The sequence below is a fragment of the Pseudomonas sp. GM24 genome (assembly GCF_000282235.1).
Lineage (GTDB): Bacteria > Pseudomonadota > Gammaproteobacteria > Pseudomonadales > Pseudomonadaceae > Aquipseudomonas.
The window spans coordinates 1-41,290 of record NZ_AKJR01000002.1 but is presented as its reverse complement, the minus strand read 5'-3'; the positions used below and the strand labels follow the sequence as shown (position 1 = coordinate 41,290).

At 61.6% G+C, this 41,290-nt stretch carries 16 protein-coding genes; 8 read left to right on the top strand and 8 right to left on the bottom strand.

The window, feature by feature from the left end:
* Nucleotides 1–103: 103 nt before the first annotated feature.
* The gene (gene katG / locus PMI23_RS00125) at nt 104–2,374 is read right to left on the bottom strand and encodes a catalase/peroxidase HPI (protein ID WP_007915960.1); all 2,271 of its coding nucleotides are present in this window, start codon (nt 2,372–2,374) and stop codon (nt 104–106) included.
* A gap of 334 nt (nt 2,375–2,708) precedes the next feature.
* On the opposite strand from katG, the gene PMI23_RS00120 reads away from it, so the two are divergent.
* A complete protein-coding gene (locus PMI23_RS00120) occupies nt 2,709–4,745 on the top strand; it encodes a TonB-dependent receptor (RefSeq protein ID WP_007915963.1) in 2,037 nt (678 codons plus the stop codon).
* A gap of 104 nt (nt 4,746–4,849) precedes the next feature.
* On the opposite strand, the gene PMI23_RS00115 is transcribed toward PMI23_RS00120, so the two are convergent.
* On the bottom strand, nt 4,850–7,060 hold the full coding sequence (locus PMI23_RS00115) for an LTA synthase family protein (RefSeq protein WP_007915965.1): 2,211 nt from the start codon (nt 7,058–7,060) through the stop codon (nt 4,850–4,852).
* A gap of 408 nt (nt 7,061–7,468) precedes the next feature.
* Here PMI23_RS00115 and PMI23_RS00110 point away from each other — a divergent pair, with 408 nt between their 5' ends.
* The 3 genes from PMI23_RS00110 (at nt 7,469) to PMI23_RS00100 (ending at nt 9,855) form a co-directional block, all read left to right on the top strand.
* Nucleotides 7,469–8,485 (top strand): ABC transporter substrate-binding protein, encoded by a 1,017-nt coding sequence (locus tag PMI23_RS00110; protein WP_007915967.1) that lies wholly within the window; start codon nt 7,469–7,471, stop codon nt 8,483–8,485.
* Between the two features lie 214 nt (nt 8,486–8,699).
* Nucleotides 8,700–9,254, top strand: a complete 555-nt coding sequence (locus PMI23_RS00105) for a hypothetical protein (protein WP_007915969.1) — start codon at nt 8,700–8,702, stop codon at nt 9,252–9,254.
* Between the two features lie 34 nt (nt 9,255–9,288).
* Nucleotides 9,289–9,855: a hypothetical protein gene (locus tag PMI23_RS00100; RefSeq protein WP_007915972.1), complete on the top strand. Its 567-nt coding sequence runs from the start codon at nt 9,289–9,291 to the stop codon at nt 9,853–9,855.
* 83 nt (nt 9,856–9,938) lie between these two features.
* Here PMI23_RS00100 and PMI23_RS00095 read toward each other — a convergent pair whose 3' ends face one another.
* Together PMI23_RS00095 and PMI23_RS00090 are read right to left on the bottom strand one after the other, a co-directional pair.
* Nucleotides 9,939–10,136: a helix-turn-helix transcriptional regulator gene (locus PMI23_RS00095; protein ID WP_007915974.1), complete on the bottom strand. Its 198-nt coding sequence runs from the start codon at nt 10,134–10,136 to the stop codon at nt 9,939–9,941.
* Nucleotides 10,133–10,507 carry a hypothetical protein gene (locus PMI23_RS00090; protein WP_007915976.1) on the bottom strand — a complete coding sequence of 125 codons (375 nt, stop codon included), beginning with the start codon at nt 10,505–10,507 and terminating at the stop codon, nt 10,133–10,135. The genes PMI23_RS00095 and PMI23_RS00090 overlap by 4 nt, the downstream gene beginning before the upstream one ends.
* Before the next feature lie 233 nt (nt 10,508–10,740).
* Here PMI23_RS00090 and PMI23_RS00085 point away from each other — a divergent pair, with 233 nt between their 5' ends.
* Nucleotides 10,741–11,241: a hypothetical protein gene (locus PMI23_RS00085; RefSeq protein WP_007915978.1), complete on the top strand. Its 501-nt coding sequence runs from the start codon at nt 10,741–10,743 to the stop codon at nt 11,239–11,241.
* Nucleotides 11,242–11,320: 79 nt separating this feature from the next.
* Here PMI23_RS00085 and PMI23_RS00080 read toward each other — a convergent pair whose 3' ends face one another.
* The 4 genes from PMI23_RS00080 to PMI23_RS00065 all read right to left on the bottom strand — a co-directional run bounded on the left by PMI23_RS00080 (nt 11,321) and on the right by PMI23_RS00065 (nt 14,784).
* Nucleotides 11,321–11,800, bottom strand: a complete 480-nt coding sequence (locus PMI23_RS00080) for a copper chaperone PCu(A)C (RefSeq protein WP_007915979.1) — start codon at nt 11,798–11,800, stop codon at nt 11,321–11,323.
* On the bottom strand, nt 11,800–12,405 hold the full coding sequence (locus PMI23_RS00075; RefSeq protein ID WP_007915980.1) for an SCO family protein: 606 nt from the start codon (nt 12,403–12,405) through the stop codon (nt 11,800–11,802). The genes PMI23_RS00080 and PMI23_RS00075 overlap by 1 nt, the downstream gene beginning before the upstream one ends.
* A gap of 156 nt (nt 12,406–12,561) precedes the next feature.
* Nucleotides 12,562–13,956, bottom strand: coding sequence for an efflux transporter outer membrane subunit (locus PMI23_RS00070; protein WP_007915981.1), 1,395 nt, complete (start codon nt 13,954–13,956; stop codon nt 12,562–12,564).
* A 33-nt stretch (nt 13,957–13,989) separates the two neighbouring features.
* A complete protein-coding gene (locus tag PMI23_RS00065) occupies nt 13,990–14,784 on the bottom strand; it encodes a helix-turn-helix transcriptional regulator (protein WP_042704852.1) in 795 nt (264 codons plus the stop codon).
* Nucleotides 14,785–15,258: 474 nt separating this feature from the next.
* On the opposite strand from PMI23_RS00065, the gene PMI23_RS00060 reads away from it, so the two are divergent.
* The 3 genes from PMI23_RS00060 to PMI23_RS00050 all read left to right on the top strand — a co-directional run.
* Nucleotides 15,259–21,669, top strand: a complete 6,411-nt coding sequence (locus PMI23_RS00060) for a non-ribosomal peptide synthetase (RefSeq protein ID WP_007949570.1) — start codon at nt 15,259–15,261, stop codon at nt 21,667–21,669.
* A gap of 246 nt (nt 21,670–21,915) precedes the next feature.
* Complete coding sequence (locus tag PMI23_RS00055) at nt 21,916–34,932, top strand: non-ribosomal peptide synthetase (RefSeq protein WP_007915985.1); 13,017 nt, start codon at nt 21,916–21,918, stop codon at nt 34,930–34,932.
* A partial coding sequence (locus PMI23_RS00050) for a non-ribosomal peptide synthetase (protein ID WP_007949568.1) occupies nt 34,929–41,290 on the top strand: 6,362 nt, incomplete at its 3' end. The genes PMI23_RS00055 and PMI23_RS00050, both read left to right, overlap by 4 nt.

Here is a 41,290-nt window from a genome sequence, read left to right as displayed (position 1 = left end):
GAATTAGTTGACCACTGCAAGTTTACGCATCACCATAAAACCCAAGCCGTACACACAAAAAACGCCGCATTGAAACAATGCGGCGTTTTCATTTTCCGAAAAATTACTTCAGGTCAAACCGGTCCAGGTTGGTGACCTTCGTCCACGCCGCCACAAAGTCCTTCACAAACTGCTCCTTCGCATCCGAACTGGCATACACCTCAGCCAGCGCCCTCAACTGTGCATTGGAACCAAACACCAGATCCACCCGCGTCGCCGTCCACTTCACGCTGCCGGTTTTACGGTCGCGCCCCTCGAACTCATCCGCATCCCTTGAAGTCGGCTTCCACTCCACGCCCATGTCCAGCAGGTTTGTGAAGAAGTCGTTGGTCAGCGCTTCAGTTTGCGAGGTGAATACGCCATGCCGAGTTTGCCCGACGTTGGTATTCAACACCCGCAAACCACCCAGCAGCACAGTCATTTCCGGCGCGGTGAGGGTCAGCAGTTGTGCCTTGTCGATCAGCAGCGCCTCGGCCGAAACGGTGTACTTGCCTTTGCTGTAGTTGCGGAAGCCATCGGCAATCGGTTCAAGGAAGCCAAAGGAGTCAACGTCGGTTTGCTCTTGCGAGGCATCCGTGCGTCCCGGCGTGAACGGCACCGTGACCGAATGGCCGGCGTTTTTCGCCGCTTGTTCGATCCCGGCATTCCCCGCCAGCACGATCAGGTCTGCCAGCGAGACTTTCTTGCCAGCGGCGCCGCTATTGAACTCGTTTTGAATCCCTTCAAGCGCGCTCAGCACCTTGTCCAATTGCTCAGGCTGGTTGGCCTGCCAGAATTTTTGCGGTGCCAGGCGCAGACGTCCACCGTTGGCGCCACCGCGTTTATCCGAACCACGGAACGTGGAGACGGCCGCCCATGTGGTCGAGACCAGTTGCGACACCGACAAACCCGACGCGAGGATTTTGCCTTTCAGCGCAGCTGCGTCGCTGTCGTCGATCAACGGGTGAGTGACCTCAGGAATAGGATCCTGCCACAGCAGTTCTTCGTTCGGCAGTTCCGGGCCGAGGTAACGAGACAATGGACCCATGTCGCGGTGGATCAGTTTGTACCAGGCACGGGCAAACGCATCGGCCAGTTGATCGGGATTGGCGAGGAAGCGCCGCGAGATCTGCTCGTAGGCTGGGTCGAAGCGCAACGCCAGGTCGGAGGTGAGCATGGTCGGCGAAAGCTTTTTGCTCGGGTCATGGGCATGCGGAACGGTGCCGGCACCGGCGCCGTTTTTCGGGATCCACTGATGCGCACCAGCCGGGCTTTTGCTCAGCTCCCACTCGAAGCCGAACAGGTTTTCCAAGTAGTTGTTGCTCCACTTTGTCGGCGTGGTGGTCCAGGTCACTTCGAGGCCACTGGTAATGGTGTCGCCACCCTTGCCGGTGCCGAACGCGTTGCGCCAGCCGAGGCCCTGTTCTTCGAGGCCGGCCGCTTCCGGCTCAGGCCCGACGTTATCGGCAGGGCCGGCGCCGTGGGTTTTACCAAAGGCGTGACCGCCCGCGATCAACGCGACGGTTTCTTCATCGTTCATGGCCATGCGGCCAAAGGTTTCGCGGATATCGTGGGCCGACGCGACCGGGTCCGGATTGCCCTCAGGGCCTTCGGGGTTTACGTAAATCAGGCCCATTTGCACCGCAGCGAGCGGGTTTTCCAGATTACGTTCGCCCTGATCGGTGCGGCTCTCTTCTTTGCCGTGCAGATCCGGCTCGGCGACCAGCGTGCCGTCACCGGGCTCCTGCATGGCTGACTTGTCTTTGCCGTAACGGCTGTCGCCACCGAGCCATTCGTGCTCGGAACCCCAATAGACATCTTCGTCCGGCTCCCACACATCGGGGCGGCCACCGGAGAAACCGAAGGTCTTGAAGCCCATGGATTCCAGCGCGACGTTACCGGTGAGAACGATCAGGTCGGCCCAGGAAATGTTGCGACCATATTTCTGCTTGATCGGCCACAACAAGCGCCGGGCCTTGTCGAGGCTGACGTTGTCCGGCCAGCTGTTCAGCGGCGCAAAACGTTGTTGCCCGGAGCCGGCGCCACCTCGACCATCGGCGGTGCGATAGGTACCGGCGCTGTGCCAGGCCATGCGGATGAAGAGGGGGCCGTAATGGCCGAAGTCGGCCGGCCACCAATCCTGGGAGTCGGTCATCAGTGCGTTGAGGTCTTGTTTCAGGGCTTGAAAGTCGAGGCTCTTGAAGGCTTTGGCGTAGTCGAAGTCCTTGCCCAACGGATCGGACTTGGGCGAGTGCTGACTCAGGATTTTCAGGTTGAGTTGATTCGGCCACCAGTCACGGTTCGTCGTACCACCACCGGCGGCGTGGTTGAACGGGCATTTCGATTCGTTTGCCATGTTCGGGTCCTTATCAGGTCTGCTACGGCCGGCTCGTGCCGACTTCGGACTAGTAAGGCTAGACCCGACTTGAGGAGTCAGCTAATAGGCCGACTATTGGAGGCTGATAGGCAAAGTCTTTCAGCTTCTTTCGGAGCACTTCACGGATGAGCCGATAGCGGCTGCCTGCTTGAAACATGCGTTGTTGAGCCTCTGCAAAAAACAAAATGTGAAAATCGGGATGACAGGAAGAAATGTTATTGTATAACATAAAATTCGTTTCATTCTGTTTCTACCAGCGTTAAAGCAAAACGCTGGCAGCGATCCTCACATTTCAGCGCATGGAAATTTTGCAATGCCTGCCCGTTCCCACCCCCTGCAACGACGCCTCAATCCGTTGGCCGCCGCGCTGCTTTTTGCGTCGCCGGTATTCGCCGCCGACACCCTCGAACTGCAACCGCAAGTCATCACCGGCAATCCGCTCGGCAGCCAGACACTTGCCTCGCCCTCGACGGTACTTAGCGGCGACGACCTCACGTTCCAACAGAAGGGCAGCCTCGGCGAAACCCTGAACAAGCAACCCGGCGTGTCCTCGTCGTACTTCGGCCCGGGTGCGAGTCGACCGATTATTCGTGGCCAGGACGGTGATCGCATCCGTATTCTGCGCAACGGAGTCGGCGCGCTGGATGCCTCGTCGCTGTCTTACGACCACGCCGTGCCGCTGGACCCGGTCAACGTCGAGCGCGTTGAAATCGTCCGTGGCCCGGCGGCTCTGCTGTACGGCGGCAGTGCCATTGGCGGGGTGGTCAACACCTTGGATAACCGCATCCCGACTGAGGCCATCGATGGCATTCATGGCGCTGGTGAGTTGCGCTATGGCGGTGCCGACACCACGCGCAGCAGCGCCGGCAAACTGGAGGCCGGTAACGGACAATTCGCCTTGCATCTGGACGCTAGCGCCCGCGAGTTCAATGACCTGAAAATCCCCGGTTACGCGAAAACCGCTCGCGAACGCGCAAACGACGACGGCGACTCGAAAAAACATCGCCTGGCCAACAGCGATGGTCGCCAGGATGGCGGCGCGGTCGGCGGGTCGTACACCTGGGATGACGGTTATGCCGGTCTGTCCTACAGCAACTACGATTCCAATTACGGTTCGCCCGCTGAACAAGACGTACGTATTCGCATGCAACAGGAGCACTACGCCTTTGCCTCGGAGATACGCAATCTCGACGGGCCATTCACCTCGATCAAACTGGATGCCGGTTACACCGATTACGAGCACCGCGAAATCGAAGGCGGCGAGGTTGGCACGACGTTCAAGAACAAAGGTTACGAAGCACGGGTCGAGGCGCGGCATCAGCCGTTGGGGCCGTTCAATGGCGTGATTGGTGCACAGGTCAGCCGCAACGAGTTTTCGGCATTGGGTGAAGAGGCGTTTGTGCCGCAGACCGATACCAATGCCGCTGCGCTGTTCATTCTTGAGGAGTTGCAAGCCACCGATCGACTGCTGTTCACCCTCGGCGGACGCCTTGAGCACACCACGGTCGACCCGGACGCGAAGGGTAACGAACGCTTCGCCAGCGCCGACCGCTCCAGCAGTTTCACCGCTGGCAGTCTTTCCTCTGGCGCGGTGTACACGCTGACGCCGATCTGGTCGGTGGCTGCGACGCTGGGCTACACCGAGCGCGCACCGACGTTCTATGAGCTTTACGCCAACGGTGCCCATGTGGCGACCGGCACCTATGAAGTCGGTGATGCCGGGCTGTCGAAAGAAAAAGCCGTGTCCAGTGATCTGGCGTTGCGTTTCGATAACGGCACGCACAAGGGCAGTGTCGGTGTGTTCTACAGCCACTTCTCCAATTACATCGGTTTACTCGGCACGGGCCGCACATTGAATGATGAAGGCGAGGAGGACGCCGATGGCATCCCTGAATACACCTACTCCGGCGTGCGGGCGCGCTTCAGCGGTATTGAGGCGCAGGACCGCTGGAACCTTGGCGAAAATGCCTACGGCAAGTTTGCCCTGGAGTTGTCCGGTGACTACACCCGCGCGAAGAACCTGGACACCGGCGAAGATTTACCGCGAATCGCGCCGCTGCGGCTCAACAGCGGGCTGCTGTGGGAACTGGACAAGTGGCAGGCGCGCATCGATGTAGAGCACGCCAGTTCACAACATCGGGTGCCGGATAACGAAAGCGGCACCGACGGCTACACCACGCTGGGCGCCAATGTCGGGTATCACTTTGATGTCGGCCAGAGTAAATGGCTGGCCTTCGTCAATGCCGAGAACCTGACCAATCAAACCGTGCGTTACGCCAGTTCGATCCTGCGCGACATTGCGCCGGCAGAAGGGCGCAGCATTCAGGTCGGATTGCGCACGACGTTCTGATAATCACTGATTCCCACTGTAGGAGCGGCCGCAGGCTGCGATCTTTTGCTTTTAAAATAAAGATCAAAAGATCGCAGCCTGCGGCAGCTCCTACACGGGCGTGATCAGGTGGATTGGGCGGTGTCGTCATCCGGCACGTCGTCGAGAATATCCTCTTGCCCCGGCAATTCAGTAATCACACTGAAATCCGTCACTTCAACCGCACCCAATCCATACCCCAGCAAATGGAAAGAAAACGCTTTGCGCTCTTGCGGGTTGTCGAAGCTGAAGTTCATTTCCAGTGGCTGCTCGGCGGTTGCCACCATCTCCTGCGGCAAGCCGATCTGCACGTCCTGTTCAAACTCCTTGGCCTTGAGCTGAATATACGCCGCCTGCTGCGGATCGACCGAGCGCACGGTCAGACGCACGCGTGTGTGCGAGCCTTTGGGCATTTCCAGGTATTGCGCGCCAATCAGATTGTCGGCCCAGTCATCGTTGATCTGCGCTTGCAGCGGGATGACGTTGGTGCTGCCGAATTGATAGCGATGATTGAGCGGCGTGCGCAACAGCGACAGGTCGAGGGCGTTGGCACGGGCGGCGATCTGTCGGGCCGGGTGGCCGCTGTAGTTGCCTTTGTACGTCGCGCTTTCGGCGATGAACCCGGCGCTTTCGTAGTAGCGGCAGCGACGCGGCATATCGCACTCGGAAAAGATCCCCTGACCATTGTGATAGCGCAGCTTGCCGTTGGTGAACGACATGATTTCGCGGCCGCTGTCGTAGTCGCGAAACAGCGAGCGACCGCTCAGGGCGGAAGGCACCGGCAAGTCGAAGTAATCGAGAATCGAGGTGCTCAGATCGACGTGGCCATACACGCCTTTGTTCAGCCGTGGCAGTTGTGCCTGCTCCGGTGCCAGGGTCAGGTTGAAGCCCCACGAAGAAGCCAGGCGGACACCGTCGATGCCGTGGGATTCGTCCGAGGTGATCACCACCAGCGTGTCTTTCAGAACGCCTTGGCGTTCGAGGCCGTTGAGAAACTGCTCCAGCGCATCGTCGAGATAACCGACGGCGGCCTGTTTCGGCGTTTCGTAGCGCTCCAGGTATTCTTCTGGGGCAGAGTAGGGCTGATGCGTGCCCACGGTCAGCAATGTCAGCATCCAGGGTTTTTTCTGCTTTTTCAGTTGGCCGACATAGTCCAGCGCGCCTTCGAAAAATGCCTTGTCATCCTTGCCCCACGGGAACTCCAGATAGTTGCTGTTGGTGAACCACTCCAGACCGTGCGTCGCATCGAAACCGATGTGCGGCATGATCTTGTCTTTGGCCATGAAACGCAGCCCGGCACCTTGCAAGTAGTGAGTGCTGAAGCCGTGATCTCGCAGTTGCGCCGGCAGGCAGGCCTGATTGCGCTCGTTGAGGGTGAGCATTTCCACGCCTTTGGGCGTGCCGTTGTTGAGCTTGTCGTAATCGCCGCAGAGCATCGCGTACAGACCGCGAATGGTCTGGTGTGTGTGCAGCACGTAATCCGGGGTGTTCATGCCGCGCTCGGCCCAGCGGCTGAGGTTGGGCATCAGGTCTTCCTGATAATGGCTGCTGATCGCCTCGCGGTTGGCGCGGATATAGGCGCCGGGAATGCCTTCCAGCGCGATGATCAGTACGTTGCGCGCTTGCCCCGGCGCGGCCAGCAATTTCTGCCCGTTGAGGTCGACGTCGGTGAGTCCGGCCATGGCCGGCGCGGGTTCTTCGACGTCACCGTCCAGCCACTCCTCGGCCTGGATCTGCAGATCAGCGGCCTCGCTGGCCAGCAACTGGTGTGGCAGGTTGTACTGGCGCCACGGATCGGCTTCGCTCGGCCACAGGTTTTGCGCACCCCAGTGCGCGGCGAACAATAGCAGTGGCGCGCTCCAGGCTGCGCGGGGCAGGGGCGGGCGCGGCATGCCACGGCCGGCAAATTGGGTCAGCAGCCAGAACACCAGAGCCAGCAGCAAAGTGATGCCCAGTGCAGGATGGGCCAGGCCGCCACCGGTGGAATTTTCCACGAACTGCGGATCGATCAGGTAATGAATGTCGGAAGGTGTCGGCAGACGCCCGACGGCGCTGACCAGTTCAGCGGTCGCCACCGCCAGCAAGGCCCAGAACAGCAGCACCGGCAAGGCCAGCCACCACGCCCGGCGATGCAGCAACACCACCAACAGGCTGCCAATGGCCAGATCCGATAAATAGCCCAACGGCGCCGACCAGCCCAGCGCCGCACGCAGGCACACCGGCACCACCAGCACCAGAACAATCAGCGAAAAGAGGCGGGCATGCGGCTGCCGCAACCGGTTAAAAAGAGCACTCACAAAAAAGACCTTCCAGCCATTAAATCGTCATAAAAGTGTGCGCGATGATACCAAGGGTGGGCTGTCTGATCGCCCTTTTAAACGCTCAGCTGATGCGCTGGCGTGCGGGCTAATCAAGGTGATGGTGCGTCCGCAGGCCTGACCGGCCCTCGTGTTGCACGACCATTGGCGATATTGCTGCCGACGGATTTATTGTTTCAGGCTGTTTAAGGTGCCTAACCATCACCGGCATCCAATGTAGGAGCTGTGCAACGCTGCGATCGTTTTAAACCTCACAATCAAAAGCGCGCAGCCCGATTTCGCTCAACAACCCGTGCTATCGATATGCGATAAAGATATTTAATTTCTATTTTTTATAGCGATAAAGTCAGGCCTTTCAGCAAACCACCCCCATGCTGCGAGGTTGTCATGGCCACACCGTTCAAACGTCCCGCACTGACTCTGTTGGCCGCTTCTCTGGTCGCGAGTGCGTTGTTCAGCACCGGCGCTCAGGCCGAAGGCAAGATCAGCATCGCCCAGCAATTCGGCATCGGTTACCTGATTCTCGATGTGGTGCGCGATCAGAACCTCATCGAAAAACACGGTAAGGAACAGGGCCTCGACATCAAGGTCGACTGGAACAGCATCTCCGGCGCCACCGCGATGAACGAAGCGTTGCTCACCGGATCGCTCGACGTGGTTTCCGCCGGCGTGCCGCCAATGCTCACCGTGTGGGATCGCACCAAGGGTAAACAGAATGTCAAAGCCATCGCCGCACTGGGCTCGATGCCCAACTATCTGCTGACCAACAATCCGAACATCAAAACGCTCAAGGACTTCACCGACAAGGACCGGATTGCCGTGCCGGCCGCCGGCGTCGGCTTCCAGTCGCGCACTTTGCAGATCGAAACCGCCAAGGAGTTCGGTGACGCGCAGTACAAGAAATTCGACGACATTTCAGTCAGCCTGCCGCACCCCGATGCGACGGCCGCGCTGATCGCCGGCGGCTCGGAAATCAACTCGCACTTCTCCAGCCCGCCGTTCCAGTACCAGGCCCTGCAGAATCCCAACGTGCACAAAGTGCTGAGCTCTTATGATGTGCTCGGTGGGCAGGCGACGTTCAACGTGCTCTACACCACAGAAAAATTCCACGACGAAAACCCGAAAACCTACAAGGCGTTCTATGACGCGTTGGCCGAGGCCGAGAAGATCATCAAGGCTGATAAGCCGGCGGCGGCTCAGGCGTACATTCGTGTCGAGCAGTCGAAACTGCCGCTGGCTCTGGTCGAGCAAATCGTCAAGGATCCGGAAATCGATTTCACTGTGGTGCCGCAGCGTACGTTCATCTACGCCGAGAAATTGCAGGAGCTGGGCGTGCTGAAGAACAAGGCCGACAGTTGGAAGGATTACTTCTTTGAAGAGGCGCATGGTGGGGCGGGGAGCTAAGTGGGCGATTAATAATGAGGGGGGCGGGGCGTTCTGGACAGGGAGATGGCCACTTAGTAGCATTCGCGGCCTATGGATTTCTATCCCGAACGTTGACCGACGCATCACGAACCCCCAATGCACTAGTTCACCCATGACGATATAACCGTTGATTTCACTGTGTTGAGCGGTGAAGTGGTGGGCAGCGAGAAAATGAGCGGAACCCACATCAGCCATGCAAACATTCACCCGGGGCACCATCGTCGTCGAGTTCGCTGATTTCAGCGGTCTGATGGTTCGTCATGAGCACGGTTTGAGCGCTGACGGTATTCGTCAGGATCGTTATTGGGTACGGACACCGGACGGCGAAATACCGCTGGATGTCTACGGTAAAAAATTGCAGGTCAATCGAGGGGACAAGATTTCGGTGCTCTATGCATGTCTGCCGGGTGGCGCGCTCAAGCGTGCGGTCTGCGTGTTCAATCACAACGATTCACAATTCACCGAGCTTTCGGACGCGAAGGGGCTGTATAGGGAAATGCTCCACGGCAGTGCGAGCCCCGTTCCGTTTCTGCTTTGCATCGCAACTTCAACGATGGCGTCCGGAGTTTTTGGCTGGTGGGGTGCGCCGACGGGTTTTGTTGTCTATTTCCTGCTCAAAGCCAAGGAGGCCAAGGGCAAGGCATTGTTGATCAATGATCTGGGCCTGCACATGGAAAAGCTGGGCAAGCGTTACGTGCGGGAAGACTCGCTTCGCAATGTCAGTCGATTGCTGGCGCGCAGTGTTTGAAAGGCCTGCATAGCCATAGGTCAGGGAAGTATTGATGAAAGCGTTTATTTGTGGGCGGACCCGTGTCCATTTTGAAGTCAGGCATGGGCAGGTAGTCAGCCGCAAGTCATTAAAGCTGCCCAAGGATCAGCGGGAGGAAGGTGACTGCTGGATCAGAACGAAGGAAAAAGACCCCATTTGCCTGAGCTTCGGCGTGGCTGATTTCAAAGTCCGAGAGGGGCATCGGTTATCAGTGTTTTATGCCTCGAATCCCGTCACGCACAGCCGGGTTGTTGTGTTGATACACAATCATGATCTGGGAACGAATGACTTTCCGATGCGAGGTGAATTGCTCTTTGATCATGTGATTGGTACCTCCATTTGGACGGAGTGGATAATACTTTCATTGTTACCAGCGCTGGGCTTCTCGTTTTACTACGGAATTCAGTGTGTCGTTCCATCCCTGTTGTGTTGGGGGCTTGCGACGCTGCTAAGATCAAGACGACGGGCGCGGGTGATTCCTGCACTCCACGCGCATATAGACACGCTGGGAAAAGTGGATGCGGCCCGGCAAATGGTTGCCAGATCCATCTCGCGTGACGTTGAAACGGCGACGGCTTAGCATTTCGCCGCTTTTGGTATGCGTTGCCCATTAATGGCCCGTCGCTGCGTTTGCATTGGAATTGTTTTCCGTGTGGGTGCAGGTCAGGTTTTACTGTCGTCGAAGATATCTTCCAATGGCATTTCGAACGCCCGGGCAATCTGAAAGGCCAGTGGCAGACTCGGGTCGTAGCGTTCGTTTTCTATAGCGTTAATCGTCTGACGCGACACGCTCAGGCGTTCAGCCAGATCGACCTGCGACCATTTGCGCTCGGCGCGCAATTCCTTGAGGCGGTTTTTCATTGGTAACGGCGTCGCGCAATGTGCAGACCTACAATCCACATCAGACCCATCACCGGCCACACGCACGTCCACGGAACGTGCGGAGCGCCGACGTTTTCCAGAAAACCGTAGCTGAACGTCAGCAGTGCCGAGGCGGCAAAGGCAAAACCCAAGGCTTCGAACTGGATGCGCAGATGCATTTCATCCATGCGCCGCATATTGCGCACGATGGCCCAGCACATCAGTCCCGCCGGAACGATCGGCGTCAGTGCGACGGCCGAGCGCAGCACGATGGGGGCGTCCATCAGGTATTGCGAGGCAATCAATGAGGCTGTCAGGACCAGCATGTAGATGATTAATGCTGCGCCCAATTCGAGGTAGTACCGGTTCATTCTTTACTTCCTATGTAAAAGACCCTTTACATGGTCGCCGAAGATTTATCCGATGTAAAGCACGCTTTCCATCATGGCTGGTAGCCTCGAACAGACTCATGCCGGAGGATTTCGCCTAGGTCAGTAGCTTAAAAGCACACTTTCTGGACAGCGTAATAGCCACTCAGTAGCATTCGAGCCCAACGGATTATCCCTTCGCACGTCGTCCGACGTGGAACGCTCAAGGAATCGATATGCGCGACACCCCCATTGACCAAAAACGAACGATCGTGACCCAGGTCAACGGCGAGATTCGCTATGAAACCCGGATCAGTTTCAGCTCCACGTCGCTCGTCGATGGCGAAATTCGGGTGCATCGTGCTGAAGGCAATCAGCTAGATGTTCCGGTGGCCGGGGCGGACTTCGCTTTGCGCTTTGATCTGGATGGGGTGCATAGAGTACCGGTGACGCAGCAGGCAGCGGTTGAACCGGTTGAACCGGTGCCTGCCGATAACAGCTTGAAGTTATTCACCTCGAAAACCGTGTGGATCACCCTCGGGTTGTGGTTCTTCGTCAGTTCGGTGTTCGGTTGGCTGGGGATTGTGGTGGCAGGCGGATATCTTGGTTACCAGTGGCGTGAGGTGGAAAAGCGCAAGAAACAGTTGGCCAAGGCGCCCGTAGATAAAGCCGTGACCCGTTCCGGCTCGGGGATGTCACGGGAAAGCGTACGCAAGGCATTGGCCCGCAGGCATTAATGTGGCGCACAGCAAAAACAAAAAAGGGGCGGCCTGATCATCGATCAGGCCGCCCCTTTTTTATTGCTGCTCAGTCAGATCAATGCATTTTGCTGTGATCGTGACCTTCCATGTTGGTCAGCGCGCGAACCGGCGCTTTAACCTCGAGGGTTTCTTTATCACCCTTGGCGTTTTCCACGATCAGGGTCAGCGGCACAGTTTCGCCTTCCTTCAACTGAGCGGTCAGGCCCATCAGCATCACGTGGTAGCCGTTCGGATCAAGCTTGACGGCTTTGCCGGCCGGCAGCTCGACAAACTTCACCGGGCCCATGCTCATGACGTCGTTCTTCATGGTCATTTCGTGGATCTGCACGTCTTTGGCCGCTGGCGTCGCGACGCTGAGCAACTTGCTGTCGCTGTCGGCGGTGAGGGTCATGAACGCGCCGCTGGCGGACTGGGTCGGCACGGTGGCACGGACCCAGGCATCGTCGACTTTGGTCGCTGCGGTCGCCTGGAATGCCAGACCCAGCAAAGAAAAACCGATGACAGCGCGTTTGAGGTGGTTCAGAACAGGTTGCATCAGCAAACCTCCATAACAGTAAGCAAATCTTCCGTACATTGTTCTGCCGAAAGCGACGTGGACAGACCCAGGCGCAAGCCGCCGTTGGAGTCGTAAACGTAACTGGTGGCAGTGTGCGAGATGGTATAGGTGTCGCCGGCCGGGACTTTCTCGTAGAACACGTCGAATTCCTTGGCTGTGGCCGCGGTTTCCTCAAGCGTGCCGTACAGCGCAACGAACGTCGGGTCGAAGGCTTTCATGTAGGCGTCGAGGATTTCCGGGGTGTCGCGCTCGGGATCGAGGGTGATGAAAATCACCTGCAAGCGATCGCCATCGGCGCCCATCAGCTTTTTGATTTTCGCCGCGCGGGCGAGGGTGGTCGGGCAGACTGCCGGGCACTGGGTGAAGCCGAAGAAGACCATCGGCATCATGCCGCGAAAGCTCGACAGCGTCATGGTTTCGCCATCGGTGTTCTTCAGTTTGAAGGTGCGCCCCATGATCTTGTTACTCAGATCCTTGCCGTACTTGTACGACAGTTGGCCACGGGTGTCGCAGCCGGCGAGCAGGCCTAGCCCGAGCACGCCCATTCCCGCAAGCACCTTGCGGCGAGTCAACAAAGCCGTCATCTAATACCGCCTTTTGCAGCCCGTCAGTCAGCAGGACTGGCGGGGGGTTAACCGTAAAAGCGGCGCATGATACCAAACTGAAGGCAGAGGCCGGCCACGGATCGCCGCATGGCGCAGGATCGAGCGACAAAAGGTGTAAGAAAAAGTGACCACAGCTTACTGCACGCGTGATTCAGCGGCGCTCCAGCCCCCGCCCAGCGCGGTGTAAAGGTTGACCTCGGCGACCAGTTGCGCGAGGCGATCGGTGATCAGGCCTTGCTGCGAACTGAACAGCGAACGCTGCGCATCGAGGAACGTCAGGCTGCTGTCGACGCCATTCTGATAGCGGTTCTGCGCCAGGTTGTAATACGTCTGCGTGGCTGCGACGAGATCCCGCTGCGCCTGCAATTGTTGCTGATAGGTGCTGCGCGCGGCGAGACCGTCGGCGACTTCCTGAAACGCGGTTTGAATCGACTTTTCGTATTCGGCCACCGCCACATCTTTCTGTAATTTCGAATAATCCAGGCTGGCGCGCAGGCTGCCGGCGTTGAAAATCGGCAGGTTGATCTGCGGCTGAAAGGTCCAGGCGCCAGAGCCGCCGCCGAACAGTCCGGACAGATCGCGACTCGACGTGCCGGCATTCGCCGTCAGGCTGACACTGGGGAAAAACGCCGCCCGCGCCGCTCCGATATTGGCGTTGGCCGCTTTCAGTTTGTACTCCGCCTGAAGGATGTCCGGCCGACGCTGCAGCAGATCCGAGGGCAACCCGGCGGGCAGTTGTTGCACCAGATCGCTGGCCAGCGGACGGGCGGGCAGGGTCACTGGCACCGGCGCGCCAACGAGCAAGGTCAGGCTGTTCAAGTCCTGGGCGACCTGACGCTGGTAGCGCGCCAGATTGGCCCGAGAGCTGTCGACGCTGGTCTTCGCTTGCGCCTGTTCCAGCGCCGACGATTTGCCGGCCTCGCGATTACGGGTGGTCAGGTGCAGGCTCTGTTCATCGGCGGCGAGGGTGTCGCGGGTCAGCTCCAGCAACTCCTGATCGGCGCGCCAGGTCAGGTAGGCGTTGGCGACGTTGGCCACCAGGCTCAGCTCGGCACTGCGCCGCGCTTCTTCAGTCGAGAGCCAGGTCTGCAAGGCCTCCTCGCTGAGGCTGCGCACGCGACCGAAGAAGTCCAGCTCATAAGCGCTGATGCCGAGGTTGACCGAGTACGTCGAATTGATCAGCGCTTTGCCCTGGGTCACGCTCGGCGGCATCCGCTGGCGTAACTCATTGGCGTTGGCCGACACCGCCGGGAGCAGGTCGGCGCGCTGAATGCGGTACTGCGCCTGGAACGCTTCGACGTTGAGTGCCGCCACGCGCAGGTCGCGGTTGTTGACCAGCGCGCTTTCGATCAACTGTTGCAGCGCCGGATCAGTGAACAGCGTGCGCCAGTCCTCGCTGCTCGTGGCTGGCTGCGTGGCTGCGGGATACTGCGCGGCAGTGGGTGAAGCGGGGCGCTGGTACTCGGGAATCAATGAACAACCGCCCATCAGTATCGCCATGGACAGCAGGGAAAGTCGCAACGTCAACATCGAACTGCCTCATGCAATAAAAGAGCGTTGTGCTCAGGCCCCGGCCATCCATTTCGCCAGACCATGACGACCACTGACGCCGAGTTTGGCCGTGGCGCGTTTCAGATATGTCTCGATCGAGCTGTTTTTGACTCGCAGTTGTTCGGCCATTTGCGGCACGGTGCCGCCGGTCAACAGGCCCAGACAGACTTCTTTTTCGCGCACTGACAGGGCGATGTCGCTGATCGCCAGGCGTTCATCGAACACCTGCGCCAACGGTGCCTGATCCAGTTCGGCCAGGGGCTGGCGCGGTTGTCTGGCGAGGATTTGCCGGCTGATCTGCGCGTGGCGTTCGATCAGTGGCAGCAAGGTGTCGGACAGGCGCTTGAGAAACGACAGTTCCGGCAGGGAAAACACCCGTTGGGTATGCGGTCGGTAAAACGAGATCACGCAACGGCGATTGGACGTGCGCGAAACCAGATTGCATTGATGTGCGCTGTGTTGCGGATGGCGAGGCTGGAGCGAGGCTTTCAGTTGAATCAGCAGCGAGTCGTTCATCTCGATCATCTTCTGCAGCAGCGGATGATCGTCGGGGCTCTCCAGCGGATCGGACGCGGCACAGGTCTGCGCCAAACCGGCGCTGCCCAACGGTTTGATGTCGACCACGCTGGCCTGACGCTCATCCAGCGTCCACTCACTGAGATCTACCCGGTTGACCGGCACCAGCGTGTCGACCAACTGGAACATGTTCGTGGCGAAGTGATCATCGCCGGTGCTGGCAATCAACTCACCCAGTTGCCAGTAGAAGTGCGGGTTTTCCATATTACGAATGCTGCCGGTCAGATTCATATCCTTCATCCCTGGTTCAGAGCCATCACTGAATCGTCTGCCGTCTCTGTAAAAGCCGCCCACGCAGTCATTTCTCCTTGAACATGATCTGGAGCGGGATTTAAGCCTATGGATTTGTCCTACGTCTGTAGGGGAAAACAGGGACACAAAGTGCCACTATTTCTGAATATTGGCGCCGGGGTTCTGACGCTGTTGAACGCCGGCGTAACGGCGAGAGTGACTGTTCAGTCACGCTCAAGCCCCGGAAACCGGGCGATGATGAATTCTGATCGGCAGCGCTCGGGTAAATGGCGGCGCTGGTATGTGGTTTTTTTCCTACAAACTTTTCAGTCTTTCCTCTCCGAATTTTTAGACAGTGCCTGCGATAACCACGCCCATAGCGCGTACCAGGGTGGTGGTTGTCCGGGTTTCAGGTGTCATGTCGGTGGCGGGGCCGATGCTTGAATACCGGCAAAATTTCATGAGAAGGACCTTATGCAGCCTACTTCTGCCAACGTGGCGGACGATCTGTCCGTGCCTGTCGAGACATTCGCGCTGACTGCCGCTCAGCGGGATATCTGGCTGGACCAGCTAAGCCGCGGTGATTCGCCGCTGTATAACATTGGCGGTTACGTCGAACTGAGCGGGCCGTTGGATCCGGCATTGCTGCAATCGGCGCTTGAATGCCTGGTTGCGGCGAACGACGCCTTGCGCATTGTGCTGCTGGCGGACATCGGTCACGACGGGCTGCCGTTGCAAGGGTTTGCACAGACGTTGCCGGTGCCCATGCCGCTGTTTGATTTCAGCGGGCACCCCGATCCCCAGTCGGCGGCTCGGGCGCTGGTCGAAGAGCAAATGGCCCAGGCTTATGTGATGAGCGGGCAAGCGCTGTTCCGCTTCTGTCTCATTCGCCTCGATCAGCACCGCCACTGGCTGGCGGCGCAGGCCCACCATTTGATTATCGATGGTTGGGGTTTTGGTCTGCTGTTCAAATCGGTGGGCGACATTTACAGCGCGTTGTCCCGTGGCGAGCGTCCAGATGTGGCGGCACAGTCCTATGTCGCCTTTATCGAAGATGACGCGCGCTATCATCAGTCATCACGCTATGAACTCGATCAGCGCTACTGGCTGGACAAATACCGCAGCCTTCCCGAACCCTTGTTGATTCCCCGTCATCGCGAACCCCTTGACCCTGAAGCGGCGCCGAGTTGCATCCACGTCGAGGCTTTTCCGGCCCTGCTGCACGAGCGCATGAAAGACACCGCGCGACACCTCGGCGGTTCGGCCTTTCACGTATTGTTGGCGGCGCTGCACGTGTATTTCAGTCGTACCGCCCAGCGTGATGAGTGGGTTGTCGGCTTGCCGATTCTCAATCGCTCCGGTGCCCGTTTCAAAAGCACCTTGGGCTTGTTCACCCAGGTCAGTGCGATGCGCATGGGCTTTGGCCGTGAGCTGTCATTCGCTGACTTGATCAAGGCGATCGGCGATGGCCTCAAACAGGACTTCCGCCATCAACGCTATCCGCTGAGCGAGATGAACCGTGCGCTGGGTCTGTTACGCGAAGATCGCTCGCAACTGTTCGAGCTGTCGGTGTCCTACGAGCAGGACGACCATGACTACCGTTACGCTGAGGCGCCGGGGCACGTGGTCAAAGTCTCCAACCAGCACGAGGCGACACCGCTGGCCATTCACCTGCGCAGCAACCGTTACAACGACAAGGCCTGGTTGCATCTGGTGTATTCGCCGGCCTATTTCACGGCTGACGAGATCGCGGCGTTGACCGAGCGCTTGTTGCTGATACTGGAGCAAGGGCTGGAGTGTCCGGAACTGGCAATCGCCGATTTCAACCTTAATAGCCCGGCAGAACTGGCCCGGCTCAATCAGTGGAACGACACTCGCGTCAGTTATCCGCAAGGGCAACTGATTCATCAGCGATTCGAATCGCGAGTGGCCGAACAACCGGACGCCGTGGTCGCGACGTGTCAGGGACGAATCCTTGGTTATGCCGAGCTGAACCGGCAAGCCAATGCGTTGGCCCATCATCTGCTGGGCCTCGGTGTGCGGCCGGATGACCGGGTTGCAATCGTTGCCCGCCGCGGCCTGGAAACGCTGGTCGGGCTGCTGGCGGTTCTCAAGGCTGGCGCCGCTTATGTGCCGATTGATCCGGCGCATCCGCCCGAGCGCCTGAGTTACTTGCTCGGCGACAGCGCTCCGGTGGCGCTGCTGACGCAAAGTGATGTGCGTGATCGCTTGCCCGCCACAGCGCTGCCAGTGATCGAGCTTGATCGCCGAGAATGGTCGCTCGACAACGTGACCGATCCCGACGTGCCGGGGTTGAACACCAGCCACCTCGCCTATGTGATTTACACCTCCGGCTCAACCGGGTTGCCCAAAGGCGTGATGGTTGAACACCGCACCTTGGGCAATCTGCTCGACTGGCACTGCTCGGCATTCGCTCTCGGCCCTGGCCAGCACACGTCGAGCCTGGCCGGCTTCGGTTTTGACGCGATGGCGTGGGAGGTCTGGCCGGCGTTGTGTGCCGGGGCGACGTTGCATTTGTCACCCGCGAGCGAAGGCAACGAAGACATCGATGCGCTGCTGGCGTGGTGGCGGGCGCAGCCGCTGGACGTCAGCTTCTTGCCAACGCCGATTGCCGAATACGCCTTCAGCCAACAACTCGATCACCCGACCTTGCGCACCTTGCTGATCGGCGGTGATCGTCTGCGCCAGTTCAATCGTGCGCAGAGTTTTGCGGTGATCAACAACTATGGCCCGACCGAAGCCACGGTGGTCGCCACCTCAGGTTTGATCCTTCCGGGGCAGGCGTTGCACATCGGCAAACCGGTGAGCAATGCCACGGCTTACCTGCTCGATGATCAGCAGCGCCCGGTGCCGATTGGCATCATCGGCGAGCTGTATGTCGGCGGCGCCGGGGTTGCCCGGGGCTATCTGAATCGCCCGGAATTGACCGCAGAACGCTTCCTCGACGACCCGTTCAGTGCGCAGCCGGATGCGCGCATGTATCGCACCGGCGACCTTGCCCGTTGGCGTGCCGACGGCAACCTTGAGTACATCGGCCGCAACGATGATCAGGTGAAAGTCCGTGGTGTGCGCGTCGAGTTGGGCGAAATCGAAGCGGCACTGGCCAGCCATGATGCGGTGCAGGAAGCCGTGGTGCTGGTGCGCGACGGTCAACTGCTGGCATGGTTCACCGAGCGCGAAGCGCTGGACATCCTGCAACTGCACGCGCACCTGACAGCGCGTTTGCCGGCCGCCCTGTTGCCCGCCGCTTACGTCCGTCTGGCGAGTTTGCCGCTGACGGCCAACGGCAAGCTCGATCGCCAGGCCTTGCCGGCGCCGGGGCCGGACGCGTTGATCCGTCGTCAATACGAGGCGCCACAAGGTGACGTCGAAATCGCTTTGGCGCAGATCTGGGCCGAGGTCTTGCAAGTCGAACGGGTCGGGCGTCACGACCATTTCTTCGAGCTGGGCGGCCACTCCTTGTTGGCTGTGGGCCTGATCGAACGCATGCGTCAGATTGGCATGAGCAGCGATGTTCGCGTGCTGTTCAGCCAACCGACCCTGGCGGCGCTGGCAGCGGCGGAGGGCAGTGGCCGCGAAGTCGAAGTACCGGCCAACCGCATTGCCGCCGATTGCACGCACATCACGCCGGACCTGTTGCCACTGGTGCAACTGGATCAGGCGATGATCGAGCGTATCGTTGCGACGGTGCCGGGTGGTGCCGCCAATGTGCAGGATATCTACCCCTTGGCGCCGTTGCAGGAAGGCATTCTCTACCACCACATCACCGCTGCGCAGGGCGATCCGTATCTGCTGCAATCGCTGCTGGCATTCGACAGCCTCGAGCGGGTCGAGGCCTTCGCCGCTGCGCTGCGTCAGGTCATGGCGCGGCACGACATCCTGCGCACGGCGGTGGTCTGGGAGGGGCTGACGTCACCGGTTCAGGTCGTTTGGCGCGAGGCCATTTTGCCGGTGCAGGAAGTCGAACTTGACCCTGCTGGCGGCGCAATCATCGATCAGTTGCACGAGCGCTTCGACGCGCGGCGTTATCGCCTCGATGTCAGTCAGGCGCCGCTGCTGCGCCTGATGTATGCCCGAGACCCGGCGCATAACCGGGTGGTCGGCATCTTGCTGTTCCATCATTTGGCGATGGATCACATTGCGCTGGAGGCGATGCGCGAAGAAATTCACGCCAGCCTGTCCGGGCACGGCGAACCGCTGGCGGCACCGGTGCCGTACCGCAACTATGTGGCGCAGACGCGATTCGGCGTCAGCGAGCAGGAGCATGAAGCGTTCTTCCGGCAGATGCTCGGCGACATCGACGAGCCGACCTTGCCATTCGCTTTGCAGAATGTGCAGGGCGATGGCAGCAACATCGAAGAAGCCGAGCAAGCCGTGGCGCCCGGTCTCTATCAGCGTTTGCAGCAGCAGGCACGTCTGGCCGGCGTGAGTGTCGCCAGCCTGATTCACCTCGCCTGGGCGCAGGTGCTGGCGGCGACATCCGGCCAGCAAAGCGTGGTGTTCGGCACAGTGTTGATGGGGCGCATGCAGGGCGGCGCGGGTGCCGACCGGGCGTTGGGGGTGTTCATCAACACCTTGCCGCTGCGCGTCGATGTCGGCGAGGGTGCGCGCGCAGCGGTGAAATCCACTCATGCGCGCCTGACCGCTTTGCTCGCCCATGAACATGCGTCCCTGGCGCTGGCCCAGCGGTGCAGTGGCGTTGCTGCGCCAGCGCCGCTGTTCAGCGCCTTGCTCAACTATCGGCACAGCGATGACGTCGAGCAAAAAACCTCCCGGCAAACCTGGCAAGGCATCGAAACCCTGGCCAACGAGGAGCGCACCAATTACCCGTTTACCCTGAGTGTCGATGACTTCGGCACAGGCTTGCGTCTGACCACCAGAACCTTGTCGAACATCGGCGCGCAGCGGATTGGCGCTTACGTGCAAGCGGCCCTGAATGGCTTGGTCGCGGCGCTGGAGACCGAGCCTCAGCGGCCGCTGAATAGCCTGCTGCTGTTACCGCAGGAAGAACTGCAACGGCTGCTGATCGAGTTCAACGATACGGTGGTCGACTGCCCGCTGGACCAGCCGCTTCACACACTGTTCGAACAACAGGTGCAGCGCAAACCCAATGCCATCGCCGTGCAGTTCGCCGAACAACGCTTGACCTATGGCGAGTTGAACGAGCAGGCCAACCGCTTGGCTCATCATCTGCGCGGGCTGGGCGTACAGCCGGATTCTCGGGTCGCGATCTGTGTCGAGCGCGGGCCTGAACTGGTGATCGGCCTGCTGGGCATACTCAAGGCGGGCGGTGCTTATGTGCCGCTCGATCCGGATTACCCGCGGCAACGGCTGAATTACATGTTGCAGGACAGCGCACCGGTCGCGCTGCTGGTGCATGCCGCGACGCGCGATCTGCTCGGCGAACCCGGCGTGCCGCTGATCGATCTCGACCTCGGCGTCTGGCAGGACCAGCCGCACGACAACCCGCAGGTGCCGGATCTCGGCGCGGCGAATCTGGCCTACATGATCTACACCTCTGGCTCCACCGGCACGCCGAAGGGCGTGATGATCGAGCACCGCAGCGCCTGCAACATGGTGCACTGGGGCTCGCGGTTGTCGCCGCCAACTGAGCACGGGGCGTTGCTGCAAAAGGCGCCGTACAGTTTCGACAGTTCGGTATGGGAAATCTTCTGGCCGCTCTGCTCGGGCATGCGCCTGGTGCTGGCGCGGGCCGATGGCAACCGCGATTCGGCTTATGTCACGCGAGTGATTCGCGAGCAGAACATTACCGTGGTCAAGTTCGTGCCGGCGTTGTTGCAGCAGTTCATCGAACAGGACGATGTCAGCCAGTGCACCAGCCTCACCGACGTGCTTAACGGTGGCGGCGAATTGACCGTCGCCCTGGCCCGACAAGTGCGCGAACGCCTGCCGTGGGTGCGTCTGCACAACGTCTATGGGCCGACCGAAACCACGGTCGACAGCAGTGGCTGGACGCTGCAACCCGGCGAACCGGTGCCGCCGACGCTGGTGCCGATCGGCAAAGCCCTGAGCAATACGCGGCTCTATGTGCTCGACGCCTGCGATCAACCGGTGCCGCTTGGCGTGAGCGGGCATTTGCACATTGGCGGGGTGGGCGTGGCGCGGGGCTATTTGGGACTGCCGCAATTGCAGGCCGAGCGCTTTATCGACAGCCCGTTCGTGGCCGCTGATCGCTTGTATCGCACCGGTGATCTGGTGCGTTACGGCGCCGATGGCAACCTCGAATTCCTCGGTCGCAATGACTTTCAGGTCAAGCTGCGCGGGGTGCGCCTTGAGCTGGGCGAGATTGAAGCGCGCCTGCTGGAACACCCGGCCATTCGCGAGGCCGTGGTGCTGGTGCGCGATGAGCGACTGGTGGCGTATTACAGCGTGCGTACCGGGCTGACTGCACCGACGCTTGAGGCCTTGCGAGCGCATGTACTGGCGCAGTTACCGGAATTCATGGTGCCCGGTGCCTACGTGATGCTGGCCGCATTGCCGTTGACGCCTAACGACAAAATCGACCGCAAGGCCTTGCCGGAACCGGGGGCGGAGGCGCTGCTCAGCCGTCCTTACGAGGCACCTGAGGGTGACGTGGAAACGGCCTTGGCGCAGATCTGGGCGCAGGTGCTCAAGGTCGAGCAGGTGGGCCGGTACGACAACTTCTTCGAGCTGGGCGGGCATTCGCTGTTGGCGGTCAGTCTGGTGGCGCGCATGCGTCTGGCCGGGCTGCATGTCGACGCGCGGACGCTGTTCAGCCAGCCGACGTTGGCCGCGCTGGCGGCACAGACCTCGCGGCAGGCCAAGCAGGTCGAAATCGCCCAGACCACCATCCCGAGCCTCAACCGCAAACGCCGCCTCTGACGGCGACCACAATCCCTGTAGGAGCTGCCGAAGGCTGCGATCTGTTGATCTTGTTTTTAAAAGAAAAATCAAAAGATCGCAGCCTTCGGCAGCTCCTACAGAGACGAACAGCGAGCAGGACGGCTTGTCCCCGCTTCCCATGTCAGACACCCACGCCCCGATGTTTTAGTTTTTCCAGGCTGCGCGCCGCGTGCACGGACTCGCTGCTGCGCGCTCCTTTTTTCCGTATTTACAGCAGGTTACCTCATGCATTTCAGCGAACTGATGGCTGTTATTTCCACCCATGCGATCCGCCTTCAACAGGAAGATGAAGACCTGGTCATTCTGGGCAGCGACGACGCGCTGGATGACGCGTTGTGGGACAGCCTCGCGGCGCACAAGGCGCAATTGCTGGAATTGGTTGCCCAACACGGCGGCGACTGGCTGAGTCCTGCGTTTCGCATCACTCCGGACATGCTGCCGCTGGTGAATCTGCAGCAGGACACCCTTGACCGCATCGTCGCCACGGTGCCGGGTGGCGCCGCCAACGTGCAGGACATTTATCCGTTGTCCGCGTTGCAGGAAGGCATGCTCTATCACCATCTCTCGGCTGCTGCCGGTGACCCTTACATCTCGCAAGCGCGCTTCGTGTTCGACAGCCAGCAACGGCTGGACGCTTTCGCCGACGCGCTGCGTTGGGTGGTCAAACGTCACGACATTCTGCGCACCTCGTTCGTTTGGGAATACCTCGACGAAGCGGTGCAAGTGGTCTGGCGCGAGGCGCCGCTGGTGTGTGAAGAAGTCAGTGTCGACAGCGGCGCCGATGTGCTGACGCAACTGCTCGAACGCCACGACCCGCAGCACTTCCGTCTCGACATGCAGCAAGCGCCGTTGCTGCGCATGGTCTATGCGCAGGATCCTGCTCAGGGTCGCGTCGTTGCGCTGTTGCTGTTTCATCACATGATCATGGATCACGTGGCGCTGGATGTACTGCGTCGGGAAATTCAGGCCTGCCTGCTCGGGCAGACCGCGCAAGTGGCCGCGCCGGTGCCGTATCGCGATCACTTGGCCAAGGCGCGCAGTGCCGGCAATGAACCGGCGCAGGAGGCGTTTTTCCGCGACATGCTCGCCGACATCGACGAGCCGACGCTGCCCTGCGGTCTGCAGGATGTGCAGGGCGACGGCCACGCCATCGAGGAAGCCGCGTTGATGCTCGACAGCCGCTTGAGCCGGCAGTTGCGCGAGCAGGCGCGGCAGTTGGGCGTGAGTGTCGCGAGCCTGACGCACCTGGCGCTGGCGCGCGTACTGGGGCAATTGTCGGGGCGCACGGCGGTGGTGTTCGGCACCGTATTGCTGGGGCGGATGGACGCGGGCGAGGGCGGTGAGCAGGCGTTGGGGATGTTCATCAACACCTTGCCGCTGCGCGTTGATGTCGGTGCGCAAAGCGTGCGTGCCGGCGTGCGGGCGACCCATCAGCGCCTGACGGCGTTGCTGGCGCACGAGCAAGCTTCGCTGGCCCTGGCCCAACGCTGCAGCGCCGTCGCGGTGACGACGCCGCTGTTCAGCGCGATTCTCAACTACCGGCACAGCAGCGTCGAAGAAGTCGCTGACGTGGTCGACATTGCCCCCGGTGTGCAGGTGCTCGGTGCGCGCGAGCGGACCAACTATCCGCTAACGATCAACATTGATGACCTCGGTGTGGACTTGCGCATCACCGCGCTGGCGGATGCAGCACTGGGCGCCGAGCGCATGGCGGCTTATTTGAACACCGCGCTGGAGAGTCTGGCGGCGGCCCTGCAATCCAGTGCCGATGTGGCGCTGCAAGAGCTGAAAATCCTCCCCGCCAGCGAACGCGAACACCTGCTGCACGACAGCAATTTGCCGCTGTCGCAGTTCCCCGACACCCCGCTGATCCACCAGCAATTCGAAGCCCGGGCACAGGCCCGCCCGGACGCTACGGCGCTGATCTTCGAAGGGCAAACGCTCAGTTACGGCGAACTCAATCATCGCGCCAATCAGGTCGCCCACCATTTGCTGGCGCTGAACATTCGCCCTGACGACCGTGTCGCCATCTGCGTCGAGCGCGGCCCACAAATGATCATCGGTCTGCTTGGCGTGCTCAAGGCGGGCGCCGGTTATGTGCCGATCGATCCGGCCTATCCGCTGGACCGAATCAGCTTCACCTTACAGGACAGTGCACCGGTGGCGGTGCTGATGCAGGCGGCGACACGCGATCGTGTGGCCGATCTTGATGTACCGCAGATCGACCTCGACAGTGGCCACCTCAAGGCCGAACTCGACAGCAATCCGCAGATCCCCGAACTGACCCCGGCGCATCTGGCTTACGTGATCTACACCTCCGGCTCCACCGGTCTGCCCAAAGGCGTGATGGTCGAGCACCGCAACGTGGCGCGGCTGTTTTCTGCCACCGATGGCTGGTTCCAGTTCAACCAGCAAGACATCGGCGTGCTGTTCCATTCCTTCGCCTTCGACTTCTCGGTGTGGGAAATCTGGGCCGCGCTGGCGTTCGGCGGGCAATTGCTGTTGATCCCGCAAGCCGTCAGCCGCTCGCCGGACGACTGCTACGCATTGCTCTGCGAAACCGGCGTGACCGTGCTCAACCAGACGCCGAGCGCATTCCGCCAACTGATCGCCGCGCAGGGCCGCAGCCAGCTTCAACACTCGTTGCGGGAAGTGATTTTCGGCGGCGAAGCGCTGGAGCCGGGCTTGCTCAAGCCGTGGTATGCGCGGGTCGGCAATGCCGGCACGCGGCTGGTGAACATGTACGGCATCACCGAAACCACGGTGCACGTGACCTATCGGCCGTTGCAGGCTGCCGACGCGCAGTTGCTCGGCGTCAGCCCGATTGGCGTGCGCATTCCCGACCTGCAACTCTATGTCCTCGATGCGCAGCGCGAACCGGTCCCTGCCGGCGTGATTGGCGAGTTGTACGTCGGTGGCGCGGGTGTGGCGCGCGGTTATCTGAATCGCGAAGCACTGACCGCCGAGCGTTTTATCAATGATCCGTTCAGCGAAAACGCCCAGGCGCGGTTGTATAAAACCGGTGACCTCGCGCGCTGGGCCGCCGATGGCAGCCTCGAATACCTTGGGCGCAATGACGATCAGGTGAAGATTCGCGGTTTCCGCATCGAACTGGGCGAAATCGAAGCACGCCTGTGCGCTTGCGAAGGCGTGCGCGAAGCCGTGGTCATCGCCCGCGAGGAAAGCCCCGGTGATCAGCGTCTGGTTGCCTACTGGCTGGCCGACGAAGGCGCCGCGCCGGATGTGGCGCAATTGCGCGATCAACTGCTGGTTTCGCTGGCTGAGTACATGGTGCCGAGCGCCTTCGTGCGTCTCGAGAATTTCCCGCTGACCGCCAATGGCAAGCTCGACCGCAAAGCCTTGCCGGCACCGGACAGCGAAGCGTTTGCCCGACGGGGTTTCCAAGCGCCGGTCGGTGCCGTGGAAAATCTGATTGCCGAACTCTGGCAGACGTTACTCGGTGTCGAGCAGGTCGGTCGCCACGACAATTTCTTCGAACTCGGCGGCCATTCGCTGTTGGCGGTGAAGCTGATCGAACGCATGCGCCAACAGGATCTGCATTGCGACGTACGCGTGTTGTTCGGTCAACCGAGCGTAGCAGCGCTGGCGGCGACCTTGAGCAGCGAACGGGTCATCGTCGTTCCCGACAACCTGATCGAACCGGGTTGCACGCGCATTACTCCGGCGATGCTGCCGCTAGCCAATCTCGATCAGGCCGCGATCGATCGTGTCGTTGCAACTGTGCCGGGCGGCATCGCCAATGTGCAGGACATCTATGGGTTGGCGCCGTTGCAGGCGGGGATTCTCTATCACCATCTGGCCACCAGCGCCGGTGATCCGTATGTGTTGCAGGCGCAATTTGCCTTCGACGGTCTGGCGCAGATCAAAACCTTCGTCCGCGCCTTGAACGGCGTGATCAAACGCCATGACATTCTGCGCACCGGCATTGTCTGGGAAGGGCTGGAAGAGGCGGTACAAGTGGTCTGGCGTGAGGCACCACTGGCGCTGGAACGCGTTGATGCCGATGAACTCGACGGCGACGTGCTGGAGCAGATGCAGGCGCGTTTCGATCCACGCCACTATCGTCTGGACCTCAATCGCGCGCCGCTGATGCGCTTTGTCTACACCGAAGATCAGCCGCACAACCGTTGGATCGGCATCCTCCTGATGCACCATATCGTCCTCGACCACACCGCACTGGAAGTGCTGGTCGCGGAAATGAGCGATGTGATGCTCGGCCATAGCGTCGATCTGCCGCTGCCGGTGCAGTACCGCCACTTTGTCGCGCAGGCGCGGCTCGGCGCCGATGATCGGGTCCACGAAGCTTTCTTCCGCGAGATGCTCGCCGACATTGACGAGCCGACCGTGGCCTTCGGTTTGCAGGACGTGCACGGCGACGGCAGCGCGATCCTCGACAGTCATGCCGAGCTGGACGCCGGCCTCGGCCAACGTCTGCGCGAGCAGGCGCGGCGGCTGGGTGTCAGCGTTGCCAGCCTGGTGCATCAGGCCTGGGCTCAGGTATTGGCGCAGGTTTCCGGCCAGCAAGACGTGGTGTTCGGCACCGTATTACTGGGGCGCATGCAGGGCGGAGAAGGTGCAGATCGGGCGCTGGGCATGTTCATCAACACCTTGCCGTTACGCGTCAGCGTCGCTGCTGATGCGGTAGAACACGGCGTGCGTGCCACGCATGCGCGTCTGGCGCAGTTGCTCGGCCATGAGCAGGCGTCATTGGCGCTAGCCCAGCGTTGCAGCGGTGTCGGCGGTGCGCAGACGCTGTTCAGCACCTTGCTCAACTACCGCCACAGTGCGCCCGAGTCGGCCGCCGTAGCGTGGGATGGCGTGCAGATTCTCAGCTCGCGCGAGCGCAGCAATTATCCGCTGGTGGTCAGTGTCGACGACCTCGGCGAGGGGTTTCGCTTGAACGTGCAAGCCGTGCCGCAGGTGGACGGTGCGCGAGTCTGCGATTTCTTGCAAACCGCGTTGCACAGTCTGGTGACGGCGCTGGAGTACACGCCGCAGGCGCCGTTGCAGCAGCTGTCGATCGTGTCGCCGGGCGAGCGGCAACGGGTGCTGGTCGGCTTCAACATCAGCGGTCGTGAATACCCGCCCGCACAAACAGTGCCGCGTCTGTTCGAAGCACAAGTGGCGGCGCATCCCGAGGCGCTGGCGGTGGTGCAGGGCGAGCAACAGCTCAGCTACCGCGAACTGAATCAGCGCGCCAATCGCCTCGCCCATCACTTGATTGGCCTCGGCGTGCAAGTCGATGACCGTGTCGCGCTGTGCCTGCGTCGTGGCCCGGACATGCTCGTCGCACTGCTGGCGATTCTCAAGGCCGGCGCCGGTTACGTGCCGATCGATGCGGATTATCCGGCAGAGCGCATCGCTTACTTGTTGCAGGACAGCGACCCGATCGCGGTGCTGGCGCAGGCCTCAACGCGCGACCTGCTCGGCAGGGTGCCGGTAATCGATCTGGACGCCAGCGACTGGCAGAACTTGCCTGACCACAATCCGCAACTGCCGAAGTTGACCCCGGCGAATCTGGCCTACGTGATCTACACCTCGGGTTCTACCGGGCAGCCGAAAGGCGTGATGGTCGAGCACCGCACTCTGGAAAACCTCGTGCACTGGCACGCCGAAGCCTTCGATCTGCACGCCGGCAGCCACACCGCCAGCGTCGCCGGTTGCGGTTTCGATGCCATGGCCTGGGAAGTCTGGCCGGCGTTGTGCGTCGGCGCGACTTTGCACCTGCCACCGCCTTCAATCGGCAACGAACACCTCGATGAATTGCTCGAGTGGTGGCGTGCGCAGCCGTTGCAAGTGAGTTTCCTGCCGACCCCGGTGGCCGAATACGCATTCAGTCGCGAGCTGGACCATCCGACCCTGCGCACGCTGCTGATCGGTGGCGACAAGTTGCGCCAGTTCCCATGTGAGCAGACGTTCGCTGTGATCAATAACTACGGCCCGACCGAAGCCACGGTGGTCGCGACTTCCGGGCGCATCGAACCCGGACGGGTTCTGCACATTGGCCGGCCGATTGCCAATGCCAAGATCTATCTGCTGGACCGTCAGCAACAGCCCGTGCCGACCGGTGTGCAGGGCGAGTTGTATGTCGGCGGCGCCGGGGTTGCACGCGGTTATCTGAATCGCCCGGAACTGACGGCTGCACAGTTTCTCGACGACCCGTTCAGCGACGAGCCGCACGCGCGGATGTACCGCACCGGTGACCTTGCGCGCTGGCTGGACGACGGCAATATCGAATACCTGGGACGCAACGACGATCAGGTGAAACTGCGCGGCGTGCGTATAGAACTCGGGGAAATCGAAGCGGCGCTGAGTGCTCACGAGGCGGTTCGCGAATGCGTGGTGCTGGTGCGTGACGGGCGTCTGGTCGCCTGGTTCACCGAAATCAAATCGGTCGAAATCGGCGACTTGCACCAGCATCTGCAAGCCCGACTGCCGGACACGTTGGTGCCGGCTGCATACGTACGCCTAGCCAGCCTGCCGCTGACCGCCCACGGCAAACTCGACCGCAAGGCCTTGCCCGAGCCGGATCAGGATGCGTGGCTCAGCCGTGAATACGAAGCACCACAAGGCCCGGTCGAAACAGCGTTGGCGCAGATCTGGGCCGACGTTCTGAACATCGAACAGATCGGCCGTCACGACAACTTCTTCCAACTCGGCGGCCATTCGCTGTTGGCGGTGAGCCTGATCGAACGCATGCGTCAGGCCGGTCTGAGCGCCGATGTGCGCGTGCTGTTCAATCAACCGAGCCTGGCCGCGCTGGCGCAGGCCTTGGGCAGTGGCCGGGAAATCGCAGTGCCGGCCAATCTGATTCCAGCCGATTGCACGCACATTACCCCGGACATGCTGACCCTGACCTCACTGGATCAGGCCAGTATCGATCGTATCGTCGCCACGGTGCCGGGCGGCGCAGCCAACGTGCAGGACATCTATCCGCTGGCACCGTTGCAGGAAGGCATTCTTTATCACCATCTGAGCGCCGAACAGGGCGATCCGTACCTGCTGCAATCGCGTCTGGCTTTCGACAGTCTCGAACGTTTACAGACCTTCGCCGCACACTTGCAGCAGGTCATCGCGCGCCACGACATTCTGCGCACCAGCGTGATCTGGGAAGGCTTGCCGAGCCCGCAGCAAGTGGTCTGGCGCGAGGCGCAGATGGTTGTGCAGCAGGTGCCGCTGGATGCGCAGGACGGCGATATTCTCGAACAGTTGCACGCGCGCTTCGATGCGCGGCATTACCGCCTCGATCTGACCCTCGCGCCGCTGATCCGCATGGTCTACGCCGAGGATCCGGCGCAACAGCAAGTCGTCGCCATCGTGTTGTTCCATCACTCGATTCTCGACCACACCGCCATGGACGTGATCGGTCGGGAAATGCACGCGTTGATGTTCGATCAAGTCGACGTGCTGACACGGCCGATGCCTTACCGAAATTACGTGGCGCAGGCACGCTTGGGCGCCGATGAGCAGGCGCACGAAGCGTTCTTCCGCGAGATGCTCGGCGATATCGACGAGCCAACCTTGCCGTTCGGACTGCAGGATGTGCAGGGCGACGGGCGCGGCATCGAAGAAGCGCTGCACCCGGTGGATGCCGCGCTCAATCGGCGCCTGCGGGAACAGGCCAGGCAATTGGGCGTCAGCCCGGCGAGCCTGATGCACATGGCCTGGGCGCAGGTGTTGGGCGTGGTCTCCGGGCGCCGCGACGTGGTGTTCGGCACGGTGTTGATGGGGCGCATGCAGGGCGGCGAGGGTGCCGACCGCACGCTCGGGGTATTCATCAACACCTTGCCGCTGCGCGTCGATCTCGCTGAAGGCGTGCGCGCCGGGGTGAAAACCATCCATGCGCGGCTGACGGCGCTGCTCGGCCATGAACACGCGTCACTGGCGCTGGCCCAGCGTTGCACTGCAATGGGCGGTTCCGCACCGTTGTTCAGCGCCTTGCTCAACTATCGACACAGTGCCGCCGAGCAGCAGCCGCACGACGGCCAGGGCATCTGGCAGGGCGTGCGCATGCTTGGCGGTGAGGAGCGCAGCAATTATCCGTTGACCTTGTCGGTGGATGATCTGGGCGAAGGTTTTGCCTTGGATGTGCTGGCGGTTGCAGAGATCGGTGCGCAACGGATTTGCAGTTACATGCACACCGCACTGGAACATCTGGTGACGGCACTGGAAGAGACGCCGCAGCGTCCGCTCAACCGTTTGCCGGTGCTTTCGGTGGCGGAATACGAACACTTGCTGGTCGGCTTCAACCAACATTCAGCGGCCTATCCACATGGCGCGACGATTCAACGCTTGGTCGAGGTTCAGGCTGAGCAGCAGCCGAATGCACTGGCCGTGGTGCAGGGCGCGCAGCACCTGACCTACGCGCAGCTCAATCAGCGCGCCAATCGCCTGGCCCATCACTTGCTCGGGCTCGGCGTGCAGCCCGATGACCGCATTGCCGTGTGTCTGCGCCGTGGCCCGGACATGCTCGTCGCGTTGCTGGCGATCCTCAAGGCCGGCGCCGGTTATGTGCCGGTCGATCCAGCGTATCCGGCGGAACGCATCGCCTATCTGTTGCAGGACAGCGTGCCGATGGCGGTGCTGGCGCAGGCTGCGACGGTTGATTTGCTCGGCGCCGTGCCGCTGATTGATCTGGACAATCCCACCTGGCAACAGTTGTCCGAGAGCAATCCGCAACTGTCCGCGTTGACTCCGGCGCATCTTGCCTACGTGATCTACACCTCAGGCTCCACCGGCCAACCGAAGGGCGTGATGGTCGAACACGCGACGCTGGAGAACCTGGTGCACTGGCACTGCGAGGCCTTTGACCTGCGCGCCGGCAGCCACACGTCGAGTGTCGCCGGTTTCGGCTTCGACGCCATGGCATGGGAGGTCTGGCCGGCGTTGTGCGTGGGCGCGACCCTGCACCTGCCGCCGGAGTCGGTGAGCAACGAGCACCTCGATGAGTTGCTGGAATGGTGGTGCGCGCAGCCGTTACAGGTGAGTTTCCTGCCGACACCGGTTGCCGAATATGCGTTCAGTCGCGACCTCGGCCATCCGACTTTGCGCACGCTGTTGATCGGTGGTGACAAGCTGCGCCAGTTCCCCCGCGAGCAGACCTTCGCGGTGATCAATAACTACGGCCCGACTGAAGCGACGGTGGTTGCCACCTCCGGCGCGGTCGAGGCCGGGCAGATGCTGCACATCGGTCAGCCGATGGCCAACGCGAAGATTTATTTGCTCGACGACCAGCAGCGCCCCGTACCGGTCGGTGTTGCAGGCGAGTTGTATGTCGGCGGTGCCGGTGTGGCGCGTGGTTATCTGCATCGGCCCGAGCTGACTGCCGAACGCTTCCTCGACGACCCGTTCAGCGACGAACCGCAGGCGCGTATGTATCGCACCGGCGACCTCGCACGCTGGCTCGCCGACGGCAGCATCGAATACCTGGGGCGTAACGATGATCAGATCAAACTGCGCGGCGTGCGCATCGAGCTGGGCGAAATCGAAGCGGCGTTGAGCGCTCACGCGGCCGTGCAGGATTGCGTGGTGCTGGTGCGCGACGGCCAGTTGCTGGCCTGGTTTACCGAACGCCTGAGCGTCGACATCGAGGATTTGCGCAGTCATCTGCAAGCGCAGTTGCCGCAAGCTCTGGTGCCTGCCGCTTACGTGCGCCTGCAAGCACTGCCGCTGACCGCCAACGGCAAACTCGACCGCAAGGCGTTGCCGGCGCCGGATCAAACAGCGTGGCTGAGTCGCGAGTATGCCGCGCCACAAGGTTCGGTGGAAATCGTGCTGGCACAGATCTGGTCCGAAGTCCTCAATGTCGAGCAGGTCGGCCGTCACGACAACTTCTTCGAAATGGGCGGGCATTCCCTGCTGGCGGTGACGCTGATCGAACGCATGCGTCAGGTCGATCTGAGCACCGACGTGCGCGTGCTGTTCAGCCAACCGACTCTGGCCGCGCTGGCGGCGGCGGTGGGCAGCGGCCGCGAGGTTGCAGTGCCGGACAATCTGATTCCCGCCGATTGCACACAGATCACCCCTGACATGCTGCCGCTGGTGCAACTGGATCAGGCCAGTATCGAACGCATCGTCGCCACGGTGCCGGGTGGCGCTGCCAACGTGCAGGACATTTATCCGCTGGCGCCGTTGCAGGAAGGGATTCTTTATCACCACCTCAGCGCCGTGAAAGGCGATCCGTACCTGCTGCAATCGTGTCTGGCGTTCGACAGCGTCGAGCGTGTTCAAGCGTTCGCGGCGGCGCTGCGCCAGGTCATGACCCGCCACGACATACTGCGCACTGCGATTGTCTGGCAAGGCCTGCCGGCGCCGGTGCAAGTGGTCTGGCGGCATGCGGAGTTGCCGGTTCAAGCCGTGGCGCTGGAGCCTGCGCAGGGCGAAGCCATCGATCAACTGCGGGCACGCTTCGATGCGCGGCACTGGCGTCTGGACTTGGGTCAGGCACCGCTGTTGCGTCTGGTGTATGCCCTCGATCCGGAACATCAGCGCGTCGTCGCTATGCTGTTGTTCCACCACATCGCCATGGACCACACCGCGCTGGCGGTGGTCAGCGCGGAAATGCAGGCGATTTTGCAGGGCGATGAGCAACTGCCGGTGGCCGCTGTGCCGTACCGCAATTATGTTGCGCAGACTCGTCTTGGTGTCAGCGAACAAGAGCACGAAGTGTTTTTCCGCGAAATGCTCGGCGACATCGACGAACCGACTCTGCCGTTCGGCCTGCACGATGTGCATGGCGACGGTAATGACATCGAGGAGGTCTGCCAGCCGCTGCCCGCCGTGGTGGCGCAGCGACTGCGCAGTCAGGCGCGGTTGCTCGGTGTCAGTGTCGCCAGTCTTTTTCATCTCGCCTGGGCGCGGGTGCTGGCGGCAACGTCCGGTCAGGAACGCGTGGTCTTTGGCACCGTGCTGCTTGGCCGGATGCAGGGCGGGGCGGGCGCGGATCGCGGGTTGGGCATGTTCATCAACACCTTGCCATTGCGTGTGGATGTTGACGAAAGCAACGTGCGCGCCGGGGTCAAGGCCACGCATGCGCGGCTCAGTGCGCTGTTGGCGCACGAACATGCTTCGCTGGCGCTGGCCCAGCGTTGCAGCGGTGTCGCGGCGCCGTCGCCGCTGTTCAGTGCAATGCTCAACTACCGGCATAGCGACAGTGAGGCCCGTCAGAACGCCAAGCGTGAATCCTTGCAGGGCATCGAATCCCTGGCCGGCGAGGAGCGCACCAATTACCCGTTGACCCTCAACGTCGACGATCTCGGCAGTGGCTTCCAACTGACGGTGATGACCCCGTCGCGCATCGGCGCAGCACGCATCGGCCAGTTCATGCAGAACGCGCTGGTTGCGCTGGCCGAGGCGTTGGAGCAGACACCACAGCAACCGTTGAATCGTTTGACGGTGTTGCCGGACGAGGAGCGACAGGCGTTGTTGTTCGGCCTCAACGCCACCGACGTCGATTACGATTTGCAGCAGACGCTGCACGGCTCGTTCGAGGCGCAGGTGCGACGTACGCCAGAGGCTGTGGCCGTCGTCGCCGGCGATCAGGCATTGAGCTACACGCAGCTGAACGAGCGCGCCAACCGCCTGGCCCGGTACTTGATCAGCCTCGGCGTGCAAGTGGATTCACGGGTGGCGATCTGCGTCGAACGCAGCCTGGAAATGGTCATCGGTCTGCTGGCGATCAACAAGGCCGGTGCCGCGTATGTGCCGCTGGACCCGGCCTATCCGCCGGAGCGCCTGACCTACATGCTCGAGGACAGCGCGCCAGCCGTGGTGCTGGTGCACGGCGCGACCCGTGCGTTGCTGGGTGAGATCTCGGCAGCGATGGTCGATCTCGACCAGATCACTTGGCAATCGCTGTCTGCCGACAATCCGCAAATCCCGGCGCTGACACCTCAACACAGCGCGTACGTGATCTACACCTCCGGTTCGACCGGCCAACCGAAAGGCGTGGTCAACGAACACGCCGGTGTGGTCAACCGCTTGCTATGGATGCAGGACGCCTATCAGCTGACGGCGGCCGATTCGGTGCTGCAGAAAACCCCGTTCAGTTTCGATGTGTCGGTGTGGGAGTTCTTCTGGCCGCTGATGACCGGCGCGCGACTGGTCATGGCGCAGCCCGGCGGGCACAAGGATACGCAGTATCTGAGCGAAGTGATCGAGCGCGAGCACATCACTACGCTGCACTTTGTGCCATCGATGCTCGATGTGTTTCTCGCTAACAGCGATACCACACGCTGCGACAGCGTGCGCCAGGTGATGTGCAGCGGTGAGGCGTTGCCGGGCAGTCTGGTGCGGCGCTTCAAGCTGCAACTGCCGGGCAGCGGTTTGCACAACCTGTATGGCCCGACCGAAGCGGCCGTCGACGTCACCGCGTGGGATTGCACCGGTTCCATCGAGCAGACGCCGGACAACACGCCAATCGGCAAACCGATTGCCAACACCCGCATGTACATCCTCGATGCGCAACAACAGCCGGTGCCGCAAGGCGTAGTCGGCGAGCTGTACATCGCTGGTGTGCAGGTGGCGCGCGGGTATCTGAACCGGCCTGAGCTGAGTGCCGAGCGCTTCCTCGACGATCCGTTCCAGCCTGGTGGGCGCATGTACCGCACCGGCGACGTCGCGCGGTATCGGCCGGACGACAATATCGAGTACCTGGGGCGTAACGATGATCAGGTGAAGATCCGCGGTCTGCGTATTGAACTGGGCGAAATTCAGGCACGTCTGGCCCGGATCGAAGGTGTGCAGGAAGCCGTGGTGCTGGCCCGCGAAGACGTGCCGGGCGACAAGCGTCTGGTCGCGTATTACACCGGCGAGCGCTTGGACATCGACCTGCTGCGCAGTCATTTGCTCGAGCACTTGCCGGACTACATGGTGCCCGCCGTGTTCGTGCATCTCGCTGCTTTGCCGCTAAGTCCCAACGGCAAACTCGACCGCAAAGCACTGCCGGCGCCGGATCAGCAATCGCTGAAAACCCGCGAATACGAAGCCCCGGTCGGCGAAGTGGAAATCACCCTCGCACGGCTCTGGGCCGAGCTGCTCAACGTCGAACGGGTAGGGCGCCACGATCACTTCTTTGAATTGGGTGGTCACTCATTACTGGCGGTCAGTCTGATCGGCCGGTTGCGTCAGGAAGGCATGGAAGCCGATGTCAGGGCGTTGTTCGAACAACCGACCCTGGCCGGCTACGCCGCAATTACGGAAAGAATGGAGATCGTCCTGTGAATGTGCTCGAACTGTTGGCAACCCTGAAGGCAAAAGACATTCAGTTGGCGGTGACCGATGAGCAATTGCGCGTCAATGGCAACAAGCAGGCGTTGAGCGATCCGGCGTTGCTGGCCGCGCTGCGCGAGCACAAACCGGCGCTGATTGAACTGATCAAGGCCGGCCAGTACTCGGCCACCCGCGTCGGCCAGATCGATGTTCCGGCCAACGGCATTCTCCCCGGCAGCACGCACATCACGCCAGCGATGGTGACCCTCGCTGAAGTGGATCAGTCGACCCTCGACCGCTTGCTTACCGAGGTACCGGGCGGCGCCGCCAATGTGCAGGACATCTATCCACTGGCGCCGTTGCAGGAAGGCATTCTCTATCACCACGCGAGCAACGAGCAGGGCGATCCGTACGTCATGCAATCGTACTTTGCGTTCAGCAGTCGTGAGCGTTTGCAGGATTTCGCCCAGGCGTTGCAAAAGGTCATTGATCGCCACGACATCCTGCGCACTGCCGTGCATTGGGAAGGGCTGGACGTGCCGCTGCAAGTGGTCTGGCGTCAGGCGCAGTTGCCGATGGAAGAAGTTGTGGTGCACGACGGCGAAAGCGCTGTGCTGCAGCAATTGCACGAGCGTTTCGATGCGCGGCATTTCCGTCTCGACGTCAAGCACGCACCGATGATGCGGCTGGCCTACGCGTGGGATGAGGCCGGTCAGCGCGTGGTCGCGACGTTGTTGTTCCATCACATGGCGCTGGATCACTCGGCGCTCGATGTGGTGCGTCACGAACTGCTCGCCTGCCTCACCGGCGAGGATCAATCGCTCGGCCGGCCGGTGCCGTTTCGCAATTACGTGGCGCAGGCGCGGCTGGGCATCAGCGAAGCCGAGCACGAGGCGTTTTTCCGCGACATGCTCGCTGATATCGCCGAGCCGACGCTGCCCTACGGTTTGCAGGATGTGCAGGGCGACGGCCTCGGTATCGCCGAGCTGAGCCAGCCGATCAACCCGCTGCTCGGTCAGCGTCTGCGGGCGCAGGCGCGGCAGCTCGGCGTGAGTGCCGCGAGCCTGTTTCATCTGGGCTGGGCGCAGGTACTGGCGGTGCTCACCAGCAAGCAGAATGTGGTCTTCGGTACGGTGCTGATGGGCCGTATGCAAGGCGCCGAAGCCACCGAACGGGCGCTGGGGATTTTCATCAACACCTTGCCGCTGCGCGTCGATGTCGATGCGCAGGGCGTGCGTGCGGCGGTGGAGGCGACGCACAAACGCCTGACCACGCTGATGCGCCACGAGCACGCGCCGCTGGCACTGGCCCAGCGTTGCAGCGGCGTGGTCGCGCCGACGCCGTTGTTCAGTGCCTTGCTCAATTACCGTCACAGCCACACGGCGGCGACGGCGAGTGCCGAGACCCTGGCCGCTTGGGAAGGCATCAGCACGATCAGCTCCGAAGAACGCACCAACTATCCGCTGACCCTGAGCGTCGATGATTTCGGCGATGCCTTCAGCCTGACGTTGCTGGCCACCACCGAGGTCGATCCACAGCGCATCTGCGATTACCTGCAGTGCGCCCTCGAAAGTCTGGTGCTGGCGCTGGAGCAGGCGCCCGATACCGCGCTCAACCAATTGCCGATTCTTCCGGCGGCGGAGCGCGAGCAGCTGTTGTTGGCGTTCAACGGCACTCACGCCGACTTCCCGGCGACGTTGACCATTGGCCAACGTTTCGAAGCGCAAGTGGTGCAGCGGCCCGAAGCCGTGGCCGCGCAATACCTCGGTGAGCAACTGAGTTATGCCGAGCTCAACCGGCATGCCAACGCGCTGGCCCATCATTTGATTGCGCTGGGAGTGAAGCCTGATGATCGCGTCGCCATCGTCGCCCGCCGTGGCCTCGATACGCTGGTCGGGCTGGTCGCCATTTTGAAGGCGGGCGCCGGTTATGTGCCGGTCGACCCGGCGCACCCGGCCGAGCGTCTGCACTACTTGCTCAGCGACAGCGCCCCCGTTGCCGTGCTGATCCAAAACAATCTGCGGGATCGCCTGCCGGCGCTGGCGGTGCCGGTGATCGATCTCGACCCGCGCACCTGGCCATTGAGCGAGACCTTTGATCCGCAGGTGCCGGGCCTGACCACCGCACATCTGGCCTACGTGATCTACACCTCCGGTTCCACCGGCCTGCCCAAAGGCGTGATGGTCGAACACCGCACCTTGTCGAATCTGGTCGACTGGCATTGCAGCGAGTTTGATCTGTGCGCCGGTCGCCATACGTCCAGTCTTGCCGGGTTCGGTTTTGACGCCATGGCCTGGGAAGTCTGGCCGGCGTTGTGTGCTGGCGCGACTTTGCATCTGGCACCGACGCACGAGGGCAGCGAGGACATCGATGCGTTGCTCGAGTGGTGGCGCGCGCAGCCACTGGACGTGAGTTTCCTGCCGACACCGGTCGCCGAATACGCCTTCAGCCAGAACCTTGAACACCCGACGCTGCGCACGCTGTTGATCGGTGGCGACCGCTTGCGCCAGTTCAGCCGCAACCAGCAATTCGAGGTGATCAACAACTACGGCCCGACCGAAGCCACCGTGGTCGCCACCTCTGGACGCATCGAGGCGGGCGACGCCTTGCACATCGGCAAACCGGTGGCCAACGCCACGGTGTACCTGCTCGATGAACAGCAGCGTCCGGTGCCGATTGGCGTCATGGGCGAATTGTATGTTGGCGGAGCCGGGGTCGCTCGCGGTTATTTGAACCGTGCCGATCTGAGCGCCGAGCGCTTCCTGCATGACCCGTTCAGTTCCGTGCCGAATGCGCGCATGTATCGCAGCGGCGACCTCGCGCGCTGGCGTGCCGACGGTACGATCGAGTACCTGGGGCGTAACGACGATCAGGTGAAAATTCGTGGTGTGCGTATCGAACTCGGCGAAATCGAAACCCGCCTCAATTCGTTGCCCGGCATTCAGGAAGCCGTGCTGCTGGCCCGCGAAGATGAACCCGGCCAACCGCGTCTGGTGGCGTATTTCACCGAGCAGAGTCAGGTTGAACCGCTGGCCGTGGCCGAGTTGCGCGCGCACCTGTTGACCCAGTTACCGGATTACATGGTGCCGGTGGCCTTCGTCAGACTCGACGCACTGCCGTTGACCGCCAATGGCAAGGTCGACCGCAAGGCCTTGCCGAAACCTGAGCGTGCGGCGCTGTTCACCCGCGAATACGAGGCGCCGCACAACGAACTGGAAAGCGCCTTGGCGCAGATCTGGGCGCAGGTGTTGCAGGTCGAGCGAGTAGGGCGTCAGGATCATTTCTTTGAACTCGGCGGCCATTCGCTGTTGGCCATGCGCATGGTGTCCCAGGTTCGCCAGCGCCTTGGCGTGGAGCTAGCACTGGGCGATCTGTTTGCCAACGCCGAACTGGCAGCGGTCGCCGAGGCGGTGGCGCAGGCCGGGCGCAGCACGCAACCGGAGATTGTCGCGGTGGCCCGTGACGGCGCCTTGCCGCTGTCGTTCGCTCAGCAACGCTTGTGGTTTCTCGCACAAATGGAAGGCGCCAACACCGCGTACAACATCCCCATCGGCCTGCGCCTGCGTGGGCAATTGAATGAACAAGCGCTGCAACAGGCCTTGGCGCGCATCGTCGCGCGGCATGAAACCCTGCGCAGCCGTTTTGCCCAGTTCAATGACGAGGCGCAAGTGCTGATCACCCCGGTCGACAGCGGTCTGCTGCTGCTGCGCGTTGAAGACCTGCGCCAGCACCCGCAACCCGATGAAACCTTGCAGGCGCTGATTCAGGGCGAAGCCTCGGGGCCCTTCGACTTACAGGACGATGCGCTGATTCGTGGTCGGTTGGTGCGCCTCGCCGACGATCATCACGTGTTGTTGCTGACCCTGCACCACATCATCTCCGATGGCTGGTCGATGGGCGTTCTGACCCGCGAACTGATGGCGTTGTATCAGGCCTTCAGTCATGGCCAGCCGGATCCACTGCCACCGCTGGCGCTGCAATACACCGATTACGCGGTGTGGCAGCGGCGCTGGCTCAGTGGTGAGGTGCTGCAGCGCCAAAGTGAATACTGGCAGCAGACCCTGGCCGGCGCTCCGGCGCTGTTGACGCTGCCGACCGACCGCGTGCGCCCGGCACAGCAGGATTACGCCGGCAACACCGTCGACGTGGTGCTCGATGAACGCTTGAGCGCCGGACTCAAGGCTTTGGCCCAGCGTCACGGCGTGACGATGTACATGCTCATGCTCAGTGCCTGGGCGAGTCTGTTGAGTCGTTTGTCCGGGCAAGCCGAAGTGGTCATCGGTTCGCCGGTCGCCAACCGTACCCGCGCCGAGATCGAAGGCTTGATCGGCATGTTCGTCAACACCCTGGCCTTGCGTATCGATACCTCGGGCGAGTTGAGCTGCGAAGCGCTGCTGGCGCGGGTCAAGGCGCGGACGCTGGACGCGCAGGCGCACCAGGACCTGCCGTTCGAACAAGTGGTGGAAATCACCAAACCGGCGCGGAGCATGGCGCACAGCCCGTTGTTCCAGGCGATGTTCAGTTGGGACAGCGGCCATGGCGCCAGCCTGAGTCTGGGCGAGCTGACGCTGGAAAGCGTCGCCGAGCCGAGCCACTTTGCCAAATTCGATCTGTCACTGACGCTGGCAGAGGCGCCGGGCGGGATTCGCGGTGTGCTGGAGTACGCCGTTGCCTTGTTCGATGAGTCGACTATTCAACGGTACGTCGGCTACTTCCAGCGCCTGTTGCAGGCGATGGTCAGCAACGATCAAGCGGTGCTTGAACACGTGGCGTTGTTGGCGGACGACGAGCGTCAGCACCTGCTGGTCGATCTCAACGCCACCGCCGTCGCCCACGATCTCGAACAGACCGTTCATGGCCGCTTCGAAGCGCAGGTGTTGCGCACGCCAGACGCTGACGCCGTGGTCGCCGGTGAGCTGCGTTTGAGTTACGCCGAGTTGAACCGCCGCGCCAACCAATTCGCCCATCACCTGCGCCAGTGCGGTGTCGATCGCGATTCGCGGGTGGCGATCTGCGTCGAGCGCGGGCCGCAGTTGTTGGTCGGTCTGCTGGCGATTCTCAAGGCCGGCGGCGCTTATGTACCGCTCGATCCCGGTTATCCCGCCGAACGTCTGGCCTACATGCTTGAGGACAGCGCGCCCGTCGCGGTGCTGGTGCATGCGCCGACGCGTGCGCTGATCGGCGAGTGGGCCGGCGTGTTGGTCGATTTCGACGAGTGCAACTGGCAAGACCTTGCGCAGAGCAATCCGCAGGTGCCGGACTTGAGCGCGGCGAATCTGGCCTATGTGATTTACACCTCCGGCTCCACCGGCACGCCGAAAGGCGTAATGGTCGAGCACCGTAACCTGGGCAATCTGCTGCACTGGAGCGCCGGGCTGTGCCCGCTTTCTAGCGGCGCCGCGCTGCTGCAGAAAACCCCGTTCAGTTTCGACGCCTCGGTGTGGGAGCTGTTCTGGCCGTTGAGCTGCGGCATGCGCCTGGTGCTCGTCGGCCCGGACGATCATCGTGATCCGGCGGCGCTGGTGCAGCTGATTCGTGAGCAACAGGTCAACGTCGTGCAGTTTGTGCCGGCACTGTTGCAGCAATTCCTTGAAGTGGCAGAGGTCGGCGAGTGCAGCAGCCTCAGCGATGTGTTCTGTGGTGGCGGTGAGCTGACCGCCGCGTTGGTGCGCAGCGTCCGCGAGCGTCTGCCGCAGGTGCGCCTGCACAACGTGTATGGCCCGACCGAAGCCACCGTCGACAGCACCGTGTGGACGCTGGAGGCGGATTCGCCGGTACCGCAAGGCGCGCCGCCGATTGGCAAACCGCTGTGCAATACCCGTGTGTATATCCTCGACGCTCATCAGCAACCGGTGCCATTCGGCGTAGTCGGCGAGATGTATCTGGGCGGTGTGCAGGTGGCGCGGGGTTATCTGAATCGGCCTGAGCTGACAGCCGAACGCTTCCTCGACGATCCGTTCAATGATCAGCCAGGCGTGCGTTTGTACCGCACCGGCGACGTCGCGCGGTATCTCGCCGATGGCAATATCGAGTACCTGGGGCGCAACGACGATCAGGTCAAGATCCGTGGCCTGCGCATCGAACTGGGCGAGATCCATGCGCATCTGGCGCACATCGACGGCGTGCGTGAAGCTGCCGTGCTCGCTCGCGAAGACGTGCCGGGCGATCAGCGCCTGGTGGCGTACTACAGCGGCGAACCGCTGGACATCGATCAACTGCGTAGCCAACTGCTCAAACACTTGCCGGATTACATGGTGCCTGCCGTGTTTGTGCATTTGCCGGCCTTGCCACTGAGCCCCAACGGCAAGCTGGATCGTCAGGCCTTGCCGGCCCCTGACCAGTCGGCGCTGCTGACCCGCGAGTACGAAGC

Coding starts and splice junctions, on each gene's coding strand:
- PMI23_RS00065 (WP_042704852.1), bottom strand. CDS start 14,784: ATGAATCTGACCGGCAGCATTCGTAATATGGAAAACCCGCACTTCTAC.
- PMI23_RS00085 (WP_007915978.1), top strand. CDS start 10,741: ATGCGCGACACCCCCATTGACCAAAAACGAACGATCGTGACCCAGGTC.
- PMI23_RS00075 (WP_007915980.1), bottom strand. CDS start 12,405: ATGACGGCTTTGTTGACTCGCCGCAAGGTGCTTGCGGGAATGGGCGTG.
- PMI23_RS00100 (WP_007915972.1), top strand. CDS start 9,289: ATGAAAGCGTTTATTTGTGGGCGGACCCGTGTCCATTTTGAAGTCAGG.
- katG (WP_007915960.1), bottom strand. CDS start 2,374: ATGGCAAACGAATCGAAATGCCCGTTCAACCACGCCGCCGGTGGTGGT.
- PMI23_RS00055 (WP_007915985.1), top strand. CDS start 21,916: ATGCATTTCAGCGAACTGATGGCTGTTATTTCCACCCATGCGATCCGC.
- PMI23_RS00095 (WP_007915974.1), bottom strand. CDS start 10,136: ATGAAAAACCGCCTCAAGGAATTGCGCGCCGAGCGCAAATGGTCGCAG.
- PMI23_RS00120 (WP_007915963.1), top strand. CDS start 2,709: ATGCCTGCCCGTTCCCACCCCCTGCAACGACGCCTCAATCCGTTGGCC.
- PMI23_RS00090 (WP_007915976.1), bottom strand. CDS start 10,507: ATGAACCGGTACTACCTCGAATTGGGCGCAGCATTAATCATCTACATG.
- PMI23_RS00060 (WP_007949570.1), top strand. CDS start 15,259: ATGCAGCCTACTTCTGCCAACGTGGCGGACGATCTGTCCGTGCCTGTC.
- PMI23_RS00070 (WP_007915981.1), bottom strand. CDS start 13,956: ATGTTGACGTTGCGACTTTCCCTGCTGTCCATGGCGATACTGATGGGC.
- PMI23_RS00110 (WP_007915967.1), top strand. CDS start 7,469: ATGGCCACACCGTTCAAACGTCCCGCACTGACTCTGTTGGCCGCTTCT.
- PMI23_RS00105 (WP_007915969.1), top strand. CDS start 8,700: ATGCAAACATTCACCCGGGGCACCATCGTCGTCGAGTTCGCTGATTTC.
- PMI23_RS00080 (WP_007915979.1), bottom strand. CDS start 11,800: ATGCAACCTGTTCTGAACCACCTCAAACGCGCTGTCATCGGTTTTTCT.